This is a genomic window from Nonomuraea typhae, assembly GCF_009760925.1.
Classification (GTDB): Bacteria; Actinomycetota; Actinomycetes; order Streptosporangiales; family Streptosporangiaceae; genus Nonomuraea; species Nonomuraea typhae.
Window position 1 is genome coordinate 1 of sequence record NZ_VRLV01000008.1, and the last position, 56537, is coordinate 56537.

At 73.0% G+C, this 56537-nt stretch carries 48 protein-coding genes (1 of these 48 running past the window's edge); 17 read left to right on the plus strand and 31 right to left on the minus strand.

Annotation, left to right across the window (positions count from 1 at the left end):
- Together FVE25_RS28720 and FVE25_RS28725 are read left to right on the plus strand one after the other, a co-directional pair.
- Positions 1 to 986: thiamine pyrophosphate-dependent enzyme (locus FVE25_RS28720; RefSeq protein ID WP_246267586.1), on the plus strand; the 986-nt coding region annotated here is incomplete at its 5' end.
- 6 nt (positions 987 to 992) lie between these two features.
- Positions 993 to 2108 carry a glycerate kinase gene (locus FVE25_RS28725; RefSeq protein ID WP_157250225.1) on the plus strand — a complete coding sequence of 372 codons (1116 nt, stop codon included), beginning with the start codon at positions 993 to 995 and terminating at the stop codon, positions 2106 to 2108.
- Between the two features lie 50 nt (positions 2109 to 2158).
- On the opposite strand, the gene FVE25_RS28730 is transcribed toward FVE25_RS28725, so the two are convergent.
- From FVE25_RS28730 to FVE25_RS28740, 3 genes are read right to left on the minus strand one after another with little or no spacing between them, the layout of a single operon-like run.
- Positions 2159 to 3268 (minus strand): serine hydrolase domain-containing protein, encoded by a 1110-nt coding sequence (locus FVE25_RS28730; RefSeq protein ID WP_219825688.1) that lies wholly within the window; start codon positions 3266 to 3268, stop codon positions 2159 to 2161.
- A gap of 20 nt (positions 3269 to 3288) precedes the next feature.
- Positions 3289 to 4398 (minus strand): o-succinylbenzoate synthase, encoded by a 1110-nt coding sequence (gene menC / locus FVE25_RS28735; protein WP_157250226.1) that lies wholly within the window; start codon positions 4396 to 4398, stop codon positions 3289 to 3291.
- A complete protein-coding gene (locus tag FVE25_RS28740; RefSeq protein ID WP_157250227.1) occupies positions 4395 to 5261 on the minus strand; it encodes a GNAT family N-acetyltransferase in 867 nt (288 codons plus the stop codon). Before FVE25_RS28740 ends, menC begins: the two co-directional genes overlap by 4 nt.
- Positions 5262 to 5353: 92 nt before the next feature.
- On the opposite strand from FVE25_RS28740, the gene FVE25_RS28745 reads away from it, so the two are divergent.
- Entirely contained in the window at positions 5354 to 6946 is a 1593-nt protein-coding gene (locus FVE25_RS28745) for a PucR family transcriptional regulator (protein WP_157250228.1), read from the plus strand.
- Here the strand turns inward: FVE25_RS28745 and FVE25_RS28750 are convergent.
- Positions 6911 to 7903, minus strand: a complete 993-nt coding sequence (locus FVE25_RS28750; RefSeq protein ID WP_157250229.1) for a helix-turn-helix domain-containing protein — start codon at positions 7901 to 7903, stop codon at positions 6911 to 6913. The genes FVE25_RS28745 and FVE25_RS28750 overlap by 36 nt on opposite strands.
- A gap of 72 nt (positions 7904 to 7975) precedes the next feature.
- On the opposite strand from FVE25_RS28750, the gene FVE25_RS28755 reads away from it, so the two are divergent.
- Positions 7976 to 8305, plus strand: a complete 330-nt coding sequence (locus FVE25_RS28755) for a cupin domain-containing protein (RefSeq protein ID WP_157250230.1) — start codon at positions 7976 to 7978, stop codon at positions 8303 to 8305.
- On the opposite strand, the gene FVE25_RS28760 is transcribed toward FVE25_RS28755, so the two are convergent.
- From FVE25_RS28760 to FVE25_RS28770, 3 genes are read right to left on the minus strand one after another with little or no spacing between them, the layout of a single operon-like run.
- Complete coding sequence (locus tag FVE25_RS28760) at positions 8295 to 9101, minus strand: class I SAM-dependent methyltransferase (RefSeq protein ID WP_157250231.1); 807 nt, start codon at positions 9099 to 9101, stop codon at positions 8295 to 8297. The genes FVE25_RS28755 and FVE25_RS28760 overlap by 11 nt on opposite strands.
- Positions 9098 to 9598 (minus strand): GbsR/MarR family transcriptional regulator, encoded by a 501-nt coding sequence (locus FVE25_RS28765; protein ID WP_219825689.1) that lies wholly within the window; start codon positions 9596 to 9598, stop codon positions 9098 to 9100. The genes FVE25_RS28760 and FVE25_RS28765 overlap by 4 nt, the downstream gene beginning before the upstream one ends.
- A 45-nt stretch (positions 9599 to 9643) precedes the next feature.
- A complete protein-coding gene (locus tag FVE25_RS28770) occupies positions 9644 to 11002 on the minus strand; it encodes a helix-turn-helix transcriptional regulator (protein WP_157250232.1) in 1359 nt (452 codons plus the stop codon).
- Positions 11003 to 11146: 144 nt separating this feature from the next.
- Here FVE25_RS28770 and FVE25_RS28775 point away from each other — a divergent pair, with 144 nt between their 5' ends.
- Together FVE25_RS28775 and FVE25_RS28780 are read left to right on the plus strand one after the other, a co-directional pair.
- On the plus strand, positions 11147 to 11848 hold the full coding sequence (locus tag FVE25_RS28775) for an ABC transporter ATP-binding protein (protein ID WP_157250233.1): 702 nt from the start codon (positions 11147 to 11149) through the stop codon (positions 11846 to 11848).
- Positions 11836 to 12573, plus strand: a complete 738-nt coding sequence (locus FVE25_RS28780; RefSeq protein ID WP_157250234.1) for an ABC transporter permease — start codon at positions 11836 to 11838, stop codon at positions 12571 to 12573. The genes FVE25_RS28775 and FVE25_RS28780 overlap by 13 nt, the downstream gene beginning before the upstream one ends.
- Positions 12574 to 12633: 60 nt before the next feature.
- Here the strand turns inward: FVE25_RS28780 and FVE25_RS56425 are convergent, their stop codons facing one another.
- Together FVE25_RS56425 and FVE25_RS28790 are read right to left on the minus strand one after the other, a co-directional pair.
- Positions 12634 to 16050, minus strand: coding sequence for a WD40 repeat domain-containing serine/threonine-protein kinase (locus tag FVE25_RS56425; protein ID WP_157250235.1), 3417 nt, complete (start codon positions 16048 to 16050; stop codon positions 12634 to 12636).
- A gap of 47 nt (positions 16051 to 16097) precedes the next feature.
- Entirely contained in the window at positions 16098 to 19208 is a 3111-nt protein-coding gene (locus FVE25_RS28790; protein WP_157250236.1) for an AfsR/SARP family transcriptional regulator, read from the minus strand.
- A 63-nt stretch (positions 19209 to 19271) separates the two neighbouring features.
- Here FVE25_RS28790 and FVE25_RS28795 point away from each other — a divergent pair, with 63 nt between their 5' ends.
- A complete protein-coding gene (locus tag FVE25_RS28795; protein WP_157250237.1) occupies positions 19272 to 20048 on the plus strand; it encodes a hypothetical protein in 777 nt (258 codons plus the stop codon).
- Positions 20049 to 20259: 211 nt separating this feature from the next.
- Complete coding sequence (locus FVE25_RS28800; RefSeq protein ID WP_157250238.1) at positions 20260 to 23769, plus strand: S8 family serine peptidase; 3510 nt, start codon at positions 20260 to 20262, stop codon at positions 23767 to 23769.
- 210 nt (positions 23770 to 23979) lie between these two features.
- Here FVE25_RS28800 and FVE25_RS28805 read toward each other — a convergent pair whose 3' ends face one another.
- From FVE25_RS28805 to FVE25_RS28815, 3 genes are all read right to left on the minus strand, one after another.
- The gene (locus FVE25_RS28805; protein ID WP_157250239.1) at positions 23980 to 24942 is read right to left on the minus strand and encodes a helix-turn-helix domain-containing protein; all 963 of its coding nucleotides are present in this window, start codon (positions 24940 to 24942) and stop codon (positions 23980 to 23982) included.
- A gap of 92 nt (positions 24943 to 25034) precedes the next feature.
- Positions 25035 to 26051 (minus strand): alcohol dehydrogenase, encoded by a 1017-nt coding sequence (locus FVE25_RS28810; protein ID WP_157250240.1) that lies wholly within the window; start codon positions 26049 to 26051, stop codon positions 25035 to 25037.
- Positions 26052 to 26079: 28 nt separating this feature from the next.
- The gene (locus FVE25_RS28815; protein ID WP_157250241.1) at positions 26080 to 26832 is read right to left on the minus strand and encodes an SDR family NAD(P)-dependent oxidoreductase; all 753 of its coding nucleotides are present in this window, start codon (positions 26830 to 26832) and stop codon (positions 26080 to 26082) included.
- Positions 26833 to 26928: 96 nt separating this feature from the next.
- On the opposite strand from FVE25_RS28815, the gene FVE25_RS28820 reads away from it, so the two are divergent.
- The gene (locus FVE25_RS28820) at positions 26929 to 27648 is read left to right on the plus strand and encodes a TetR/AcrR family transcriptional regulator (protein ID WP_157250242.1); all 720 of its coding nucleotides are present in this window, start codon (positions 26929 to 26931) and stop codon (positions 27646 to 27648) included.
- 328 nt (positions 27649 to 27976) lie between these two features.
- On the opposite strand, the gene FVE25_RS28825 is transcribed toward FVE25_RS28820, so the two are convergent.
- From FVE25_RS28825 to FVE25_RS28865, 10 genes are all read right to left on the minus strand, one after another.
- Complete coding sequence (locus tag FVE25_RS28825) at positions 27977 to 28666, minus strand: class II aldolase/adducin family protein (RefSeq protein ID WP_157250243.1); 690 nt, start codon at positions 28664 to 28666, stop codon at positions 27977 to 27979.
- Positions 28663 to 29415 carry an SDR family NAD(P)-dependent oxidoreductase gene (locus FVE25_RS28830; protein WP_157250244.1) on the minus strand — a complete coding sequence of 251 codons (753 nt, stop codon included), beginning with the start codon at positions 29413 to 29415 and terminating at the stop codon, positions 28663 to 28665. Before FVE25_RS28830 ends, FVE25_RS28825 begins: the two co-directional genes overlap by 4 nt.
- Positions 29412 to 29693, minus strand: a complete 282-nt coding sequence (locus FVE25_RS53975; RefSeq protein WP_181019744.1) for a hypothetical protein — start codon at positions 29691 to 29693, stop codon at positions 29412 to 29414. The genes FVE25_RS28830 and FVE25_RS53975 overlap by 4 nt, the downstream gene beginning before the upstream one ends.
- Positions 29694 to 29778: 85 nt before the next feature.
- Positions 29779 to 31773, minus strand: coding sequence for a hydantoinase B/oxoprolinase family protein (locus FVE25_RS28835; RefSeq protein ID WP_181019745.1), 1995 nt, complete (start codon positions 31771 to 31773; stop codon positions 29779 to 29781).
- Positions 31773 to 33878, minus strand: a complete 2106-nt coding sequence (locus FVE25_RS28840; RefSeq protein ID WP_157250245.1) for a hydantoinase/oxoprolinase family protein — start codon at positions 33876 to 33878, stop codon at positions 31773 to 31775. Before FVE25_RS28840 ends, FVE25_RS28835 begins: the two co-directional genes overlap by 1 nt.
- 8 nt (positions 33879 to 33886) lie before the next feature.
- Positions 33887 to 35365, minus strand: coding sequence for an aldehyde dehydrogenase family protein (locus FVE25_RS28845; protein WP_157250246.1), 1479 nt, complete (start codon positions 35363 to 35365; stop codon positions 33887 to 33889).
- Complete coding sequence (locus FVE25_RS28850) at positions 35358 to 36566, minus strand: FAD-dependent monooxygenase (RefSeq protein WP_157250247.1); 1209 nt, start codon at positions 36564 to 36566, stop codon at positions 35358 to 35360. Before FVE25_RS28850 ends, FVE25_RS28845 begins: the two co-directional genes overlap by 8 nt.
- 13 nt (positions 36567 to 36579) lie before the next feature.
- Entirely contained in the window at positions 36580 to 37146 is a 567-nt protein-coding gene (locus tag FVE25_RS28855) for a maleylpyruvate isomerase N-terminal domain-containing protein (protein WP_157250584.1), read from the minus strand.
- A gap of 38 nt (positions 37147 to 37184) precedes the next feature.
- Positions 37185 to 38015, minus strand: coding sequence for a fumarylacetoacetate hydrolase family protein (locus FVE25_RS28860; protein WP_157250248.1), 831 nt, complete (start codon positions 38013 to 38015; stop codon positions 37185 to 37187).
- Positions 38012 to 39130, minus strand: a complete 1119-nt coding sequence (locus FVE25_RS28865) for a cupin domain-containing protein (RefSeq protein ID WP_157250249.1) — start codon at positions 39128 to 39130, stop codon at positions 38012 to 38014. The genes FVE25_RS28860 and FVE25_RS28865 overlap by 4 nt, the downstream gene beginning before the upstream one ends.
- A 48-nt stretch (positions 39131 to 39178) precedes the next feature.
- Between FVE25_RS28865 and FVE25_RS28870 the strand changes: the two genes are divergently transcribed.
- The gene (locus FVE25_RS28870; protein ID WP_157250250.1) at positions 39179 to 39943 is read left to right on the plus strand and encodes an IclR family transcriptional regulator; all 765 of its coding nucleotides are present in this window, start codon (positions 39179 to 39181) and stop codon (positions 39941 to 39943) included.
- Positions 39944 to 39966: 23 nt separating this feature from the next.
- On the opposite strand, the gene FVE25_RS28875 is transcribed toward FVE25_RS28870, so the two are convergent.
- Complete coding sequence (locus tag FVE25_RS28875) at positions 39967 to 40326, minus strand: MerR family transcriptional regulator (protein ID WP_157250251.1); 360 nt, start codon at positions 40324 to 40326, stop codon at positions 39967 to 39969.
- An 86-nt stretch (positions 40327 to 40412) separates the two neighbouring features.
- Between FVE25_RS28875 and FVE25_RS28880 the strand changes: the two genes are divergently transcribed.
- Entirely contained in the window at positions 40413 to 41069 is a 657-nt protein-coding gene (locus FVE25_RS28880) for an SDR family NAD(P)-dependent oxidoreductase (RefSeq protein WP_181019746.1), read from the plus strand.
- On the opposite strand, the gene FVE25_RS28885 is transcribed toward FVE25_RS28880, so the two are convergent.
- The gene (locus FVE25_RS28885; RefSeq protein WP_157250252.1) at positions 41064 to 42461 is read right to left on the minus strand and encodes an aminotransferase-like domain-containing protein; all 1398 of its coding nucleotides are present in this window, start codon (positions 42459 to 42461) and stop codon (positions 41064 to 41066) included. The two genes, FVE25_RS28880 and FVE25_RS28885, sit on opposite strands and share 6 nt — an antisense overlap.
- Between FVE25_RS28885 and FVE25_RS28890 the strand changes: the two genes are divergently transcribed.
- Positions 42460 to 43692: an aminotransferase class V-fold PLP-dependent enzyme gene (locus FVE25_RS28890; protein ID WP_157250253.1), complete on the plus strand. Its 1233-nt coding sequence runs from the start codon at positions 42460 to 42462 to the stop codon at positions 43690 to 43692. The genes FVE25_RS28885 and FVE25_RS28890 overlap by 2 nt on opposite strands.
- Positions 43693 to 43723: 31 nt before the next feature.
- Here FVE25_RS28890 and FVE25_RS28895 read toward each other — a convergent pair whose 3' ends face one another.
- Positions 43724 to 44368, minus strand: coding sequence for a TetR/AcrR family transcriptional regulator (locus tag FVE25_RS28895; protein WP_157250254.1), 645 nt, complete (start codon positions 44366 to 44368; stop codon positions 43724 to 43726).
- 134 nt (positions 44369 to 44502) lie between these two features.
- Between FVE25_RS28895 and FVE25_RS28900 the strand changes: the two genes are divergently transcribed.
- Both FVE25_RS28900 and FVE25_RS28905 read left to right on the plus strand, forming a co-directional pair.
- Complete coding sequence (locus tag FVE25_RS28900; protein ID WP_157250255.1) at positions 44503 to 44850, plus strand: hypothetical protein; 348 nt, start codon at positions 44503 to 44505, stop codon at positions 44848 to 44850.
- A gap of 28 nt (positions 44851 to 44878) precedes the next feature.
- A complete protein-coding gene (locus FVE25_RS28905) occupies positions 44879 to 45490 on the plus strand; it encodes an SRPBCC family protein (protein ID WP_157250256.1) in 612 nt (203 codons plus the stop codon).
- A gap of 64 nt (positions 45491 to 45554) precedes the next feature.
- On the opposite strand, the gene FVE25_RS28910 is transcribed toward FVE25_RS28905, so the two are convergent.
- Entirely contained in the window at positions 45555 to 46472 is a 918-nt protein-coding gene (locus FVE25_RS28910; protein WP_157250257.1) for an SMP-30/gluconolactonase/LRE family protein, read from the minus strand.
- 177 nt (positions 46473 to 46649) lie between these two features.
- Here FVE25_RS28910 and FVE25_RS56430 point away from each other — a divergent pair, with 177 nt between their 5' ends.
- Both FVE25_RS56430 and FVE25_RS28920 read left to right on the plus strand, forming a co-directional pair.
- Positions 46650 to 49121, plus strand: coding sequence for an ABC transporter permease (locus FVE25_RS56430; RefSeq protein WP_157250258.1), 2472 nt, complete (start codon positions 46650 to 46652; stop codon positions 49119 to 49121).
- Complete coding sequence (locus FVE25_RS28920; RefSeq protein WP_157250259.1) at positions 49118 to 49849, plus strand: ABC transporter ATP-binding protein; 732 nt, start codon at positions 49118 to 49120, stop codon at positions 49847 to 49849. The genes FVE25_RS56430 and FVE25_RS28920 overlap by 4 nt, the downstream gene beginning before the upstream one ends.
- Here the strand turns inward: FVE25_RS28920 and FVE25_RS28925 are convergent.
- The 4 genes from FVE25_RS28925 to FVE25_RS28940 form a co-directional block, all read right to left on the minus strand.
- Entirely contained in the window at positions 49830 to 50495 is a 666-nt protein-coding gene (locus FVE25_RS28925; protein WP_157250260.1) for a response regulator transcription factor, read from the minus strand. The two genes, FVE25_RS28920 and FVE25_RS28925, sit on opposite strands and share 20 nt — an antisense overlap.
- Positions 50492 to 51565, minus strand: a complete 1074-nt coding sequence (locus tag FVE25_RS28930) for a sensor histidine kinase (protein WP_157250261.1) — start codon at positions 51563 to 51565, stop codon at positions 50492 to 50494. Before FVE25_RS28930 ends, FVE25_RS28925 begins: the two co-directional genes overlap by 4 nt.
- Before the next feature lie 21 nt (positions 51566 to 51586).
- Positions 51587 to 52030, minus strand: a complete 444-nt coding sequence (locus FVE25_RS28935) for a hypothetical protein (protein ID WP_157250262.1) — start codon at positions 52028 to 52030, stop codon at positions 51587 to 51589.
- A gap of 94 nt (positions 52031 to 52124) precedes the next feature.
- Complete coding sequence (locus FVE25_RS28940; RefSeq protein WP_219825693.1) at positions 52125 to 54899, minus strand: helix-turn-helix transcriptional regulator; 2775 nt, start codon at positions 54897 to 54899, stop codon at positions 52125 to 52127.
- 205 nt (positions 54900 to 55104) lie between these two features.
- Between FVE25_RS28940 and FVE25_RS28945 the strand changes: the two genes are divergently transcribed.
- On the plus strand, positions 55105 to 55683 hold the full coding sequence (locus FVE25_RS28945; protein WP_157250264.1) for an RDD family protein: 579 nt from the start codon (positions 55105 to 55107) through the stop codon (positions 55681 to 55683).
- A gap of 327 nt (positions 55684 to 56010) precedes the next feature.
- Here FVE25_RS28945 and bluB read toward each other — a convergent pair whose 3' ends face one another.
- Positions 56011 to 56537, minus strand: the 3' portion of a protein-coding gene (bluB, locus tag FVE25_RS28950; protein WP_157250265.1) for a 5,6-dimethylbenzimidazole synthase. The gene runs 124 nt beyond the window's last position; only the last 527 of its 651 coding nucleotides appear in the window; the start codon falls outside the window, past its right edge — the gene reads right to left on this strand; its stop codon occupies positions 56011 to 56013.

A 56537-nucleotide genomic window follows, 5' to 3' on the forward strand; every position in this document is an offset into this window, starting at 1 on the left:
TGGCCGGCCTGCAAACCGCCCACCGCTACGGCAACGCCACCCTGCTGGCCGCCGACTTCGTCCTCGGCATCGGCAACCGCTGGGCCAACCGCCACACCGGCGGCCTGGAGGTCTACCGGCACGGCCGTACCTTCGTCCACATCGACATCGAACCCACCCAGATCGGCCGCGTCTTCGCCCCCGACTACGGCGTCGTCTCCGACGCCAAGGCAGCGCTCGAGAGGCTCGTCGAGGCGGCGCTCGTCGAGATGCCGCCGGACAGGGGCGTGTGGGTGAAGGAGTGCCAGGAGCGCAAGCAAACCCTGCACAGGCGCACGAACTTCGACAGCGTCCCGATCAAGCCGCAGCGCGTCTACCAGGAGATGAACCTCACCTTCGGCAAGGACGTGCGCTACGTCTCGACGATCGGGTTGTCGCAGATCGGCGGCGGGCAGTTCCTGCACGTCTACAAGCCGCGGCACTGGATCAACTGCGGCCAGGCCGGGCCGCTGGGCTGGACCGTCCCGGCGGCGCTCGGCGTGGCGGTGGCCGACCCGGAGTCGACCGTGGTGGCGTTGTCGGGCGACTACGACTTCCAGTTCATGATCGAGGAACTGGCCGTCGGCGCGCACTTCAACATCCCCTACCTCCAGGTGCTGGTCAACAACTCCTACCTCGGCCTGATCCGCCAGGCCCAGCGCGCCTTCGACATGGACTACCAGGTCAGCCTCGCCTTCGACAACGTCAACGCCCCCGAACTCGGCGGCTACGGCGTCGACCACGTCAAAGTCGCCGAGGGCCTGGGCTGCAAGGCCATCCGCGTCCACGACCCGGACAAGATCTCCGCCGCCTTCGAGGAAGCCCAGAAGCTCATGGCCGAATTCCGCGTGCCCGTGGTCGTGGAGGTGATCCTCGAACGCGTCACCAACATCGCGATGGGGGCCGACCTCGACGCGATCACCGAGTTCGAGGAGACCGCCGACGCCGAGATCCTCTCGCGGGGGTGAGCGGCGATGTCCGTACTGATCGCGCCCGACAAGTTCAAGGGCTCGCTGACGGCTCGTGAGGTGACCGAGCACCTGACCGCCGGGCTCACCGGCCGCATGCCCGGCGTTCCGGTCGTCGGGCTGCCGGTCGCCGACGGCGGAGAAGGCACCCTGGAGGCCGCGCTGGCCGCCGGGTTCCGCCAGGTCACCGTGCACGCGGAAGGGCCCACGGGCCGGCCGGTCACCACCTCCTATGCCGAGCGCGACGGCGTGGCGGTGATCGAGCTGGCCGACGTCTCCGGGCTGGGCCGCCTGCCCGGGCCGCCCGCTCCCAGGACCGCCTCCAGCTACGGCACCGGCCAGCTCATCGGGGCCGCGCTGGACGGCGGCTGCCGCCGGATCGTCCTGGGCCTGGGCGGCAGCGCCTGCACCGACGGCGGCGCCGGCATGGCCGAGTCGCTGGGCGCCCAGTTGGTCGGCGTCACCGGGCGAGGCGGCGCCGCGCTGGCGGGCATCGACAGGCTGGACCTGTCCCAGTTGCACCCCCGGCTGGCCGAGGTGGAGATCGACATCGCCATCGACGTGGACAACCCCCTTCTCGGCTCGTACGGCGCAGCCGCCGTCTACGGGCCGCAGAAGGGCGCCACGGAGGGCGACGTCGCCGACCTGGAGAACGCGCTCACCCGGTGGTCGCACAGCGTGGCCGCGGCCACCGGCATCGACGCCGCCTGCGTCCCCGGCGCCGGAGCCGCCGGCGGGGTCGGGTACGCGGCCCTGACCATTCTGCGTGGCCGGCTCCGCTCCGGCATCGACCTCATCCTCGACCTCGTCGGCTTCCCCGCGCACCTGGCGGCGGCCCGGCTGGTCGTCACCGGCGAGGGCTCGCTCGACCACCAGACCGCCCGGGGCAAGGCGCCGGCCGGCGTGGCCGCGAGGGCGGTCGCCGCCGGGAAGCCGGTCGTCGCGGTGGCCGGCCGTTCCCTGCTGCCGCCCGCGGCGATCGACCGGCTCGGCTTCGACCGCGTCTACCCGCTCAGCTCCCTGGAGCCGGACGGGAAGCGTTCGATGCTGCGCGCCGGGCCGCTTCTGGAACTCGTCGGCCGCGCCATCGCCGACGACTGGCTGGCCGGCCCGGTGAGCTGAGCGTCGTGAAGGGCGGGTGGTGACGGGCCGGTCACCGCCCGCCGCAGCGGTCAGCGCAGGTCGCGGAGGAGGTTGCCCATGATGGCCTGAACCTTGTCCGAGTTGAAGGAGTCCGCGCCGATCAGCAGGGTCACGGCCCGCCGGCCGTCCTCGGTGACGGCGTTCCTGAACTTGTGGCCGCTGGCCATGCTGCCGCTGTGTCCCCAGGCGACGAGGCCGGAGCCGAACCGGTAGCCCTCGACGCCCAGGCCGTAGTCCTGGCCGTAGTCATCGGGAATGGTCTGCTTCATCTCGGCGAGCTGGGCCGGGGCCAGCAGTTTCCCGGTCAGCAGCGCCGTCCAGAACGCGGTCGTGTCGGCGCCGGTGGAGATCAGCGCGCCGGACGCGTCGGCCTCCGAGGTGTTCCATTCGGTCTTGTCCACCCACGCCCTGCCGTCCCGCACGTAGCCGCGCAGGTCCGGCTTGGGGATCGTGGTCCGGTCGCCGGGCCAGGAGGTCTCACGCAGCCCGAGGCGCTTGACGATCCGCTGGTCGATCTCGGTGTCGATGCCGCGGCCGGTGACCTTCGCGACGATGAGCCCGGCCAAGTTGTAGTTGGTGTTGGAGTAGGCGAAGCCCGAGGGAGTCCTTTCCGGCGGCGGCAGGGGCAGCGCCTGCTGCACCGTCTGCAGGGGCTCGATGTGGTCCCAGCGGTGCGCCTCCTCGTCCTCCCAGAAGGGCGCGCTCAGGTAGTCGGGCAGGCCGCTGGTGTGCTGCAGGAGCTGCCGGATCGTGATCGTGCGGCCGTCGTAGTGCTCGGTGCGGATGAGGCCGGGCAGGTACTGGTCGACGGTGTCATCGAGCTTGATCTTGCCTTCGCCGACGAGCTGGAGCACGACCGTGGCCGTCCAGGTCTTGGTGTTGCTGCCGATGCGGCTGTGCTCGTTGCCGGTGACCTTGCGGCCCGTCTTGCGGTCGGCGAGGCCGACGCCGCCGGTCCAGACACCGCAGCGCGGGCTTCGGACCGTCACGGTGATCCCCGCGCCGATCTTCTCCAGGGCCTTGAGCGCCGTCTGGATGGGCCTGGTGTCACAGCGCGCCGCCGCGGCCGGCGCGGCGGGCGCCGCCACCAGGGCGGCCGTGACCGCCAGGGCCACGACGGCACTCGTCCTACCTCGCATGATGTCTCCCTTTCACAGTACTAACGCGCGTACAGCGCCCGCGTCGAGACGGAGTAGCGGCGCAGCGCCGCGGGTAGCACGGTCACGCCGCTGCCCGGCCCGTCCGGGACGGGCAGGCTGCCGTTGTCGAGCTCGAACGGCTCGGTGAGGTCCTCGGCGTAGTAGCGGCTGGAGGCCGAGATGTCGTTCGGCAGCACGAAGCCGGGCAGCGCGGCGAGTGCCAGGTTCTGCGCGCGGCCGATGCCGGTCTCGAGCATGCCGCCGCACCAGACGGGTATCCCGTGTGCCGCGCAGACGTCGTGGATGCGCCGGGCCTCGAGGTAGCCGCCGACCCGGCTGGGCTTGACGTTGACGATGCGGCAGGCGCCGAGCGCGATCGCGGTGGCGGCGTCGCGCGCGGAGCGGATCGACTCGTCGAGGCAGATCGGGGTGCGCAGCACCTTCGCGAGCTCGACGTGGCCGCGCAGGTCGTCCGCGTCGAGCGGTTGCTCGATCTGGACGAGTCCGAACTCGTCGAGCCTGCGCAGGTGTCCGGCGTCGGCGAGCGAGTAGGCGGTGTTCGCGTCGGCCTGCAGCACGAGTTCGTCGCCGAACTCGTGGCGGACCGCGCGGACGGGCTCGAGGTCCCAGCCCGGTTCGATCTTGAGCTTGATTCGGACGTAGCCCTCCTCCAGGTAGCCGGAGACCGTCTTCAGCAGGTCCGCGATCGTGTCGGTGATCCCCACGGACACCCCGGCGGGGACGCGGTCGCGCACCGCGCCGAGGTAGGTGGCCAGCGGCATCGCGTGAGCGCGGCACTCGGCGTCGAGGATCGCCGTTTCGAGCAGGGCCTTGGCCATGTGGTGCCCCTTGATCGGGGACAGGGCTTCGGCGATCCGGGCGGCGCTCGGCCGGTGCAGCGCGACGACCCTCGGCACGAGGTGATCGAGCAGGACGCGTTCGGCGCCGGCGGCGAACTCCGGGCTGTACACCGGCCCGGGGTCGCCGCCGAACTCCGCCCAGCCCTCGGCGGCGTCCGTCACCACGCGCAGCAGGAAGGTGTGCCGTGCGGTGTCGGTTCCGCACGAGGTCCGGAACGGGCGGACGAGGGGCAGGCGGACCTCGACGAGTTCGATGAGCTCGATCTTCACGGCTGTTCCTTCCTGGTCAGCTGGTACCAGCCGGACCTGCTGAACCCGGTCGCGGTGAAGCCGGCCTCGAACGCCGGCCGCAGGACGTCGCGCACGGCCGCCCGCCACCGGGCGGCGAGCGGCCGGTCCAGGCGGCGCGTCGTGACGATGTCCAGGGGGACCCGGCACCAGTGCCCGTCCTCGTCGCGAGCGCTGTACGGCAGGCCGTCCGGCGCGAGCCGCGGGTCGACGACGGCGTGGTCCAGGTCGGGCCCGGCCAGGCGGGAGGGACGGGGATCGGACAGCGGCCAGACGGCGGTGAGCCGGTCGGTCTCGTCGTGCCTGTTGATGCCGTCGTCGACCCGGCCGTAGAAGTCCACCGCGTACTCGGTGGCGCGCGCGCCGAGCTTGGCCAGGTTGAAGTGGGCGTTGCGGCTCACCAGCGGGTCGAAGGTCCAGATCATGGAGGTCGCGCCGTGTTCGAGGGCCCAGGCCCGCTGCGCGTGCTTGAGCGCGTAGCCGACGCCCTGGTCGCTGGCGCGGGCCGCCGCGATCATCGAGTAGACGCCGAGGGAGGCCGGTGAGCAGAAGACGAGCGCGGATGCGGCGGCCACGCCGTACTCATCGCTCGCGTAGTGCACGGCGCCTCCCGCGTGCACGAAGGCGCGCAGCACATCGGGGGTGAACGGGGACTGGGAGTCGGGGGTCTGCCACACCGTGGCGAGGAATCGGGATATCGGCTCGAGCGTGGAGGGGCCCTCGGCCAGCCGGATCCGGACACCTGCTCGGGTCGCGGCGCGCGTGGCGGTCTCGGTCGCACTCACCTCGGTCGAGGGGGGTGCGGTCCCGAGGGCCTCCCACGGCACGCTTGCTGGAACGTGCATGCTGTTAGCGTCGCGTCCGTCCTGGTCGTCCGCATTCGGCGCCCGTCCAGAGATTCCGCGCATGCTTTGTACGGCCGGCCAAAGGAGTGAGGATGCTCGCTAACGGGGTACCCGATCTCGGACAAGTCCTCGACGCGTTGGGCACGTCCCTGCTGCGGCCGTTGACGGTGCCGCCGGACAGGGCGGTACCGGTTTCGGGCGTGCTCATCTTCGAACCGCGTGCCCCGCTGCCGCCGGTCAGGGACGCGATCCTGCTCGCCGTCGGCGTGGGGACGACCGGCCCGCAGGCGAAGGAGCTCATCGGCGCGGCTAGCGAGGCCGGGTACGCCTGCCTGGTGGTGAAGAGCTTCGGCGAGCCGGTTACCGACCTGGTCGAAGCCGCGCAGCGCTCCGGGCTCGTGTTGCTGGCCGCCGACGAGGCCGTGGCCTGGCACCACCTGGACGCCATGATCTCCTCGGCGCTGGCCTCCACCGCGCGGTCCGCGGGCGACCCGGCCGTCGGCGACCTTTTCGCGCTGGCCAACGCGATCGCGGGGATGGTCGGCGGCGCCACGGTGATCGAGGATCCGCGCCGGCGCATCCTCGCGTACTCGACGCTGCCGGGCCAGGCCATCGACGAGGGCCGCCGCCAGGGCATCCTCGGTCTCCAGGTGCCGGACGGCCCGGACTACGACGAGCAGTACCGCGCGCTCGTCCGGGACAGGCGCGTCTGCCGGTTCGCCGCCGTTCCCGGCGGCCTTCCCCGTCTCGGTGTCGCGGTCCGCGCGGGCAGCGAGGAACTGGGTTCGATCTGGGTCGTCGACGACGGCCTGGACGCCGCCGCGGAGCAGGCTCTGGCCGATGTTACGGACACCGTCTCGCTGCACCTGCTCGCGGCCCGTGCCGCGGTGGACGCCGTCCGGCGCAGGCGGGCCGGCCTGTTGCGGCGCCTGCTGGCCGATCCGAGCAGTGTCACCGCGGTGGCGCCGCAGCTCGGCCTGGACCCGGAGTCGCCGGTCGCGGTGGCCGCGTTCGCGGTCGCTTCGAGCACGGCCGACGACGTCCTGGCGGCGCACGCGGTCACCCGCCTCGCCGACCTGGTGAGCCTGCACTGCGAGGCGCATTACGGCAGGCACGGCTGCGCGCTGATCGACGGAACGGTCTACGCGCTGCTGCCCAGCGGGGCCGCGCCGTACGCGCATCGCGAGCTCGTCGCCGACATCGCCCAGCGTGCTCACGGCGCGCTGCGGGTGCCCGTCCAGGCCGGGCTCGGCTCGCTCGTCCCGGGGCTGCGCTCGATCGCGAGCTCGCGCGCCGACGCGGATCTCGTCCTGCGCGCGCTCACCGATCGCCCGGGCGGCCGGGAACCGTGCCAGGTGGCCACGATCGACGAGGTGTGGGCCGGTGCGACGCTGTCCGCGCTGGCCCAGACCCTGGCCGCGAACGACGTGCCGCCCCGCAGGCTCGGGCCGGCGATCCGCGCCTACGACCTCGAGCACGGCACCACGTACGCCTCCACCATCCTCGCCTACCTGGACGCCAACAACGACGTGGCAGCGGCCTCCCACCGGCTGTCCGTGCATCCGAACACGATCAGATACCGGCTTTCCCGGGCCGAGGAGATCTTCGGCTTCGATCTCGCCGACCCGGACGAGCGGCTGGTGCTGTGGCTACGCCTCCGCCTCGGGGACCAGCTCGGCTGGTGAGCCGGGCCGTACCTGACCGAAGGAGCGGCGATAGGCGGCCGGGGTGGTGCGCACCAGGGCGTGGAAACGTCGGCGGAGGTTGGCGGCCGACGACAGGCCGACCCTGGCCGCGATCGCCTCCACGGGCAGGTCGGTCTGCTCCAGCAGGGCACGGGCCGCGGCCACGCGCTGCTGCAGCAGCCATCTGCCGGGCCCGACGCCGAGCTGGCCGGTGAAGTGGCGGGCGAGCGTGCGCGCGGAGACCCCGGCCCGCGCGGCCAGGTCGTCGACGGTGAGCGGCTCGTGCAGCCGGGTGAGGGCCCAGTCGAGGACGGGACCCAGCGTGCGCACCGGTCGTGCGGCCGCGGGCGCGGCGGCGTACTGCAGCTGCCCGCCCTCGCGGTGGGGCGGCATGACCATGTGCCGGGCGACCTGCTCGGCGTAGGCGGCGCCGTGGTCGGTCCTGACCAGGTGCAGGCACAGGTCGATGCCGGCCGCGGTGCCGGCGCTGGTGGCGACGTCGCCCAGATCGACGTAGAGGGTGTCGGGCTCGACCCGGACCTTGGGGAACCAGGCGGCGAGGTCGGCGGCCATCCGCCAGTGGGTGGTCGCCCGGCGGTGATCCAGCAGCCCGGCCCGCGCCAGGAGGAAGGCTCCGGAGCAGATCGCCACGATCCGGGCGCCACGCCGATGGGCCCGCTGAAGGGCGTCGATCACCGCGGGTACGGCCGGCAGCTCGCGACGTTGCCAGCCGGGGACCACCACCGTGTCGGCGTCCTCCAGGGCGGCCGGCCCCTGGCTCACCGCCATGTCGTAGCCCGCCAGCGTCGGCACGGCGCCGGGCCGCTCGGCGCAGACGCCGAATGTGTAGCGGGCGGGCAGTCCCGGCCGGCTCATGCCGAAGACCTCCGCGGCGCACGCCAGCTCGAACGTGGACTGCGGCGCCAGGACCAGGGCCACCACCCGATGAACCGTCATGACAGAAAAGTACCTGCAGGCGTCATTTCAGACACTGGGCAGGCGATCTGCCAGGCCAGGAGTATGTCCGGTATGACGAGAGAGCCGAGTGATGTCCAGATCCTGAACGTTGACGAGGTCGAACCGGTGGAGGTCGTCCCCGGGATCGTACGGCGGCGCCTGCCGGCCACCCCGTGGGCACGCGGGTGGATGTACGACTTCGCCCCTGGCGCCGAGTGGCCGGAGGAGGACGTGCACGAGTCGGAGGAGCGCTACTACGTGGTGTCGGGTGAGTTCATCGACCGCGGGGAGCGTCTCGGCCCGGGCAGCTACGTGGTGTTCGCGCCGGGCAGCCGGCACCGCCCGCGCACCGAGACCGGCGCCCGCATGCTCGGCATCACCATCCTCGCCCCTAGAACGTGAACCGGTAGTCCACGGACGCGTTCCGCAGCGCCGGCACCAGGTGCATGAGCTGGTAGACGATCCGGTAGCGGCGTACCGGGATGCGGTGGCGGTGGGTGGTGATGGGCACCTGTTCCGCGCAGGTGAGACGGGGGTTCATGCGCTCGACGTCCCGCCCATTGCGCGGCGACCACGCGAACACCTTGATCATCCGGCCGATCCACGGCGCCAGGCCGTCGAAGATCAGCTCACCGGACGGGAACCGGCCGGTCAGCCGTAGCAGCAGACGCCGCACCTCGGCCGGAGCCAGGTACGGGAGCAGCCCCTCGGCGATGATCAGCACGGGCCGGTCGGCGGGGATCTCCGTCAGCCAGTCGTCGTCGGTGACCGAGGCGCCGATCATCCGGTACCGCCCCCGCTCCGGGTAGACGCGGCGGCGCAGCTCGATGACATGGGGCATGTCGACGTCGAACCAGCGCACGTCGCCCTGCGGGTCGAGGCGGAGCATCCGGCTGTCCAGGCCGCAGCCCAGGTGCAGCACGGTCGCGTCGGGGTGACGGGACAGGAAGGCGGCGCTCCAGTCGTCGAGCTGCCGGGCCCGCAGCCCCACCAGGAACTGGTTGCTCTCGGGCCGGACCCGCCGCTTCAGCTTGGCGAAGTCGTAGTCGATGCGCTCGACGGCCGCGGCCGCGTAACGGTCGCCGAGGATCGGCCGCGACAGGCGGCTCTCCCAGGCCCGCAGGTAGAGGGTGCCGAGGAGCGTCCAGGTGACGCCGTCGTCGGGGATGGCGGTGAAGTCGACCTTGCCCGCGTTCATGTCTCGCGCTCCTCTCGTGGTGGCGCCGCGTCGCGATGGTCGAGCCAGCGCTGGAGGAACCCCTCCACGTCCCGCACCGTGAAGGCGAAGAACTCCCGCGTTTCCTCCAGCCGGGCCCGCTGCTCGGGACGGTCCTCGCCGATGACGGACAGCCCGAAGTCCAGCGCGTCCAGGCTCTGCCGCAACCCGGCGAACTGCACCCGCAGGGCGTGCGCCCACCCGCCGCCGACCACGCGGTAGCGGTGCTCGCGGTTCGGCGTGGGCGCGCGCTCGATCATCCCGGCCGCCTCCAGCTGCCGGGCGACCGTGCTGACCGCGGTCTTGCTGACGCCGAGGTCGGCCGCCAGATCGGTGAGCGACTGGTGGGGCGGGTCGCAGATCATGAGCCAGGCGTAGAGGCGGCCCATCGTCCGCGTCCCGCCCAGCCGCTCCATGACCAGGCCCATCCGGTCGACGAATTCACTTTCCCGCGGCTCCACCAGCGTCAACCTCGTCACGTTCGTAAAGTTTGTACTTTACGAACGCTACGCCCGGAACATTCCTCAAGCAAGCCCGTGCCGGTAGGCGTAGGCGACGGCCTGAGCCCGATCCCGCAGACCGGCCTTGGCGAACAGGTTGTTGATGTGCGTCTTGACCGTGGCCGCCGAGATGAACAGCACACCGGCGATCTCCGCGTTCGACCGGCCCGCCGCGATCAGGCGCAGCACCTCCACCTCACGCGGGGTCAGCCCGTCGGGCAGATCACCGGACCGGCGCCCCCGGCGGGCCACCTCCCGGGCCAGCCGCCGCTGCACATCGGGATCGAAGTACGCCTGCCCGCCGGAGACGATGGCAATGGCCCTGGCCAGCGTCTCGGCGTCGGTGTCCTTGGTCAGGTAGCCGCAGGCCCCGGCGCCCAGGGCGGCGAACACGGACTCGTCGTCGGAGTAGGTCGTCAGCACCACCACCTGGATGCCCGGGTGGGCGGCGCGGATCCTGCGGGTCGCCTCCACGCGGACCTCGAGCTCGCACCAGCCGCCGGAGCAGCGCAACACGACCGTCACCGCCGCGCCCGGCGCGTGCTTGCGGACGTTCGTCAGCGACTCCTGCGCCGTGCGTACCACCGCCAGTCGGGCACCGGCCGGCAGATCACCCAGCTCTCCCCCGATCACGACCGCGCACGGCCCGCCTCCGGCCGAGCGGTGTTCCACGGCCAGTCGCCGCAAGCGCTCCGGCAGATGGATGTCCTCGTCCCGCAACGCGTCCACGGCCCGCTTGGTCTCCTCCAGGCCGCTGCGCGCCAGCCGTACCGCACGATTGACCCGATCCAGCCCGGCCTGCACGTCACCGCGCTCCAGGAGCAGCCGCGCACCCTCGAGATGGACGATCTGCGCGGACTGCGCATGAGCCAGGATGTCGTGAATCTCCCTGGCCAGATGGGTGCGCTCGGCCTGAGCCGCCTCACGGACGCGCAGCCCGGCCAGTTCTCTGCTCAGAGTGATCTGGCGCAGCAGGTAGGCCAGGATGCTGGCGTAGACGGTCCCAATCGTGAAGCCGATCAACGCCGGGACGGGCACCCGGACCGCGAGGGACACCAGAGTGATCCCGGCGATGTCGGCGGCCACGAGCGCCGCCGCCCACCTCACCGGCAGCCGGTACGGCGCGGCGAAAGCGATCACGAAGAGGGCCGAAAAGCCCGTGTACGGCGCCACGGCGTGCAGCCCCAGGCCGCCGGCCAGGCCCACCATCAGGAGATAGCCGGGACCGCGGAACACCGCCCCGCGTACGCACGCGGCGAAGGTGACCGCGGCCAACAGGAACACCCCGGCGCCCCCGGCCCAGCCCAGCCTCGGCCACGCGACCGCCACCGCGAACACCGACCCGTAGAGCAGGTACGCCACCACCAGCGCACGAAGGATCACGGGGACGACAGGATGCCGCACGAGGGACACACCGGTCACGGTAACCACGCCCCACGGTCCGGACCATCCACCCAGCGGTGGAGATCGTCATGTCCACCCGCGCGGCCATGAAACTCCCACCCGGCCGCGGCCAGGCTCGGCGGCATGACAGCAGCGATCACCGTCACCGGCCTGAGCAAGTCGTTCGGCGCGCTCCGCGCGGTCGACGACGTCTCGTTCAGCGTCGAACCGGGCAAGGTCACCGCCTTCCTCGGTCCCAACGGCGCAGGCAAGACGACGACCCTGAGAATGATCCTCGGCCTGGTCTCCCCCACCTCGGGCACCGCCCTCATCGGCCGCACGCCGTACCCGCGGCTCCCCAACCCCATCACCCAGGTAGGCGCCGTCCTGGAGACGGCCGCCTTCCACCCCGGCCTGTCCGCCCGCGCGCACCTGGACGTGCTGCGCACCGCCGCCCGTCTGGCGCCCTCCCGCGTGGCCGAGGTGCTGGAACAGGCCGACCTGACCGGCGCGGCCGACCAGCGGGTCGGCAGGTTCTCCCTCGGCATGCGCCAGCGGCTGGCGATCGCCTGCGCGCTGCTCGGCGACCCCGGGACCCTCGTGCTCGACGAACCCGCCAACGGCCTGGATCCCCAGGGCATCCACTGGCTGCGCGAGTTCCTGCGCGCCCACGCCCGAGAGGGCCGCGCCGTGCTGGTGTCCACGCACGTGCTGGCCGAGATCGAGCGCATCGCCGACCACGCCCTGATCCTCTCCGCCGGTCGGCTGGTACGGCGGGCGGACCTCACCCCGGGCGCCGCCGGCCTGGAAGACGTCTACCTGGAGGCGACCCGATGCTCGCGCTGATCCGCGCCGAACTGGTCAAGGCCCGTGCCGGCCGTACCGCCCTGGCCCTCGCCGCCGTCGCGCCGGTCACGGCGGTGGCGTGGACGGTGCTGCAGGCCCTCGTCTTCGACCGCCTCAGCACCCTCTCCGAGACCGCCCGCGTGGAGAACGTCTACGCCATGGCCCAGCAGGCGTACGTGTTCACGCTGATCCTCGGGGTGCTGGCCATGACCGGCGAACACCGGCACCAGACCATCACCTGGACCTTCCTCGTCACCCCGGTCCGGAGCCGCGTGGTGAACGCCAAGCTGGTGGCCTGGGGCCTCGTCGGGCTGGCCGTCGCCTGCGTGTCGGCGCTGGCCACCCTGGTGGCGGGGGCGATCCTGCTGGCGGTGCGCGGGCTGCCGCCACTGACCGGAGGCGTCCCATCCGCGCTGGCCGGGGCCGTACTGGCCATGACCGGGTACGCGCTGCTCGGCGTGGCCCTCGGCGCCCTCCTCCGCAACCAGGCGGCGGCGCTGATCGTGGCCCTTCTGTGGTTCTTGTACGGGGACTACCTGGTCACGTCCCTGGCCCCCGGCGTCGGCCGGTGGCTGCCCGCAGGCGCGGCCCGCGCCCTGAGCGGCACGCAGGTGACCTCCGGCCCGCTGCTGCCACCCTGGGCCGGTGGCCTGCTGTTCGCCGCCTACGTCACCGCCGTCGTCCTCACCGCCCGCCTGGTCACCTTGCGCCGCGACATCACGTGAGAAGACCTTGCAGGTTCGGGGGTTCGGGCGGCTACGGCGCGCCGTACCCGTAGCGCCCGGTCACCTTCCGCACACGGTCCGGTACGGCAGGCTCGGCACGTAGGCGGCCCATTCGGCCTCGGTGAGCGAGCGGCCCGCCCTCGCGCACACCCGGCGCGACACCGTGGCCGGGTCCATCGGGTACTCGGCCAGTTTCTCGTCGGCGAGCACCAGCAGCCGGCCTCCGGAGAAGCCGGCCTGGCTGATCGAGGGGTCGGTGATGGTGGTGAGCGGGATTCCTGAGGCGACGTCGTAGACCCGTGCCCCGTCGACGTCCACGGCCGCGACGAGGGCGCCGTCCGGGGAGAAGGTCAGCTGCGTCTGGGCGGGCAGGTCGCGCAGCGGGGCCGAGGACGGCTCGGGGGTGCCTCGGCGCCAGAACGCCATCCTGGCCGAGCCGTCGGGCCAGCCGAAGACGGTGCCGTCCGTGGAGAAGCTCAGGCCCCGCACCCCCTTCCCGAGGGGCTGGGTGGCGGCCGGGCGTCCGGTGGCCGCGTCCAGGAAGCCGTCGCCGGTGAACAGGTGGCGTCCGTCCGGGGTGAAGGCGAGTTCGGCGGTCATGGTGGACGGGACCTGCCAGATCCGCCTGCCGGCCAGGTCCGCCAGGCGGATGTAGGTCTGGGCGGAGACGGCCAGCCGGGCGCCGTCCGGGCTGAAGGCCACGGCCTGGGGCGCCTCGTCGCCCAGCGGCAGTTCGGCCAGCCGTCTGCCGGTCGTGGTGTCGTGGACGGTGACCGCGGTGTCGCCGCCCGTCGCGATGGCCGAGCCTGTCGCGTTGAAGGCGCGCGGGTAGACCGTGTCCTCGGGGAGGGTGATCGTCTTGCCCGTCGTGAGGTTGCGGACTGTACGGCCGGCCAGCAGGCGGGTGCCGTCCGAACTGAGCAACTGGGCACCCTGGCCTTGGCGCGGCCACGGGTCGAGCCCGGAGCTGACCACGGTGTCGCCGGCGAGGTAGCTCACGTCATGGCCGGCCGGGTCGAAGGCCAGATCGGCGGCGCCGGGCACGACGGGTTCGTTGAGGATCATCGTGGCGTCGCCGGTCCGCCACACCTGCAGCCCGTTGTCGCCCAGCGCGGCGACCAGGTCCCCGCTCCAGGAGAGGGCGCCGCCCTTCCAGCCGGACAGGCTGCGGTCGGACTCCTTGCCCGAGCCGGCGATCAGCCGCTCGATCTCCTGCTCCGGCCCGGGAACGGCGAGCTTCGTGCCGTCGGGGCTCAGCGCGAAGTTCTGGCAGGTGCGCGGGCAGGGCCGGATCCTCTTCTCCCGCCCGCGGGGCAGCGGCCGGCGGCGCAGGACGTCGCCCATCAGCGTGTACCAGGCCGTCTTTCCGTCGGGCGTCACCTCCAGGTCGCCGCCGAGCGTGGACACCTGCGTCTTGGCTCCCGTCCGGGTGTTCCAGAACGTGGCGCCCTGCCCCATCCGGACCACCACCACGTCCTCCGACGCGCTGTAGGACAACGCGAAGTCGTAGTCGGCCGCACCTTCGAAGAGGCGGTAGCGGGGGCGGAGCGCGGCGCCGGTGGCCGTGTCCCACAGCCGGACCCCCTCCCGGCCGGTGGCGAGCGCGAGCGTACGGCCGGACGGGCTGGCCGCCATCCCGATGACGTCGCCGCCCTGGTGCCGGAAGGCGGCCGTCCTGCGTCCGGTGCGCGTGTCCCACACCCGCACCTCGCCGTCGGAGGCGCTGAACAATCGCCGGCCGTCCGCGCTGAGCGCCCTGACCGCGACGGCGGCCGGGTCGGTGAACGACCGGGTGGCCGCCGAGGTGAGGCCGTGCTGCATCGCCGCCGTGGCCTGCGGCGTGGCGGCGATGTCGTGCGCGGCCACGCTGAGCAGCATGCCCAGCACCGGGTCCCTGAGCCGGACCGAGTCGGCCAGCGCCGCCAGCTGCCTGGATTCGGCCAGGTCCCGCTGCTCGGCCACCCGCCCGCTCTGATAGACGGCGACGCCGCCCCCCGCGAGCGCCAGCGCCAGCATGCCGGCCAGCGCCACCGACAGGACCCTGACCCTGCGTCCCCTCCGCCTGGCCAGCGCGGCGCCCGCCTCCAGGAAGTCGCGCTCGGCCGGGGTGAGCGTGATGTGCCTGCGGCCGGTCGCCGCCCACCGCTGCGCGGTGTCCAGGGTGCTGCCGTGCAGCAGGTCGGCGTCCCTGCGCCCGCCACCGGCCCAGCTCGTGGCGGCGGCGGCGATCCGCTGATAGAGCGCCAGGCCGTCCCGGTCGGCCTGGATCCACGCCCGCAGCCGGGGCCAGGCCAGCGGCAGGGCGGGACGCAGCAGGCGCACCGGATCGCCGGCGGACACCAGGTAGGCGAACGCCTGAAGGACGGGGCCCATCCCCGCGGGCAGCTGGGTGCGGGCGGCCTGCCGTACGGCCAGGTCGCCCGTGTCGGTGACGGTCACCAGGCGCAGGAACAGCTCGGGGACCAGCTCCCGCTCCGCGGGGCCGAGCGCGGCGTAGGCGTCCTCGGCGAGCGTGCTGAGCGCGGGGTCGCGAGCGAACGGGCGGTGATGGTCATGAGCGCCCCGGCCGGCAGCGTGACCGTGCGACGCCGTTCTCCGGACCGAACCAGCCGGACCGGCCGAACCGACCGCGTCCACAGGGCCGGTTCCGTCCGCGGTGCCGGCGCCCTGCGCCAGCAGGCGGGCCGTGTCCAGGCCGTCCCCGCTGACCAGCCCGAGCAGCAGCTCCCTCGCCGTGGGCCGCTCCCCCGGGTCCTTGGCCAGCGCCGCGCCCACCAGCTCCCGCAGCGGCTCCGGCAGCACCGACAGGTCCGGCTCGTGGGAAAGGACGCGGTGCATGACCGCGCCCAGCCAGTCGGCCCGGAACGGATCCTGCCCGGTCGCGGCGAACAGCACGGTCGCGCCCCACGCGAACACGTCGGCCGCCGTCCTGGCCCGCTCGCCCGAGAACACCTCCGGGGCCATGTAACTGGGCGTACCGGCCAGCACCTGGGCCGAGGTGAGGGACATCTCCAGCGTGCGAGCCACGCCGAAGTCGATGACCCGCGGCCCGTCCGGGCCGAGCAGCACGTTGTCCGGCTTGAGGTCGCGATGGACGACGCCCGCGTCGTGGATGGCGGTCAGCGCGGTGGCCATGGCGGTGGCCAGCCGGTGCAGGTCGTCGCCGGCGAACACCCGCGCGGCCTGCCGCAGGCTCGGCCCTTCGACGTACTCCGAGACGATGTACGGCCGAGGGCCGTCCAGGTCGGCGTCGAGGACCCGGGCGGTGCAGAAGGGCGGAACCCGGCGGGCCGCGGCGGCCTCCCTGGCCAGGCGCGGCTGGGCCGAGGGGTCGCCGCGGAACACCTTGATCGCGACGCGGTCCCCCTTCTCGTCGTAGCCCTCGTAGACGACTCCCTGGCCGCCTTCCCCGACCCGGCCGGCCAGCCAGTAGCCGCCCAGTCGCTCTGGGTCTCCGTCGATCAGCGCATCCGCCATGGGTTGTTGGATGCTGTCCCGGGCCACAAAGTTGGCGCCGGGTCGGGTCAGCCGCCCACTGCCGACGGCAGCGCGTCCGAGGGCATCGGCGCCGGTTCCACGCCCAGGTCCGCCATGGCCTCGACGTAGATCCGGTAACGCCTGCGCGCTTCTCCGTGGCGGCGGGCTCTGATCAGGGTCAGCGTCAGGTCGAGGTGGGCGGCTTCGTCGTAGGCGTCTCGTTCGAGCAGGCGCAGCAGGTAGCGGATCGCCGTGTCGTGCTCGCCCGCCCGCCGTGCCCGGGAGGCGATCTTCCGCAGCACCGCCTGGTGGACGGCTCGCGCCTCCTCACGCAGGGGCTCCAGCCAGCCGTGGTAGGGAGAGTCCTCGCACACGTCACCGGTGTAGCGGGCCTCGGCGGCCACGAGCAGATCGTCGTCCTCCGCGCGCAGCGCCTCGGCGGCGGCCGCGAGGAACTCCTCGACGTCCACGCGGAGCCCGTCGAGCTGGATGGCGTACTTGTCGGCTCTGACGAAGGCCCCGGGGCCGAACGTGCGCTGCGGGTCGAGGATGGACCGCACGGTCGAGAGCGCGACGGACAGCCGGTTGGCGCATCCGACCGGGTCCTCGCCAGGCCAGAGGACCTCGACGGCCGCCTCCCTCGCGACGGGCCGGCCGCGCTGACAGACCAGCCACGCCAGCAGGTCCCGGGCCTTGCGCGACTGCCATTCCGCGGCAGGCACGGCTCGTCCGTTGCGGCTCAGCCGTACCTCGCCCAGCACGCAGAAGCGCACCGCGCCGTGATCCAGGAGCGTGACCGCCCGCAGCAGCCCAGCGCCGGAGTGCTGCGGGCCGCGGACGCCCGCCCGCCGCAGCTCGCGCTCGGCCTCGCGGACCCCGGCACGTTCCAGGCAGGCCCGGGCGTAGGCGTTGCGGGCCGCGCCCAGGCGGCTGCCGATCTCGGTCCAGATCTCGCCCGCCGCCAGGAGCAGGTCCCGGCGGGCCTGCGGGGTGTCGGCGGCGACGATGGCCGCCAGTTCCAGCGCCTCCGCCGCGGCGGCCCGGTCCCGCCGGCTCGCGGCGGCCGTGCGCGCCGATTCAGCGCAGGATCGGGCCTTGGCCCGGTCGCCGGCCTCCGCCCACGCCCACCCGGCCGCCAGCAGCGCGCCGACCTCGCCGGACCCGCCGCCGGTGGCGACCGCGCGGTCTGCCAGGTCAACGGCTCGCTCCGGGTCGTCCACGGCGTGGATGCGGGCCAGGCCGGCCAGAACCGCCTGGATCAGGTGCACGTCGTTGAGCTGTTCGGCGTGGTTCAGCGCGTCCTCGTAGCTGGTCCTGGCCCGCATCAGGTCGCCGCGCTCCAGGTACACCCGGCCGAGGCCGGCCAGCGGGTGCCCCTGCTTGTCGCTGCCGACCTGGCTGAGGAGGTCGCGCGCCTGCCGGAAGTCGGTCAGGGCCTCGTCGAGCCGGCCGAACCCGAGGAGCGCTTCCGCCCGGTTGTGCAGGGCGACCGCGGCGTTGACCGGCGCGCCGACCAGTTCGGCCCGCCGTACGGCCTGCTCCAGGTCGGCCAGGGCCTCGGCGTAGCGGGCCTCCTCGGTGCGGTGCGAGGCGCGGTTGGACAGCGCCCGCACGGCCACCAGCAGGTCGCCCGCGTTCTCCGCCGCGGCGATCGCCAGCCCGCTGTGCCGCTCGCTGCCGGCCCGGTCGCCCTCGTCGTGGGCGACCATGGCCAGCGCGGTGTGCGCGCAGGCGGCCACGCGCTCGTCCCCGCAGCCGGAGGCGATCTCGAGCGCGCGCCGGGCCAGCCGGGCGGCGTTCCCGAGGTCGCCGAACATCCAGCGGGCGCCGGCGGTCCAGGCCAGCAGCATGCCTTCGTCGGAGGTCGCGCGATCGCCGACGACGCCGCGCTCGAACGCGGCCAGCGCCGCCCGGTAGTCGCCGCGGTGGTAGTGGATCATCCCCGTCCGCCACGCCACGGCGGGCTCGGCCGCGTCGGCATGCCGTAAACACTCCAGCGCGCCCGCCCAGTCGCCCTGCACCTGCCGGGCCTGGCCTTCCGCGAGGTCGATCGCGGCCGTCCGCGATCCAGCCGGTACGGCGTGGCACGCCCGCACCAGCTCGGCCGGATGCCCGTCGGCCAGCATCTTGTCGCTCCAGCGTTCGATCATCGTGACCAGGTGCGCGGGTTCGGCGCAGACGGCCAGGGCCTCCCGGACGAAGCCGCGTTCCTCGAACCAGCGGGCGGCCTTCGCCGCCTGGGGCCGCCCCGCGTCCCCGGCGAACTCACGGACGAGGGTCGTCGCCACGTAACCGCCGCCGCCCGGCGTGATCAGGATGTGCTGCGCGGCCAGCGCGCTGATCTCCTCGCGCGAGATCTCGAGGCCGATGGCCGCGCACAGGTCCGGGGTGAACCACGGCAGGGACGCGGTCGCCCACAGGAACGCGTGGGTTCGCGCGTCACAGTGGTCGAGCACCTCTTCGACGAGGTAGTCGAAGAGCGGATCCGCGACGGAGGCGAGCCGGCTCAGCCGGTCGGCGGCGGGCAGCCCGCTGAGCCAGCCGAGCGCGAGCCGTACGGCGACCGGCCAGCCCGTGGTGAGCCGCTGGACCTCCTCCGCCAGCCCGCCGGTCTCCTCCCCCAGCACGGTCCGGGCCAGGGAGCGCGTCTCCTCCGGGGTGAAGGCCAGGTGTTCCGCGGTGACGTGGAAGACGTGGCCGAGCCCGCGCAGCCGTTGCACCGGAAAGGGCGCGGCCGACCGCGAGATCAGGACCACGTGCAGGTTGTCGCCCCCGTGCAGGCAGAGCGCCTCGAGCAGGCGGGCCCCGAAGGTCAGCGGGGCGATGCGCTGCGCCTCGTCGACGACCAGCACCAGCGAGGGCGGCAGCGCGGCGGCGATCTCGGCGGCCAGCGCGGCCGTACGGGCGGGGTCGTCCGCGGACGGCCCGGCCGACTGCGGCCGTCCCACCAGCGCGGCCAATGCCTCGACCAGGGCCTCGTTGTCCACAGGAGCCAGCCAGCTCATCCGCACGTCCGGCCGGGCGCGCGCCCACAGGCGGATGGCCGAGGTCTTCCCGCCGCCCGGTCCGGCGGTCACGACCGTGAGCCGGTGCCGCGTGATCTGGTCCAGGTAGCCGATGAGCCGAGGTCGTGGCAGCACATGATCGATTGCCGGCACACGCGAAGTATGCGCTGAGCTCACCTTTAAGGCAACTGAAAGATCCATTCCTACCGTGTCCGCATGAGATTCAGCCCAGCACTGGCGGCGATCGCCGTCACCCTGCTTCTCGCTCCCTCCCCGGCCATCGCCGGCACCGAGGAGAGCGACACCGAGATCCTCCTGGCCCAGCTCGACTACACGACGGGCCTGTCGGTGACCTTCACCGACAGCCGACCGTCCGACGACGTCGGGATGGTCCAGACCGGGATGATCGGCCGCGCCCCGCTCATCGTGCGCGACAACGGCGACAGCCTCCTGCAGACGTTCCTGGAGATCACCCCGCCCGACGTGGCGGTCCCCCGGCGGCTCGTCGAGGATCACGGCGCCGACCTCCCGCCCGAGCTGGCGCGGCGCCGGATCACCGGCGATCCGGTCACGGCGGGCGGCCTCACCGCCCCGGCCAGCGCGGTCAACTCCGGCACGGCGGCCTGCAACGTCTCGTGGTACTCCTGGACCCTCTGGGACGACGCCGGGGTGCCCGGCCTGGCGCCGACGTCGTACACCACCTTCGACTTCGGCGGCTTCAAGGAGCGCTACGCCGACAGCCACGTCATCAACTGCACCCCGCAGGGCTCGCCGAGCACCCTCTGGGCCCGGCACCGGATCTACTACAGGAACGCCTTGGGCAACTACGTGAAGCACTTCGATTCCCTCGTGCCGCCGTGGCACCACCAGGAGGCGACGAAGGGCTCGATCAAGCGCCATCGCAAGGTTTCCTACGACGACGGCTGGAACTCCAGCCCGAACTGCGGCGGCGGGACCTGCGTCTACTCGCGCGAGGGTCGCTTCAGAAGCTGACGTTGTCACACAGAGGGTCGCTTCAGAGGCTGACGTTGTCACACAGAGGGTCGCTGCAGAAGCTGACGTTGTCACACAGAGGGTCGCTTCAGAGGCTGACGTTGTCACATAAGCGACATGTCAGACAAACGGCAGGTCTGCCCGCTGGCGGGTCTGCCCGGTCATCACCCACTCTCGTGATCACCGCACGTTGATTCGAGAGGTTTACCCCATGCACTGGTCCGCACATGTGGCGGCGGCAGGAGTGTCTGCCGCCGCCATGCTGAGTCCTTCATCACCCGCGGCGGCCCAGCCTGTCCCTTCTGCCGGCGTCCACCAGGTCACCTTGATCACCGGTGACGTGGTCACCGTCCGGGACGCGGGCGAGGGCAGGCGGGCGGTCGAGGTGAAGCCGGGGCCCGGCCGCGACCGGATGGGGTTCCAGACCACGGAGGAGAACGGCGAGCTGCGCGTCCTGCCGGTCGACATGGTTCCCTACCTGGCGGCCAAGAGGCTGGACCCGGGCCTGTTCTCCGTGACGGACCTGATCGAGCAGGGCTATGACGACGCCACGACGGACAAACTGCCCCTGCTGTTCGTCTACGACGCGAAAACCGCCGCCGCGACCCCGCTGGAGAGCGTCAACGGCCGGGCCGTCGCGGCCGACAAGCGCACGATCGGCGAGCTGTGGAAGTCGCTGGACGAGCCGCGGGCGAGCCTGGCGCAGGGAGTGGCCAAGATCTGGCTCGACGCCAAGGTCAAGGTCTCGCTCGACCGCAGCGTGCCCCAGGTCGGTGCGCCCGAGGCGTGGCAGGCGGGCTACGACGGCAAGGGCGTCAAGGTGGCCGTCCTCGACACCGGCGTCGACACCACCCACCCGGACCTCGCGGGCCGGGTCAAGCAGGCCAAGACGTTCACCGGCGGCGAGGACGCCAAGGACGGCAACGGGCACGGCACCCACGTGGCCGCCACCATCGCCGGCGGGACCGGCAAGAAGGGCGTCGCCCCGGGCGCGGAACTGATCGTCGGCAAGGTGCTCGACGACGACGGGGCCGGCACCCTGTCCGGCGTCATCGAGGGCATGGAATGGGCCGCCGCCGAGGGCGCGTCGGTGATCAACATGAGCCTCGGCGGCGCTCCCACCGACGGCACCGACCCGCTCAGCATGGCCGTCGACAACCTCACCGCGAGCACCGGCGCGCTCTTCGTGGTCGCCGCGGGCAACGACGGCGCCTCCTACTCCGTGGGCACCCCGGGAGCGGCCGGCGCCGCGCTGACGGTCGGCGCCGTGGACGCCCAGGACGCCATCGCCGAATTCTCCAGCAGGGGCCCGCGCCTGGACGACGCGCCCAAGCCGGACCTCACGGCGCCCGGCGTGGACATCGTGGCGGCCAGGGCGGCGGGAACCGGCATGGGCCGGCCGGTGGACGAGCGCTACACGGCCGCGTCGGGCACCTCGATGGCCACTCCCCACGTGGCGGGGGCGGCGGCCATCCTCAAGCAGCGCCACCCGGACTGGAAGGCGGCCCAGATCAAGGACGCCCTGGTGGGCGCGGCCAGGACGGTACCCGGCCAGACGGTGGACGACGGCGGCGCGGGACGCCTCGACGTGGCCCGCGCCCTGCGGCAGGAGGTGACGGCCACCGCTGTGGTCAACCTCGGCAAGCACGAGAAGAAGCCCGAGGGACAGCCCAAGGCCGAGGGCACGATCACCTACACCAACGGTACGGCGGCGCCGGTCGTCCTGGAGCTGGCCGGCACCCTCCAGGGCACCGAACTCGGCGCTCCCACCGTCACCGTCCCCGCGGGCGGCACCGCCGAGGTCAAGGTCGGCGTGGACCTGACCAAGCTGGCCTACGGCCGGCACGGCGGATTCGTGACGGCCACGGCCGGCGACGTGCGCGTGCACACCACGCTGGCGCTCACCTGGACCGGCCCCCGCCACACGGTCCGCTTCACCGCCGTGGACGCGGCGGGCCGGCCGCTCGCCACCGACACCCTGTCGATGTTCGGCGCCACGCGCCAGGACGACGTCTTCGACCACGTGCGCCCGGACGGCACGACCGTGGAGGTCACCGAGGGCACCTACATGACCCAGGCGCTCGCGCTGGGGACCGCGTGGGACCGCATGCACCCGCGTGACGGCATGGTCGTCATCCCCGAGCTGAAGGTCGATCGGGACATGGACGTGGTGCTCGACTTCCGCAAGACCACGCCCGTGACCGTCAAGGTGCGCGAACCGGTCGAGCAGGTGGGCATCTTCACCTACTTCACCTACCGCGCCTACGGCGAGCGCAAGATCTCCCAGGGCGTCACGAACTTCGACACGATCGAAGGTCTCAACGTCTCGCCGACGAAGCCGGTCGGCGAGGGCACGTTCGAGTTCGCCTCCCGCTGGCAGCTCTCCGCGCCGAAGATCACGGCGCGGGTGGCCGGCACCACCTACCCGATGGGTTTCCTGGGGATCTCCGGTCCCCTGGAGGGCCGCCATCTGTGGCGGCTCACCGAGGGTACGGCGGGCGCGCGGGGCAGGGTCGCGGTGTTCGGCGACGGCTCCGTGAACTGGGACGAGGCCGCCAGGTCCGCGGTGAAGGCGGGAGCGGTGGCCGCGATCATCGTGATGACGCCGGACGACGCCCTCGACAACGGCTGGAATCCGGTCAACGGGACGCTGCCCATCCCGGTCATGATGATCTCCTACGACCACGGGCAGAAGCTGCTCGCGCAGGTCAGGAAGGGCCGGGCGCCACTGGACGTCACGGGCGCGATGGCGCCGCCGTACCTCTATGAGGTCATGCAGGTCTCCCCCGGGCACGTCCCGGACAAGATCCTGCACGAGGTGAGCTACCGCAACACCGCCCGCGTGGACACGAAATATCAGGACCTGGGGGGCTTCCCCTGGGCCAAGGAGCAGCGGTTCGGCTGGCGGCCCTGGCAGGTCTACGGCCTGGGCTGGCAGATGGAGACGCAGCGGATCGTCAAGACGCCGTCCCAGCGGGCCGAGTACGTCAGCGCCGACGGGTCCTTCTGGCAGCACCTGGTCAACCATCGTTTCGTCTACGGCGACTTCCAGCAGCTGCAGACCGGCCTCACCGAGCCGCCCCGCACCTACCGGCCCGGTGAGCGGCTCACCGAGAGCTGGCACGACGCCGTCATCCGCCCGGCCATCCCCGCCTGGCTGAAGCCCTCCACCCGCGAGGGCGACACCCTGCAGATCCACATCCCCGAGTTCACCGACGCCTCCGGTCACGTCTCCCGCGCGGGCGACGACAACGACACCGTCTCGGCCAGGTTCTTCAGGGACGGCCGGCTCGTCGAGGAGCGCGCGGCCGCCTGGGGCGCCTTCCCCGCCGTGCCGCAGGAGGCCGAGTACCGGCTGGAGCTGTCTGCCAAGCGAACCTCGGAGGAGTGGAACCGGTCGGTCGCGACCGAGACCGCCTGGACGTTCCGCTCCAGGCCGGGTCAGCAGGTCCTGCCGCTGCTGCAGGTCGACTACGACGTACGGCCCGGCCTGCTCGGCTTCGCCGTACGTCATCAGCGCGGCCTGACCGGGCTGAACGCCAGGGACCTGCGGCTGGAGGTGTCCTACGACGACGGCGCGACCTGGCGCAGGCACCCGGTGCTGCCGCTCGGCCACGGCCGCTACGGCGCGGCGGCGCCGCGGCCGCATGCCTCGATCCGGGTCACGGCCACCGACTCCGGCGGCAACCAGATCAGGCAGACGGTGATCAGGGCGTACTGACCGCTACACCTAGTTCACGCCGACCGGCACGCCTGGTTCACCTTGACCGGCACACCCGGCTCACGCCGACCGGCACACCTGATTCACGCCGACCGGCACACCCGGCTCACGCCGACCGGCACACCTGATTCACATCGACCGGCACACCTGATTCACATCGACCGGCACACCTGGTTCACGTTGACCGGCACAGCTCTTTCTCATCGACCGCTACAGCCAGTTCTCGCGGGCGGCGTGCCAGGCCAGTTGCATTCTGGTCTGGGCGCCGGCCCGCTCCATCAGGTCGGTGATCCGGCGCTGGACGGTCCGCTGCGAGACCTTGAGCTGCGTGGCGATCGACTTGTCCGGCACCCCCGCCAGCAGCAGCGACAGGAGGTAACGATGGTCGGCGTCGAGCGGGCTGCCCGGCGTGGCGCGCCCGACGGGGGTGGCGCGCTCCCACAGGCTCTCGAACAACGCCTTGAGCGCCTCCAGCAGGCTGCTCGGCCGGACCAGCGCGGCGGTGAGCTGGGTCAGCCCGCCGGTGTGCTGGACCAGCGGCAGCACGCCCAGTTCGCCGTCGGCGATGATCATCCGCACCGGGATGGCGGGCAGGGAACGCGCCTCCTCGCCGAGCTCGATCCCCTCGGCGAGGTTGACCAGCATGCCGGGCTCCTCGAGCAGGGCGCGTTCGTACAGCACCCGGAAGCCGACCCCGCGGCGCAGCGCGGCGAGTTCCTCGAGGTTCTCCTGTGAGGTCATCACCACATGCCCGGCGCGACACAGGCTCACGACCTCCTTCCTGGCGTTGTCCTGCATCAGGCGCAGCTGTTCGCGCAACGCCGCCCTGCTGGTGAGCACCTCGATGAGCTGGGCGGCCTCGCGGCGCCGCGCGTGGGCGAGGTACTCCCCCGTGAGCTGCTCCACGGCCTGCCTGGCCCGATCGACCTCCTCCTGCCGCCGGTGCAGGCGGGCGGCGAGCGCCACGTCGGGCGCGACCGCAGTGAACCTGTCGGGCTCACCCGGCACGACGCGCGCCAGGCCCTTGGCCAGCAGGGAGCCGAGCACCAGCTGAGCCGCCTCCTCCGTGACGCCGGCCTCTTCCGCCAGCTCGGCGGGGGCCGCCCCGGAGGTCCTGACCAGGAGCCGGTAGGCGGTCTCCTCGTCGGCGCTCAGCCCGGCCGCGCTCAGCACGTCATCGGGGAGTCAGCAGGTGCTTTGCGATCTTTTAGGCGTAGTGCGCGAATCATCCGGCCATTGTAGGGACGCGCACCCGCCGAACGAGGTCAGACCGTCAGCACGTTGCGGAAGCGGGCCCTGCCCATCGACTGGAACGCCTCCTCGGCCGACTCCAGCGGGAAGGTCTGGACCAGCGGCCGGACACCGGTGAGGGCGGCGAAGTTCATCGCGTCCTCGCTGTCCTGGGCGTGGCCGCTGTACCAGCCGGCGACCTCGCGCCGGCCGAAGACCAGCAGGTCGCCGCTGACCGGGATCGGCTGGTGGTCGTGGTCGGCGGCGATGACCAGCAGGCGCCCGTTGGGACGCAGCCCCTGGACGATGTCGGCCTGCGCGGCGGCCACGCCGACCGTGCCGAGGACGACCTGGGCCCCGCCGAGCTTGGCCAGGGCCTCGCCCGCGCTGCCGGCCTCACTGTCGACGTAGTCGTCGGCGCCCAGGTCGAGGGCCAGGCTCTCCTTGTCGCGGCCCCGGTTGACGGCGACGACGCGGAAGCCCATCTTGTCGGCGTACTGCACGGCCAGGTGGCCCAGGCCGCCGAGGCCGTGCACGGCGACGGTGTCACCGGGGCGGGCGCCGCTGTTGCGCAGCGCGTTGTAGGTGGTGACGCCCGCGCACATCAGCGGCGCGGCCTCCTCCAAGCTGAGCTGCTCGGGGACGCGGGCGAGCGCGGCCTGCGGCGCGAGCAGGTACTCGGCGTAGCCGCCGTCGTAGCTGACGCCCACGATCGCGCGCTGCTCGCAGTTGACGAAGTCACCGCGGCGGCAGAACTCGCAGGTGAAGCAGTGGCCGCCGTGCCAGCCGGCGCCCACGCGCTGGCCGGGCTGCCAGACGGTGACACCCGCGCCGACGGCGTCCACGACACCGGCGACCTCGTGGCCGGGAACGCGCGGCAGTCGTACGCCGAGCAGGCCGAAACGGGCGATGGCGTCGCCGCCGCACACGCCGCAGGCGTGCACCCGGACCCGGACCTGGCCGGGACCCGGCTCGGGCACGGCGACGCGGGTGACGGAGAAGGGCGCGCCCGGCTCGGTGATCTGGACCGCGCGCATGGTGGTGGTGCTCATGGTGGGTGTTTCCTTCCGGATGGTGTGATCAGTTGCTGGAGGCGCCGTTCATGAGGATGCGCTGGCCGGTGACGAAGAAGGACTCCTCCCCGGCCAGGAACGCGGCCACGTCGGCCACGTCGGCGGGCGTGGCCAGCCGTCCGAGCGGGACGCTGTCGCGCAGCGCCTTCTTGTACGGCTCGGCGTCGTCGACCCCGGTGAAGATGCCGGCCCCGTCGACGGGCCCGGGCTGCAGCGAGTTGACGGTGATCCGGCGCGGGCCGAGCTCCAGCGCCAGCACCTCGGTCAGGTAGTTGGGCGCCGACTTGCTGGTGCCGTAGAGCCCGAGCCCGGGCTGCGGCCGGGCCGTGGAACTGGAGGAGATGTTGATGATCCGCCCGCCGTCGGCCACGTGCCGCGCGGCGGCCTGCATGACCAGGAACGGCCCCTTGGTGTTGACCCGCAGCAGCAGGTCGAGGTCTTCCTCGGTGACGTCGGTGACCGGGATGTTGACCTTCTCGATGCCGGCGTTGGCCACCACGATGTCGATGCGGCCGAACGCCTCCAGCGCGCGCTCGAACAACTCGGCGACGCCCGCGCTGGTGGAGACGTCGGCCCTGACCGCGATCGCCTTGACGCCCGTGGCCAGGATCGCCTCGTGCGAGCGCCGGGCGGCCTCCTCGTCGCCGAGGTAGTTGACGACCACGTTCGCACCCCGCTCGGCCAGGCGCTGGGCGATCGCGCGCCCGACGCCCTTGGACGAGCCGGTGACGACGGCCGTCTTCCCCGAGAGCTCCGTCATGATGTGCCGCCTTTCTCGCGAGCTGATAACAGCGATACTAGATTACTGTTAACAGCGATGCAACCGACGATAGCAGAAACTTGTTATCATCGATCCATGGCGAAGCGCGAAGACATGCGAGAGCGGATCATCGCCGCCGCGGCGGACCTGCTCGCGACCCAGGGACAGGAGTCGGTGACGACCCGCTCGGTCAGTGCCGCGGCGGGGGTCCAGCCACCGGCCATCTACCGGCTGTTCGGCGACATGCAGGGCCTGCTGGACGCGGTGGCCGCCGACGGCTTCACCCGCTACCTGGCCGAGAAGAAGGACCAGCCGCCCTCCGGCGACCCGATCGACGACCTGCGCGCCGGCTGGGACCTCCACGTGGAGTTCGGGCTGCGGCACCCCGCGCACTACCGGCTGATGTACCAACAGCACGCCGCCGACGACCCCGCCCGGCAGGCCCAGGAGATCCTGCGCGAGATGCTGAACCGCGCCGCGGCGGCGGGCCTGCTGCGCGTGCCGGTGGAGCGGGCCGCGCAGATGATCCACGCGGCCAGCATGGGCGTGACCCTCAGCCTGATCTCGGTACCGCCCGAGGAGCGGCAGCTCGCGGTGTCGGCCGCGCTGCGCGAGTCCGTCCTGGCCGCGATCGCGGTGCGCGGGCCCGCCGTACCAGCGGATGATCCGGTGCGCGGGCCCGCCGTACACGAGGACACCGCGGTACGGCACGCGGTCGCGCTGCGGACCCTTGTGGAGGAGGTGGAGAGCGGCTTCAGCCCGGGCGAGCGGTTGCTGCTGGCCGAGCTGCTCGACCGGATCGCCGGCCGCGCCTGACCCGGCCGCCGGGCGGGCGGTCCTGGTCAGGCGGAGTGAGCCGGCGGAAGGCCAAACCGCGAACCGGCGCAGGGCCAGGCCGGGAGCGGCGGAGGGTCGAGCGGGGGGGAACCGGCGGAAGGCCAAACCGGGAACCGGCCCAGGGCCAGGCCGGAACCGGCCCAACATCAAGCCCGGAACCGGCACAGCATCAAGCCGACACCCAGCACAGGATCGGGACGGGAACCGGCACAGCATCAAGCCGACACCCAGCACAGGATCGGGACGGGAACCGGCCCAGCATCAAGCCGACACCCGGCACAGGATCGGGACGGGAACCGGCACGGGGTCAGGCCGGGAGTCGGCGGACCAGGTACTCCCACACCTGCTCGACGGCGTCCGGGTGGAAGATGTGCGCGCGCTTGGCCAGCGACTCGGCCGGGTCCGACCAGGTCGGCCAGGTGCCGAAGCCCCGGGTGAGCCACTGCTGGTACGCGGCGCGCTCCAGGACGATCGCCGCCACCGTGGCGGCCCTCAGGGTGGGGCCGACGGTGACGATGCCGTGGTTGACCAGGAAGGCCGCCGACGCCTGTCCCAGTGTGCCGGCCACCGCCCGCCCCAGCTCGGGCGTGAGGATGAGGTCGGCGGTGTCGGTGAAGCGCGGTACCCCGGGCGGCACGAAGTAGTTGGCGGCGTGGCTGACGGGCAGCAGGTCCTGGCCCGCGGCGGCCAGGGCCACGGCGTAGGGCGAGTGGGTGTGGACGACTCCGCCGACGTCGGGGCGGGCCGCCATGATCTCGGTGTGGATCGGGTACTCGCTGTGCCGCGGCCCCTCCCCCTCCAGCACCTCGCCGGACGGGCTGACGAGCTGGACGCGCTCGGGCGTGACCTCCTCCATGCCCCAGCCGGCGGCCTTGATCCACACGCCCCGTCCCCCGGGGTCGCGGGCGGAGGAATGGCCCCAGATCAGGTCGCCCTGGTCGGCGGTGCCGAGGACGCGGCAGGACAACGCGACGAGCTCGCGGAGCTGGCTGCTCATCGGTGCACCAGCCCCCCGTTCACGCTGATCGTCTGCCCGGTCAGGTACGCGGAGTCGTCGCCGAGCAGGAAGGCCAGCGCGCCGGTCATGTCGTCGGGGCCGGCGGGCCGGTGCAGCGCCTGCGCCGCGATCATCGTCTCGCGTTGCGCGGGCGTGACCGTCTCGCGCGCCACCTCGGTGTAGACGGGCCCCGGCGACAGCGTGTTGACGCGGATGCCGAACTCCCCCAGCTCGCGCGCCATCGAGAACGTCATGCCGTGCACCCCGCCCTTGCCGGCGACATAGTGCAGATAGCCGGTACGGCCCAGCTGCACGGCGTCGGAGCCGATGTTCACCACGCTCGCCCCGGCCGAGGCGCGCAGCAGTGGCAGCAGCACGGAGACCAGCAGCCAGGGGCCGCGCAGGTTGACCGCCAGCGTCCGGTCCCATTCCTCGTCGGTGATCTCCCAGAAGGGTTGCATCCGGATGGTGCTGAAGATCGCGGCGTTGTTGACCAGGCCGTCGACCCGGCCGTGGGCGTCGGCCAGGTGCGCGGCCAGGGCCTGGCAGCTCGCCCGGTCGGCGACGTCGAGCTCGTGAGCCGTGGCCTTGCCGGGGCCGCCCAGCGCGGCGGCGGTGGCCTCGGCGCCTTCGCGGTTGCGGTCGGCCAGCACCACCGTGCTGCCCTCCTCGACCAGGCGGCGGGCGTAGGCGGCGCCGATGCCCTGGGCCGCGCCGGTGACGACGATGATCTTCTCCGCGAGGCTCATGCCAGGCTCCACGTGCGGTAGGAGGGCTCGTCGGCAGGGACGATCTCGGTGGACAGCAGGGTGAGGCACCCGGGGCAGAACGCCTGGCGCAGCACGATGGGCCGGTCCACGAAGGCGGACGGGTCGGCGTGCACGCCGGGCCCGGCTTCGACCGACGGGCGCTCGCGCCGCAGGGCATGGGTCATCGGCGCGGTCACGTGGTCGCCGACCCGGGCGCCGCAGTGCCTGCACACCACCGCGCCACCGTCGTCGGCACGCAGGTTGACATCGAGATTCATGCGCTCGTTCCTTCCGTGGCACGCCGGTCGACAGCGAGGTTCACGCGCTCGGCTCTTTCCGCGGCACGCCGGCCTACATCCCGGTTCACGCGCTCGTCCCCTCCGTGCCGGCGGGCGGGGTCAGTCCGGCCCGCTCGTAGCGAAGCCGCCGGCGCAGCGCCTCGGTGGCCGCGGGGTCGGCCGTGCGCTCCGGGGTGAGGGCCACGCCGTACACCTCGCGAGCCGCGCGCGGCGACACCTTGCCGCCGCGCACGTCGGCGGCGACCCGATCCGGTTCGCGGTGCAGCGGGTCCCCGATGCCGCCGCCGCCCTGCCAGTGGGTGAAGTACACGTCCCCGGCGTCCAGATCGGTCTCGAGGTGCGGCGGCAGGGTGTCGGGCGTGCCGCCGAGCTCCGGCAGGGACTGCGGGATGCGGCCACCGGCCAGCTGCTCGCGCACGCTGGAGCCGCGGATCAGCACGTCCCACTGGGTAGCGGCCGGGTAGCCGCCCGACAGGCCGGGCGCCTGCGGCACGGACTTGCCGTTGGCCGAGACCACCAGGTGCACGCCTCCGGCCGGGGAGTCGTACGGGATGAAGCAGCTGGAGGCGCCCACGCCGCCGCGCCAGCGCCCTGGGCCGCCCGAGTCGGCCTCCTCGCGCCGCCACAGGTACAGCATGGGGAAGCTGAACTCGTTGATCTCGACGTCGGCGATGCGGCCCATCGGGATGCAGTTCTCGCCCCCGGTGTCGACGCCGTCGCCGTCCGTCCTGGCGCCAAGCCCGCCCGCCATGGAGTCGCAGAGCATGGTGGCGAAGCCGTTGCCGCGCTGGTCGACGCCGGCCAGCAGGGCCAGGTCGAAGGTGCCTGAGCACACGCTCATCGCCGACCGGCTCAGCTCGGGATGGGTGCCCAGCATGGCGGCGACCGTCTCAGAGACGGCGTTCTGGGTGGCCCACGCGGAGTTCACCGAACCCTTGCCGATGCCCGCGGGGAAGGTGCAGTTGTTGATGGTGCCCGGTTCGCTGACGATGTCCACGCAGCGCAGGATGCCGCCCGGCGACCAGGACATGTCCGGGCAGAGCATGGTCAGCATGATCGGCAGGATGCCGCCGCGCAGCCCGGCCAGGGTGCAGTTGATGATGCCCTCGACCTGGGGATCGGTGCCGGTGAAGTCGAACAGCAGCCGGTCGTCGCGCTTGGTCATGGCCACGACGATCTTGTGGATGCCGCGGTCGCCGGCGCGGGCGCCGTCCTGGTGCGCGACCGCGGACCAGGTGCCGTCCGGCAGGTCGCGCAGCTTGGCGCGCAGCCGGGTCTCGGCGTCGTTCATCATCTTCTTCATCACGGCCTTGACCGTGCCGGGCCCGTAGGTGTCGATGAGCGCCGTGAGCCGGTCGTGGGCGACGTTGTTGGCGCCGATCTTGGCCCGCAGGTCCAGGCCGACCAGCTTGGGCACGCGCGAGCGGCGCAGGTACATGTCCTCGATGTCGGAGCGCAGCCGCCGCCCCTCGACGATCTTCACCGGCGGGATCGGCAGCGACTCCCAGAACACGTCGTGCCCTTCGACCGACCAGCTGCCCGGCGACACCCCGCCGAGGTCGACCTGGTGGGCGACGACGCTGGTCCAGCAGAACAGCTCGCCCTCGTGGAACAGCGGCGCCAGCACGGTGACGTCGTTCTGGTGCAGGCCGCCGCCGATCCACGGGTCGTTGAGCAGGAACTGGTCACCGGGACCGATGCCGGGGTTGGCCGACCGGTTGCGCAAGGTCCAGCGCACCGCCATGTCCAGGGCGGAGCCGAGCTGCATGTTGTAGAGGCCGACCTGCACGGTGTCACCGGTCTCGTCCATGATCCCGGTGCCGAAGTCGTTGCAGTCGGTGACCACGACGGAGCCGGACATGCGCTTGACCGCCTCGCCCATGTCGTCGGTGATGGCGACCAGCCGATGCCTGATCACTTCGTAGGTCAGCGCGTCGACCCGCTCCGCCGCGTCGGCGCCGACGGTGTGCAGGGTGAGCTCGCCGAAGGTGTCGGCGTCGTCGAGCGGCCGGCCGGTCTGCGCGAACCGCTCGGATCCGGAGACGGGGATGACGGGCATCAGTGGTCCTCCTTGAAGCGGATGACGAGGTTGCCGAGCCGGTCGACGGTGGCGTGCGTGCCGGGAGGCAGGGCGACCGTGGTGGTGGGCGCCTCCACGACGGCCGGCCCGCTGATGCGGTGGCCGGTGCCCAGGCTGCCGTAGTCGTAGATCGTCGCCGGCCGGCGACCGGCGCGGACGTCCAGGAACACCTCGCGGACGCCGCTGGGTTCCGGCTGCCGCCCGGCCGGTTCCGGGTGGTCGGGCAGGGTCGGCGCGATGGGCAGCGTGCCGACGGCCCGCACCCGGTACGTGATCAGCTGCAGGCCGGCGTCGGGGAATCCGGTGCCCTCGCCGTACAGCGACTCGTAGCGGGCCTCGAAGTCGGCGCCGACCTGCTCGACCTGCGCGGCGGTGAGCGTCCCGCCCGGAACGGGGGTGGACACCTCGGCCAGTTGCATCGTGTAGCGGATGTCGGCCTCCCGCTCGTAGGCGACGGCGGAGAAGGCCAGCCCCTGCTCCGACAGGCGTTGCTCCAGCTCGGCCTCGAGCCCGCCGTACACCGCGTTGACCGTCGCCGTCTCGACGGGAAGCTGCGCGGGCTGGGAGCGCTCGGCAGTGAGCACGATGTCGGAGGCGGCCAGGCCGAAGGCGGAGAACACCGCGGCCGTCGAGCCGAGCGGCACCACGACCTCCTTGACGCCGAGGTCCCTGGAGTAGCTCGCGCAGTGCATCGGGCCGGCGCCGCCGAAGGCGTACAGGGTGAACTCCCGCGGGTCCTGCCCGGAGTTGACGACCACCTTGCGGACCAGGTCGGCGGTCTGGGCGTTCTGGATCGCGTAGATCGCGGCCGCGGCCTCCTCGACCGACATCCGCAACGGGGTGGCCACGGCCTTGTCGATGGCCTCGCGGGCCAGCTCCACGTCGAGCTTCTTGCGCCCGCCCAGGAAGTTGTCCGGGTTGATGATGCCCAGCACCAGGTCGGCGTCGGTGACCGTGGGCTCCCAGCCGCCCTCGTCGTAGCAGGCGGGGCCGGGCCGCGCCCCCGCGCTGCGCGGGCCGACGCGGAGGTTGCCGCCGGGGTCCACCCAGGCGATGGCGCCGCCTCCCGCGCCGATCGTGTGCACGTCCACCATGGGCGTGCTGACCGTGTACTGGTTGAGCACGGTGCTCGTGGTGGTCACCGGCCTGCCGTCCACGACGAGCCCGACCAGGAACGTGGTGCCGCCCATGTCGGTGGAGATGACCTTGCGGGTGCCCAGCGCCGCCGCCATCCGGGTGCAGCCGACCACGCCGCCGGTGAGCACCGAGCCGATGGTGGTGATGCCGTGCGCGGGGGCGTCCTTCGCCGTCACGCAGCCGCCGGAACCCTGCATGACCAGCAGCGCCCCGGTCAGGCCGCGGCGGCGCAGCTCGGCTTCGAGGGGCTCGAGGTAGGTGCCCAGTTTCGGGCCGACCTGGGTGTTCATGATGGTGGTGACGCTGCGGGAGTACTCCCGGATGCGGGGGCTGACGTCGCTGGACAGCGCGACGTAGAGACCGGGCGCCTCCTCGTGGATCAGCTCGCGCACCCGCTGCTCGTGCGCGGGGTTGCGGAACGACCACAGGAACGACACCGCGATCGCCTCCACGCCGTCGGCCACCAGCTCGCGCACCGCCTCGCGGACGCCGCCCTCGTCCAGCGGCACGACGACGGCGCCCTTGTAGTCGACGCGGCCGTCGATCTCCTTGATCCGGTGGCGGCCCACGAGCGCCTGCGGCTTGCCGGTGCGCGCCATGTGCTGGATCTCGTCCGGTCCCAGGCCCGCGTAGCGGCCTTCGAGGTTCATGATGCTGATGGAGTCGGCGTGCCCGCGCGTGGTGAGGAAGCCGACGTCGGCGACGTCACCGGTGACCAGGGCGTTCAGGGTCGAGGTGGTGCCGTGCACGATGTACTCGGTGCCGGCCAGCAGTTCGGCGGTGCCGATGCCGAGCTCGGCGGCCAGCTCGTCGACGGCGTTGAGGAAGCCCTCGGCGAAGTCCGGCGGGGTGGACGGGGTCTTGGCCGCGGCGAGCCGGTTGTGCTGGTCGGCGGCGAACGCGTCGGTGAACGTGCCGCCGGTGTCGATGCCTATGACGTACGGCATGGGTGCTCCTAGAACAGGATGTTGATGGCCTTGAGCTCGGTGTAGCCGAGCAGTTCCTCGAGGCTTTCCTCCCGCCCGACGCCGGAGCCCTTCACGCCGCCGAACGGCACGTTGGGGAAATGCCGGGAGGATCCGTTGATCCACACGAAGCCGGACTCGAAGGCATGGGCGACGCGGTGCGCGCGGCTGACGTCCGCGGTCCACACGCTGGCGGTCAGCCCGTACGGCACGCCGTTGGCGATCCGCACGGCCTCGGCCTCGTCGTCGAAGGGGATGACCGACAGCAGCGGCCCGAAGACCTCCTCCTGCGCGATGCGTGAGCTCGGGTGCACCCCGGTGAACACCGTGGGAGCCACGAACAGGCCGTGGTCCAGGCCGGCGGGCCGGCCGCCGCCGGTGACGACGGTGGCGCCCTCGCGGACGGCGAGGTCGATGTAGGCCAGCGACTTGTCGTACTGGGCGCGGTTGATCATCGTGCCCTGCTCGGTGCCCTCGTCGAACGGGTCGCCGATCCGGCGGCCCTCGATGATCCGCACGACCCGCTCGACCAGCTCGTCGTGGATCTCCCGCTGGACCAGCAGCCGCGAGTTGGACCCGCACGACTGGCCGGACCAGGTGAAGTTCATGCCGGACACCGCACCCTCGGCGGCGGCCCGCAGGTCGGCGTCGCCGAAGACGACCATCGCGTTCTTGCCGCCGAGCTCGAGGGAGACGTCCTTGACGCCGGTCTCCGCGGCGGCGCGCTGGATGGCCCGCCCGGTCGGCTCCGAGCCGATGAAGCCGATCCGGCGCACGTGGCGGTGCCGTACCAGTGCATCCGGTACGGCGGGGCCGTCCCCGACGACGACCGACAGCACGCCGGGCGGGAAGATGCCGGCCGCCAGCTCGGCCAGGCGCAGCGCGGACAGCGGCGCCGCCTCCGGCGGTTTGAGGATCGTCGGGTTGCCCGCGACCAGCGGCGCCGCGATCTTGCAGGCGAACATGAGCGGGTGGTTGTACGGCACGATGCGGGCGACCACGCCGGCCGGTTCGCGCACGGTGACGTGCAGGCCGGTGCTCGCGGGCACGGTCGTGCCCTTCAGCTCCAGGGCGAGCCCGGCGAACAGGCGGAGCTGCGCGAGAGCGGTCGCCACGTCGAAGCGGGAGTTGGTGATCGGCGAGCCGGCGTCGGCGGTGTCCAGCAGCGCCAGTTCCTCGCCGTGCGCCTCGATCGCGTCGGCGAGCTCCAGCACCAGCCGGGCCCGTTCGGCCGCGGGGATCTCCCGCCACGTCGCGCGGGCGTCGGCGGCGGCCCGCGCGGCCGCGTCCACGTCGCCGGCGTCGCCGTCGGGCACGTGGGCGATGACGCTCTCGGTGTAGGGGCTCACCCTGGCGTAGGTGCGGCCGCGGGCCGCGGGCGTGAGCTTGCCGGCCACCAGGAGCTTCCACTCCCGGTCCAGGAGCCGGGCGGCTTCGGGGGGCAGCAGGCCACTGGTTCGGTCAGGCATGGGCGGTCTCCTTCGATGCGGTCGGCCCGGGGCCGTACAACCAGTCGGTGTCGCTGAAGTCCCCCGCCTCCCGGCGGGAGAATAGGGCGTTGCGCAGGTCGCGGGCGAGTCCGTCGACGTGCCAGATGTCGCCCCACACGCGGGCGGTGCGCTGCACGCGGGCGGTGCGCGGGATGCGCTCGGCGGCGTACGCGCGCAGCGCCTTGTCCACGTCCCCGGCCGCGCCGTGCCCGGCGGGCAGGTGGCGGTCGACGGCGTCGGCCAGCGCGGCGGCGTCCTCGATGGCCTGGCAGGCGCCCTGCGCGAGGTACTGCAGCATGGGGTGGGCGGCGTCGCCGAGCAGCGCGGTCCGCCCGGCGACCCAGTCGCCGATCGGCTCGCGGTCGGACATCGGCCAGCGCCGATCCCGCCACAACGCCGGTACGGCGGCGCGCACCCGGTCGCAGGTGACGGAGAACGCCTCGTCCAGCTCGCCGGGCAGGCCCCAGTCGGCGTGCCCTTCGGCGAATCGCCGGCTGCGGAAGACCGCGACCTGGTTGTACATCCGGCCGCCGCGCAGCGGGTACTGCACGAGATGCAGCCCCGGGCCCAGCCACACCACGACGTCGGTCAGCGCGCCGTGCGCGCCCGCCTCCTCGATCGGCACGGCGCCGCGGTAGGCGACGTAGCCGGAGCAGACGGGCTCGTCGTCGCTGAGCAGGGCCCGCAGCCCGGAGCGCAGCCCGTCGGCGGCCACCACGAGCGCGCCGTGGTAGCCGGTGCCGTCGGCGCAGCTCACCGTGACGCCGTCGGAGCGGCTGGTGACGCCGGTGACGTGCCGGTCGTTGTCGAGCTGGACGCCGTGCTCGCGGCAGGCGGCCACCAGGATGTCCAGCAGGTCGCTGCGGTGCAGGACGACGTACGGCCCGCCGTACCGCTGCCGGAAGGGTTCGCCGAGGTCGAGGTGGGTGAGGCGGTCGCCGGTGAGCGCGTCGTTGAAGACCAGCCGCTCGGGCAGCACGCCCGCCGCGATGACCCGGCCGAGGACGCCGAGCCGGTCCAGGATGCGGGTGGCGTTGGGGGCGAGTTGCAGCCCGGCGCCGATCTCGGCGAACTCTTCGGAACGTTCCAGCACGCGGACGCGGCGTCCGGACCGCGCGCAGGCCAGCGCGGTCGTGAGGCCGCCGATGCCGCCTCCGGCGATGAGGATCTCGTCGGTCATCTGTCTCCTCCCGCTACAGCCAGGTGCCGAGGGACGGGGCTTGGTGCGAGCGGCCGGTGAGCCAGGAGGCCAGGGCGGCGGCCTCGCCCGCGCGGCACCGCTGGGCGGCCACGTCGGTCACGAGCGCGGTGGTGAAGTCTTCGGGCAGGTCGGGGAAGGCGAGGCCGGCGTCCAGGTCAACCGTGTGCACCATGACCTCGCGGGCGCGCAGCCACGCGATCTCGGCTGCGGGCACGCTGCGGCCCTGGGCGGTGACCACGGTGGCGGCCAGCGCGTCCGGGCTCAGGCCGGCGAAGTCCGCGGCCAGGGCCGCGGCGGAGGCGTGCACCAGCTCGCGCAGGTGCTCCGGCGGCTGTGTCGCGCCGTCCTCGATCTCGGCCGCGCGCCGGCCGCCGGGGTACATCGGGGTGGGTTCGCCGGTCCGCGCCCAGCGCGTGAGGCGGCGCAGCGCCTCGGCGTTGTAGTGGACGTGCGCGACCACGTGCGCGCGCGTCCAGCCGGGCAGCGGGGACGGCGCGGCGAACGCGGGCCCGGGCAGCCCGTCCACGGCGGCCAGGAACAACGCGGTCCCGGCTCCCATCCACCTCACGGCGCTCCCGGCGCCGGCTTCCCGCCCGGTCACGGCGTGCGCACCCGGTTGCTCAGGCGGCCGATTCCCGCGATCTCGGTGTCCACGAGCGCGCCGTCCGTGAGGTAGCGGGCAGGCGTGCGGGCGTGCCCCACGCCGCCCGGCGTGCCGGTGGCGATCACGTCGCCGGGCTGGAGGGTGAGGATCGACGAGACGTAACCGACCAGCTCGACCGGGGAGAACACCAGGTCGGCGGTGTCGGCTCGCTGCATCACCGCGCCGTCCACGAGGCAGGTGAGCTCGAGCTCGGGCGCGAGTCCGCCGGGCAGCTCGTCCGGGGTGACCAGCACGGGGCCGAACGGCGTGGTGGCCTCGAAGGTCTTGCCCTGCAGCCACTGGGGTGTGCGGAACTGCCAGTCGCGCGCGGTCACGTCGTTGAGCACGCTGAATCCGGCGATCGCCGCGGCCGCCTCCTCGGGGGCGGCCCGCCGTACCGGTGCGCCGATGACGACGGCCAGTTCGGCCTCCCAGTCGAGCGCGCCGGACTCCGGGGGCAGCTCGATGTCGTCGTGCGCGCCGAGCAGCGCCTCGGGGAACTTGGCGAACAGCGTCGGATACCGCGGCAGGTCGCGCCCCATCTCCTTGATGTGGGCGCGGTAGTTCAGCCCCACACAGACGATCTTGCCCGGCCGGGGGACGACGGGCGCGAACGCGAGCCCGTCGGCGCGCCGGGCGGGGCCGTCCGCGGCGCTCGCGGCCGCCCGCCAGCCGGGCTGCCGCAGCAGTTCGCCCACGTCGGCGGCCCCGAGCTCGACGTAGTGGTCGCCGTCGAGGCGCACCGCGCGCGTCCCGTCCCCGGTGCGGATGGTCGCCAGCCTCATCGCGCGGCCCCCTCGGTCCGCACGCGATCCTGGCCGAGCCGTTCGAAGATCGGCGTGTCGCTGAAGCGGAACAGGTCGGCGCCGGAGCGCGTCGAGATCGTCAGCGACTGCCACGACGGGACCGCGAACAGGTCGCCGCGGGTGGCCGTCCAGGCGGCGTCGCCGACGCGGACGCTCGCCTCCCCGGTGAACACCTGGAAGACCGACGAGCCGACCTCGCGGCGGGTCGCGGTCACGGCGCCGGGGCGCAGGCGGTGGAACTCGGCCCGGATGGTCGGCAGCACGTCCCCGCCGGTCGTCGGGTTGGTGAACCGCACCGCCGCGTGCCCGGGCTCCACCACGCCCGGATGGCCTTCGTCCTCCAGGGCGAGCTGGTCGGCCAGCGCCTGGTCGGTGTGCTCCCAGCGGTAGGCCGCGATCGGGGAGCTGCCGGTGCGCTCCCCCGCGGACGACACCGGGCGCAGGCCGGGATGCGCCCACAGGCGCTCGGACCGCGACCGCGCCGGGGTCGCCCGTTCGTCGATCGTGTCCGGGCCCAGCTCGAAGAACGCCGAGCCGGTGTGGTGGACGAACGGGATGTCCAGGCCGTCGAGCCAGGCCATCGGCGCGTCGCTGACGTTGTGGTGGCCGTGGAAGCGCCAGCCGGGGGTGAGCAGGAAGTCGCCCCGCCGCATGGCGACCGGGTCGCCGTCGACGACCGTCCACACGCCTTCGCCCTCCACGACGAAGCGGAAGGCGTGCTGGGTGTGGCGGTGCACGGGGGCGTCCTCGCGCGGGCACAGGTACTGGATCGCCGCCCACAACGTCGGAGTCGCGTACGGCGCGCCGCCCAGCCCCGGGTTGGCCAGCGCGATCGCGCGACGCTCGCCGCCCCGGCCGATCGGGACCAGCTCACCGGCCCGGCCCGCCAGCGGCAGCAGGGTGTCCCAGCGCCACAGGTGCGCCCGTGCCGCCGGCGTGGGGTGCACGGGCATCAGGTCGCCGATCTCCGTCCACAGGGGCACCAGCAGCTCGTCCTCGAACCGGCGGTAGAGCGCGTCCAGGTCGGCGGTGCGCTCCGGCTGGCCGGGGCCGTCGGAGGCCGCGATACGAACCGGGCTCTCGGTGGATGTCATACTTCACACTATGGGGATATTCCGTAGTGAGGGATACAGTTTTCTACTGTGAAGAACAAACCGCCGTACGCGATCGACTCCGTCGACCACGCCCTGCTGCTCGCGCAGACCCTTCAGCAAGAGGGGCAGCTCCGCGTGACCGACGCGGCCGAACGCCTCGGCGTCTCCCCCTCCACCGCCCACCGGCTGCTGGCGATGCTGGTCTACCGAGACTTCGCCGAACGCACGGCCGACCGCAAGTACGTCCCCGGCCGCATGCTCCGCCCCGCCCGGGTGAGCGAGGCACCCCTCGCCCTCCTGCGCCGGGTGACGCTGCCGCACCTGCGGGCCCTGACCGACCGGCTCGGCGAGTCGACCAACCTGGTGGTGCTCGTCGGCACGGAGGTGCGCTTCGTCACCACGGTCGAGTGCAGCCGGCCGCTGCGGGTCGGCGACCGCGTCGGCCAGTCCCTGCCCGCCCACCTCGCCTCCGGCGGCAAGATGATGCTGGCCGCGCTGCCGCCCGGGGAACTCGAGGCGCTGTACGAGGGATCCGGCGAGATCGACCTGCCCCGCCTGCGCCGCGAGCTGACCCTGGTCCGCAAGCGCGGCTTCGCGGTCAACGACCAGCTCACCGAGACCGGCGTCACCGCCATCGGCGCCGCCGTACGAGCCGCGTCGGGCGGGACGGTGGCCGCGATCAGCCTGGCGATGCCGACCGCCCGCTTCGACCGCAGGCGGCTGCAGGGCTGGGTCGTCGAGCTGTCCACCACGGCGGCCCTGATCGAACGCGACTTCGCCGACGCCGTCAGGCCCGATGCGGTCACGGGATGAGCACATCATGGCGGGTGAAGCTTCTACGTGCCTTCGGCGGCGCTCAGGAGGGTGTCGAGGGCCTGGTGGGAGGACTGCAGGCGGGTGATCTCCGCGGCGATCCTGCGCTGCTCGCGCCGCAGGTTGCCGACCATGCCGGGACACGTGGAGGGGACCGGGCGGCCGTCGTCGTCGTGGACGCAGTGCAGCAGATCGGCGATGACCGCGGTGGGCAGGCCCGCCTCCAGCAGCGCGCGGATGTGGCGGACGGTGGTGACCTCGGACTCGGCGTAGTCGCGGTAGCCGTTCGGGAGCCGGACCGGCTTCAGCAGGCCCTGCTCCTCGTAGTAGCGCAGCAGCCGCCGGCTCACGCCCGTCCTGCCGGCCAGGGCGCTGATCTGCATGCCGTCCCCCCGGGCTTGACCTTCACATCGGTGTGACACCTTAACGTTCCCCGAGGTGTGTCGGCTTCCCCGGGAAGGAGCGGGTGATGGGTTCTGCGGTGGTGATCGGGGCCGGAACCGGGATCGGCGCGGCGGTGGCCCGGCGGTTCGCGCGAGAAGGGCTGGCGCTCACGCTGGTGGCACGGGCGCAGGACACGCTCGAGGCGGTGGCCCGGACGCTGTCGCCGTCCGGCGTGCCGGTGACGTGCCTGCGCGCCGACAGCGCCGACGAACCGGCCCTGCGTGCGGCGCTGGACACGGCGGCCGAGCGGCACGGGCTGCCGGACGTCGTGGTCTACAACGCGGCCGTCGTCCGGCCGGACGGGCCAGGCGAGCTGACGGCGCGCGAGCACCTGGACGCCTGGGCGGTCAACGTGGTGGGTGCGCATACGGCTGCCGCGCACGTGCTGCCGGCGATGGCGCGCCGGGGGTCGGGGTCGTTCATCGTCACCGGTGGCATGCCGGAGCCCAAGGCGGACTATGTGAGCCTCTCGCTGGGCAAGGCGGGCGTGCGGACGCTGGTGAGCGTGCTGGACGAGCGGTTCGGGGCCGCGGGGGTGCACGTGGCCGGTGTCACGGTGGACGGGCCGGTGGCGGCGGGGACGTTCTTCGACCCGGACCTGATCGCCGAGCACTACTGGCGGTTGCACACGCAGCCGAAGGGCGCATGGGAGCGGGAGGTGCTGCACCGTGAGCCGTCATGACGCCCCGCAGGCGGCCGCGAGGCGGCGCGTGGCCTCGGCCAGTTCGGCGTGGTCGCCGGTGGCGGCGAAGCCGAGGCGTAGCCAGGCTCCCGGCAGTTCGGTGGCGAAGTAGCGGTTGCCCGCGCTGACGGCCACGCCGTACTGACGGGCCGTGTCGGCGATCGCGCTGTCATCGGCCCCGTACGGCAGGCGGACCCACAGGTGGAGCCCGCCCGCCGGGACATGGGCGAGGGTCCAGCCGGGGAGTTCGCGCGCGAGGGCGGCCACCAGGGCGCCGCGTCGTTCCCGCAGCGCCGCGGCCAGGGTGCGGACGTGCCGGTCCCAGGCGGGAGAGCTGAGGAGTTCGACCGCCGTCTCCTGGAGCGGGCGGGTGACGAAGAAGTCGTCGACCATGCGGATGGCGCGCAGGCGGGCCATCACCGGGCCCCGGGCCACCAGGGCGCCGATGCGCAGGCTCGGCGCCGCCGGCTTGGTGAGCGAGGTCAGGTAGACCACGGTGCCGTCGCCGTCGTCGGCCAGCAGGGGCGGCGGCACCGGCGTGCCGTGGCCGAGGTGCCGCGCGTAGTCGTCCTCGATCACGAAGGCGCCCGCCGCCCTGGCCGCGTCGATGACCTGCCGGCGGCGTTGGGGCGCCAGCACTGCGCCGGTGGGGTTGTGGTAGGTCGGCTGGCAGTACAGCAGGCGTGCGCGGGTCATGGCGAAGGCGTCGGCCAGGAGGCCGGGCTGCAGGCCGTCGTCGTCCATCGGCACCGGCACCGGGCGCAGGCCGGCCGCCTTGGCGGCGGCGATCGCGCCCGGGTAGGTGGGCGATTCCACCAGGACGGGGTCGCCGGGCGCGGCGATCGCCCGGAACGCCATCGACAGGGCGCTCTGGCCGCCGGCCGTGACGAGGACGTCGTCCGCGCTCACGTCGCCGGTCATGGTGGCGAACACGCTGCGCAGCGCGGCCAGGCCGCCGGCGGGGGCGCGGTCCCAGGCGTCGGGGCGGCGGGCCGCGCGGCCCAGGGCCGCGGTGAGGATCTGGGCGGGCTGCAGCGACCGGTGCAGGTAGCCGCCGTCCAGCATGATCGTCCCCTCGGGCGCCGGGCCGGGCGGGCCGGTGAGGATGCGGGTGTCCACGCTCCGGTCGGCGAGGGTGACGGTCTGCCAGGCGGTGTCGGCCGCCTCGGCGCGCTGCCGGGGGCGGGCCGCCACGTAGGTGCCGCTGCCCGGGCGGGTGATGACCGCGCCCTCGGCGGCGAGCAAGGCGATGGCCTGCGACACCGTGGCGGGGCCGACCCGGTATCGCTGGATCAGCTCCCGGCTGCTGGGCAACCGGTCGCCGGGCGACAGCCGGGCGACCATCTCCCGCATCCTGGCCGCCAACTCCCCCGAACTGCTACTGTCGGACATGAGAAATCATAATAGTGCTTCTGACATTCACCCGGAACCGCTACTAGACGTCGCGGCTCTGCGCGCGGACACCCCCGGCGCCGGCGACGTCGTGCACTTCAACAACGCCGGATGCGGGCTGCTGGCCACGCCCGTGCTCACCGCGATGCTCGACCACCTGCGGCTGGAGGCGGCCATCGGCGGCTACGAAGCCGCCGCCGCCCGCGCCGAGCAGGTCCGCGCGTTCTACGCCGAGACCGCCGCCCTGATCAACTGCGCTCCCGGGAACATCGCCTTCGCCGGCAGCGCCACCCACGCGTTCTCCACCGCCCTGTCGGCGATCCCGTTCGCGGCCGGGGACGTCATCCTGACCACCCGCAACGACTTCATCTCCAACCAGATCGCCTTCCTGTCGCTGGGCAAGAGGTTCGGCGTGCGGGTGGTGCACGCGCCCGACCTCCCCGAGGGCGGCGTGGACGTGGCGGCGATGGCGGACCTGATGCGCCGCCACCGCCCCCGGCTGGTGGCCGCCACCCACATCCCCACCAACTCCGGCCTGGTCCAGCCCGTCGCCGACATCGGCCGGCACTGCCGTGAGCTGGACCTGCTGTACCTGGTCGACGCCTGTCAGTCTCTCGGCCAGTACCCGATCGACGTCGCGGAGATCGGCTGCGACATGCTCACCGCCACCTGCCGCAAGTTCCTGCGCGGACCTCGCGGGTCTGGCTTCCTGTACGTGTCCGACCGCGTGCTGCGCGCCGGCTATGAGCCGCTGTTCATCGACATGTACGGCGCACGCTGGGTGGAGCCGGAGCGCTACCAGCCCGTCGAGACGGCGGCCAGGTTCGAGGACTGGGAGTTCCCCTACGCCACCGTGCTCGGCTGCGCCGCCGCCGCACGCTATGCCCGCGAGGTCGGCATGGACGCCATCGCCCGCCGTACCCCCGCCCTGGCCGCCGGCCTGCGCGACCGGCTCGCCGAGCTACCCGGAGTGCGCGTCCTCGACCAGGGCCGGGAGCTGGGCGCCCTGGTCACCTTCGCCGTCGAGGGCTGGCGGGCCGAGCCGTACAAGGCGGCCATGGACGCGCGCCGGATCAACACGGCGCTCAGCTTCCGCCAATTCGCGCAGTTCGACTTCGGCGACAAGGACGTCGACTGGTGCCTGCGCCTGTCGCCGCACTACTACAACACCGAGCAGGAGGTGGACCAGGTCGTCGCCGCGGTCGCCGAGCTCGGCGCCGCGGGCCGCTGACCCCCGTGCCGGGGGCGCCCTCCCCCGGCACTCACTCCTTCAGGAGGTCGTCCAGTTCGGCGGCGAACAGCTGGGCGGGGTCGAAGCCCATGCCGGCGAAGTGGCCGGCGAGTTCCAGGGACAGGACGCCGTGCACCCGGGTCCAGAAGCTCAGCGCCCGGTGCAGGACCGCGGCCGGGGCGGGGTTGCCGGCCGCCCAGTGGCGGTGCTCCTCCAGATGCGCGTCGAACGGCGTCGCCGAACGCTCGCCGGGTAGCGCCGCGGAGGCGTCGAGCAGGACGGCCATCGTCTCGCCGGAGATGAGCGTGATGTCGTCGGGCGCGTGGTAGCCGGGCACCGGAGTGCCGTAGATGAGCAGGTAGCGCTGGGGGTCCTCCAGCGCCCACGCGCGCAGCGCGTAGGCCAGCGCGCGCAGGTCCGCGCCGGTGGCGGCGGCCGCCTGGATGGTGTCGGCGAGGCTGCGGTAGGCGTCTCTGATGAGTTCGGTGATCAGTTCGTCGCGGCTGGCGTAGTAGCGGTAGAGCGCGGGGCCGCTCATGCCCATCTGCTTGGCGATCGCGTTGAGGGAGAGCGCGGAGGCTCCGGTGGTGGCGATCTGTTCCCAGGCGTGCTGCTTGATCTCGGCGCGGACCTGCGTGCGGTAGCGCTCGCGGGGGGTTGCTGTGTTCGCCGCCATGACCTGCCGCCTTCGCCGGTGAAGCTACATCGTGAAGATTCAGTTAGAGGCTATCACGAACCTTATTGACATCTCCTTCGCTGCTCGGTTATAACTTCTAACGCAAGCAAGAAGTTCTAGCCAAGGGACATGTCATGACGGCCACCTCCGTTGCACCCGCGCCCACCCGCCGGCCCGCTCCTCTGGCGGTGACCGTCTCCGCCTGGGCGGTCCCCGTCATGGTGGTCGGCCAGTTCGCCCTGCTGTCGGGCATTCCCGTCACGATCGCGCTGGCCGGTGCCCTGCTCCGCGTCCGCGACCGGATGGTTCGCCGGGCCGCCGCGCTCGTGGCCGTCAGCTACCTGATCCCGCTCGTCATCTGGCTGACCCGGCCCGACGGCGCGCCGAGCCTGTCCAAGGACATGCACCCCGGGTTCGCCGGGCTGATGGTCGCCGCGTCCGCCGCGCTCATCGTCGCCCTCTTCCGCGCCCGCCGGCACTGAACCGACACCACCGAAAGGAACGACCACCATGTTCAGCACCCGCATCGCCGCAGCCACGGTCTCGCTCGTCGCCGCCGGTCTCCTCGCCGGAGCCGTCCCGCCCGCGCAGGCCGCCACCCCTCAGCACAAGGGCGGGCTCCAGTGCCGCGGGGAAGGCGTCGACCCCGCCGCCAAGATCCGGTACCGCTCCGAGATCCTGATCAAGGCGCCGCTGAAGACCATCTGGAACCTGCAGACCGACGTGGCACGCTGGCCGTCGTGGCAGAAGCCCGTCACGAGCGCGAAGCGCCTGGACAAGGGCCCGCTCCGGAAGAACTCGCGGTTCCGCTGGACCACCCCGGTGCCCGAGACCCCGGTCACCCCGGCCACGACGCTCACCATCACCTCGACCGTCCGGCAGCTCAAGGACCAGAAGTGCATCCGCTGGACCGGGCCCGCGATCGGCAAGGGACTCCGCATCGACCAGGGCGTCCACGTCTGGACCTTCACGAAGGTCAAGGGCGGCGTCCTCGTCCGCACCGAGGAGACCCACGCCGGCGACCAGATCGAGACCAACGTGCCCCTGGCCACCGAGTTCCTCGGAATGGGTCTCGAAGCCTGGCTGAAGGCCCTGAAGAGCACCGCCGAAGCCCGTCACTGACCCCGCGGGGCAAGACGCCCGGACCGGATCGGCGCCGATCCGGTCCGGGCGCAGCGCCATCCCGTCAGGGACGGGCGATGGAGACGGCGTTGTACGTCGTGTCCGGGGTCGGCGGCGTGGTGAACCGGGCGTTGGGCAGGTACAACCGGGACCCGAAGGCGGCCACGGTCGTCGGGACGTCGAACAGGGGGCTGCTCACCCGCTGGACGACGCGGCCCTCGGTCCCCTCGCGGTTCAGGCGCACGACGGCCACGGTGTTGAGCCGGTTCTGCACCACGTACAACGTCCGGCCGCGCAGCAGCAGGCCGTCACCGTTCTGCAGCGTCTCGCCGCCCAGGTCCACGCGGCGGGTCGCCCCGGACCTGTCCACGCGGAACAGCGTGCCGGTGTTCGACTGCACCAGGATCAGGCCCCGGCCGTCAGGGGCCGGCGCGATGCCGTTGGCGTTGATGCCGGCGCCGTACACCAGATCTCCCGTGAGCGGGATGCGCTCCACCTCGGCGGGCAGCCGGCCGCCGCGCAGCGACAGCTTGTAGAGCACCGGGTTGGTGGAGTCGGTGAACCAGGCGGCGCCCTGGGCGAGGACGACGTCGTTGACGAACGCCGCTCCGGTGGCCAGCCGGTAGGAGGCCAGCACCTTCCCGGTGCGGGCGTCGACGACACGGGCGTCCCCGGCCGTGCCGCCCGCGACGAACAGCCGTCCGCGCTCGTCGATCTTCAACCCGACCGACGGCGTGCCGGGCCCCTCACTGATGATCGCGCCGCGTCCGGTGCGCAGGTCGGCGCGGTAGATGGAGCCGTTCGCCAGGGAGCCGAAGAAGGCGAAGGGGCCCGAGCCGATGGCGATGCCTTCGGGCCGGAACCCGTTGGGTAAGGAGATCGACTCCGGAGGGTCCGAGGTCGCTCCGGCGGGGCCGCCCAGGGCGACGGCCAGGACGAACGTGGTGACAATCGTGCAAAGGAGCCTGATGGTTCGCAGCATCTGATGCCCTCTTTTCCGTTGTCTCGAGACCCACGCTAGATCAACGATCGGCGTCCGCAAGTACCCCGGTACCGGGACCCCGGTCCCCTCCCGCTCCGGGAAGATCACCCCGGCAGAGGAGGAACCGCCCCCTCCCCGCAGGAACCCTGGAGGAAAGGCCCAGGGAGGAGCGGCGAAGTGATCTGGCTCGCATGGCGGACGTTGCGGTGGCATCCGGGCACCCTGATGGGCACGCTCGTGACCCTCGTCATCGCGGCGTCCGCGGTCGGCGCGATGTGGTTCGTGGTCGAGGCCGACAGCCGGCAGACGGTCCCGGTGGAGCGGTACGCGGGCGTGCCGCTCGTCGTCGGCACACGCGGCGGGGCGATCCCGCCCGAGCTGGTGGCCGCGGTCGGGGCGCTGCCCGAGGTGGCGCAGGCGGTCCCGGAGGTGACGTTCCCCGCCGGGCTGTACGTGGGCGGCGCCCGGGTGTCGGGCCCCGGCGACCAGAACCCGTGGCCGTGGGGGCACGGCTGGTCGAGCGCGCGGCTGACGCCGTTCGGCCTGAGCGAGGGACGGGCGCCGCGCGCCGCCGGCGAGGTGGTGATGGACACGCGGCTGGCCGCCTCGGCACGCGTCGCCGTGGGGAACCGGGTGGAGATCGCGATCTCGGGGACGGTCCGCCCGCACCGGGTCGTCGGGCTGGCGCGGCCCCGCGCCGCCTGGCGCTTCCAGTCGGCGTTGTTCTTCGCCGACGACCAGGTGCGGCCGCTGACGGGACGCGGCGCGGCGGCCGACGCCCTGGGCGTGTATCCCGGCCCCGGCGTCGGCATCGAGGCGTTGCGGGCAGCGGTGACCCGGGTCGCCGAGCCGTACAACTCCCCCCGCATGTGGACGGTCAAGGTGGTGACCGGCGCCGAGCGCGGCGCCCGGGAGAACAACCTGCCGCCCGGCTACGGGGTCAACACGCTGTGGTTCCTGGTGGGCATGACCGCGCTGGTCGCGATGGGCATGATCGCCGCCACGATGGGACTGTCGGTACGGCGGCGCGGCATGGAGATCGCCGTCCTGCGGGCCCTCGGCGCCCGGCCTGGGCAGATCCGGCGGATGCTGCTGGCCGAGGCGGTCCTGCTGTCGGTGGTGGCCATGGCGGCAGCCGTACCTCTCGCCATGCTGGTCGCGCCGGTCGTCGCGGCATGGCTGCGCGGGACGCGCGCGCTGAGCGTGGCCTACGAGCAGAGCTACCAGCCGCTTCCCGTGCTCTGGACGTTCCTGCTCACGCTCGGCATCGCCCTGGCGGCGAGTTTGATCGCGGTCCGGAGGGCGGTGCGGATCCGGCCCGGTGACGCGCTGGGCGAGGCTCCGGCCGAGGGCGGGGCGCTCGGCAGGGGGCGGCTGGTGACGGGGGCGGTGCTGCTGGCGGGGGCCGGTGCCGCGGCCTCGTTCCTGGCGCGGGAGGCGGCGGAGTTGCCGGAGCCGGCGCAGCTGGCCCTGCGCTTCGCCACGATCTGCATGCTCGTCGCGGGGGTCGCGCTGGTGGCCCCGTGGGTGGTGCCGGCCGCCGGGCGGCTGGTGCGGGCGGCCGTGACCGGCGTGTCACCGGTCGGCGGGTACCTGGCGGTCGCCAACGTGATCTTCCACCATCGCAGGTTCGCCGGCGCGATCGGGTCCCTGACGCTGGGCGTGGCCCTGGTCGGCGTGGTGGCCGGGGTGCAGTCCTTCTACGACTGGCGGCTGGCGGCGCGGGCCGTGGCCGAGGTGCGTGCCGACCATGTGGTGCAGCCCGCCGAGGGGTTCGGGGCGCTGTCGGAGGATCTGCGGCGGAGCATCATGGCGCGCGGCGCGTCCGACGCGGTGGGGGTGGGCTCGATGCCCGCCGTGTTGTCCGTGGCGGGGCGTCCGCCGGTCATCGCGACCGTGGTCACCGGGGAGGCCACACGGGTGTTCGCGCTGTCCGTGCGCGGCCGCCCGATCGGCGGGCTCGGCGCGCGGGAGATCGCGATCACGGACGAGCTGGCCGGCGCCCATCGGCTGGGGCTCGGGTCGCGCCTCGGGGTGCGGCTCATCGGGACGGCCGAGGCCGCGGCCTACACGGTGACCTCGATCTTCTCCGGCGCCCAGGAACTGGGCTCGGTCCTCCTGTCGCCGGGCGGGGCGCCGGTCTCGAGCCTGCACGAGCGTGTGTACGTGCGCGGCGCCGCCCCCGGGCAGGTCGCGGATCCGCGTGCGGCCGTCGAGACCCTCTCCCGGCAGGAGTACGTGCTGAGCAAGAGCCAGAAGTCGGCCGAGGCCAACCAGAGCCTGACCTATATGGCGGTGATGATCGCGCTGCTCTGCCTGGTGGCGGCGGTCAACAACCTGTGCCTGGGGCTGCTGGACCGCGGGCGGGAGTTCGCCGGGCTGCGGCACCTCGGGCTGCGGCGCGGCCAGGTGATGCGGATCGTCACCTGGGAGAGCGCGCTCACCGTCGTGCCCGTGCTCGTGCTGGCCCTGGTCGCGACGGCCTCGATGGCGCTCGTGCACGCCGCGGGCGAGCCCGGCGGGCTGGGCAGTGTGCTGGTTTTCATCCCCGCCGGCTGGCTGGTGCCGCTCGCCGCGGGCGCTCTGGTGAGCGCCTGGGCCGGGTCGCTGCTGGTCGTCCGCGGGATCCTCGGAAAGGGTGTGCGGTGAGTACGGCGGTGCGTCTCGAGAACGTCAGCAAGGTCTACGGCGGGGGCGCCTCGGCGGTCACCGCGTTGCACGCGGTCAGCCATGTCTTCGCCAGCGGTTCCTTCACGGCGGTGATGGGACAGTCCGGCTCGGGCAAGACCACGCTCCTGCAGTGTGCCGCCGGGCTCACCCGGCCCACGTCCGGGACGGTCGGCGTGGCGGGCGTGGACGTGACCGGGCTGAGCGAGGCCGAGCTGGCCAAGCTGCGCGGGCGGCGGATCGGATTCGTCTTCCAGAGCTTCAACCTGCTGCCCGCGCTGACCGCCCGGCAGAACGTCGCGCTGCCACTGCGCCTGGCGCGCAAGGGGGCGCTACCGGACCGCGTGGCCGAGCTCCTCGACCGCGCGCGGATCGCCGGGCACGCCGACCGGCGCCCGCACGAGCTGTCCGGCGGCGAGCAGCAGCGGGTGGCGATCTGCCGCGCGCTGGTGGCCGAGCCCGACGTCGTCTTCGCCGACGAGCCGACCGGCAACCTCGACTCCGCCTCCGGCCGGGACATCATGACCCTGCTGCGCGAGGTGGTCGACGACCTGGGGCAGACGGTCATCCTGGTCACCCACGACCCGGCCGTCGCCGTCCACGCCGACCGGGTGCTCATCCTCAGCGACGGCCGGATCGTGGACGCCATCGACGCCCCCACGCCCGACGCCATCGCCCACGGGCTCGCCGTCAACGGCCGCCGGGGGTGACCAGACCCGACTCGTAGGCCAGGATGACCGCCTGAGCCCGGTCGCGCACGCCGAGCCTGGTGAACAGCTCGCTCACCCGGTTCTTCACCGTGGACAGCGCCAGCCCGAGTTCCTCGGCCATCTCCTGGTTGGACAGCCCCCGCGCGATCAGCAGCAGCACCTGGACGTCCCGCTCCCCCAGCTCCGGCAGCGCCGCCGGCACCCTCATGACCGCGCGCGCCGGGGCTGGGCGGACGAACGTGCCGATCAGGCCGAGCAGCAGCCGCGGCGCCACCACCGCCTCTCCCCGGTGCACGATCCTGATGCCCTCGATCAGCTCCTCGGGAGAGACGTCCTTGGGCAGGAAGCCCGACGCGCCCGCCCGCAGCGCCGCCACCACGTGCTCCTCCAGGTCGAACGTGCTCAACGCCAGCACCTTCGCCTCCGGCAGTTCGGCCACGATGCGCTCGGTGGCCGCCACCCCGTCCATGCCGGGCAGGTGCAGGTCCATCAACACCACATCGGGGCGTACGGCGTGGCTCTGCCGTACCGCCTGGGCGCCGTCGGCGGCCTCGCCCACGGCGGCCAGGTCGGGGGCGGTCTCCAGCAGCAGGCGCAGCCCCGCGCGGACCACCGCGTGGTCGTCCACCAGCAGGACCTTGATCACGCCTGCTCCCCGAGCGGGACGCGGGCACGCACGACGAACCCGCCGGCGGGCGCCGGACCGGCCCGCAGCTCGCCGCCGCACAACGACACCCGCTCGGCCATGCCGCGCAGCCCGAACCCGGAGGCGTCGCCGCCCGGCCGGACGTCGCCGTCGTCGGCGACCTCCACCTCGACGGACTCGGGCCGGTACGACAGCCGCACGCTGGCGTGCGCGCCGGCCGCGTGCTTGCGGGTGTTGGTCAGCGCCTCCTGGACGACGCGGTAGATCGCGTGGTCCACGGGCGAGGGCAGCTCGACCGCCTCGCCCACGACCTCCAGCTCGGCGTTTCCCGACTCCTCCACGAGCGCCGGGAGCCGGGCCACGCCGACGCCGGCCTGGTTCTCGACCGGCTCGCCGTCGGTGCGCAGGAGGTTCAGGAGGTTGCGCATCTCGGTCATCGCCTGGCGTGCCGCCTGCTCGCCGGTGAGCAGGCTCTGCTGGGCCCGGCCGGTGTCGATGGGGATCGTTCTCCTGGCCACGCCCATGTACAGGCTGACCACGCTGACGTGGTGGGCGATCACGTCGTGCAGCTCACGGGCGATCCGGCGGCGTTCGGCCCGCACGGCGTCGTCGGCGGCCTGCCGTACCGCGCGGGCGGTCAGCTCCGCGCGCAGACGGAGGATGTGCCCGGCCGCCACGGGGAGCAGCGGGGCCGACCACACGGTCGCCCGGACCCACCAGTCGGGGCCCGAGGGAAGCCCGAGGAGCAGCGCCGTCACCGCGATCCCGGCCGCGGACACGGCGGCCGACACGAGTGTGCCGGTGTGGCGGCCCACGGTGTAGAGCGCGACGACCATGGCGCTGACGGGAGCGTCACCCAGCCCCGGAAGGTAGGCGACGCCGTACAGGACGCCGATCAGCACCGCCACCACGACGGGGTGGCGGCGCCTGAGCAGGAGGAGGGCGGCGGCGGCCACCGCGATGAGCACGACGGCGGGATGGGTGCGCGCCCCGACCGTGACGAGCTCCGCGCACAGCACCCCGGCTGCCAGGGCGGCATCGCCCAGCCGCTCCCGGCTGCGTAGGACCACACCTGGACCCTACGCCAGCGCTCAGCGCACGATGACGGCAGAGACGATCACCAGAACGGCCAGGATCCCCGCGATGATCGACGCCCATCCTCCGGCCAGCAGCGTCGCCGCCAGCGCGAACGGGATCATGCTGAGCACCGCCGACCACAGCAGGTCCGTCGTCGGCATCACCGCGCCGACGAACACCGCGCCGGCGACCCAGCCGATCGTGCCCAGAACCAGCACCCCGCTCGCCCAGGCCAGCCGGCCGCCGGAACTCTCCGTGAGCGGTGAGCCGTAGGGCGTCATCATCCCGATCACGTATAAGACGCCCACCCCGAACAACGCTGCGAGGACCAGGGCGATCGGGCCCATGGCGAACCAGAAGACCATCACGGCGACGGCGCCGTGGCTGAACGCGAATCCGCCGACGACCCCTACGCACGCCACCTGGGCGATCGTCCACCGCCAGGACCGCCGGGACATGGTCGATCGCATCTTTCCCAGACCCCCGTATCACCGCGCCAAATAGAAGGAAAATAACCATTTGCGGGACGGAACGATCGCGCCGCCGTTCGGCCTACCTGGGTACGCGGAGCAGGACGGCGGCGAGGGCGGCGCGGGAGGAGACCTCGAGCTTGCGGTAGACGCGGGCGAGGTGGGCCTCCACCGTCCGGGGGCTCAGGAAGAGCTGGTCGGCGATCTCCCGCGACCGCCTGCCCGCGGCCGCCAGTTCCGCGATCTCCCGTTCGCGCTCGGTGAGCACGCCCAGGGCCGCCGGGGTGGCGCTCGCCAGTTCGGCGCGGACGCGGGCCGCCTCCTCGCGCACCCGGATCGCCCCGCACCCCCTGGACCCGGCCACCGCCGAGTCCAGCCAGCTCAGCCCCGCCTTCTGCCCCAGGGCCACCGCGGCCGAGCGGGCTCCGCACACCAGTGTCCAGGCGTGCTGCACCGGTGTGCCGGTGCGCCGGAAGGCGTCCGCCGCGTCCTCGAAGAGCTTGACCGCCGCGTCGTGGTCGCCGTCGGCCTGGTGCAGCATGGCCCTGGCCCGCCAGGCGCTCGCCCGCTGGCCCGGCAGGCCCGCGTTGGCCGCGGCCTCCTCCGCGTCGGCGGCGGAGCGATCGGCGGCCGGCCGGTCCCCGCACTGCAGCGCCGCCATGGCGAGTACGGCCAGCAGCTCCGGCCGGCACTGAGCCTGGGCCAGCGGCAGGCCCGTCCCGCCACCGGCCTCCAGCAGGATCTGGGCGCTGCCGCGCGGGTCCCTGTTCATGAGCCGGATCAGGGCCAGGTTCCCGGCCGCCGCGCCGCCCCACCAGCCCTGGCCCGGGGAGGTGCCGCGGTAGCCCGCCTCGGCGAGCGCGACGATCTCGGCCGTGTCCCTGCGGCTGCGTGCCCACAGCAGGGCGGTCGCGCGGATGGTCATCGCGAAGCCCTCCGCGTCGTCGGCGCCGATGGCGCGGGCCGCGCGTTCGGCCTCCAGCGCCTGCTCGACCGCCCGGTCCAGGCGGCCCGTCCACTGGTCCAGGACCGCGAGGCCGAGAAGGTGGTGGATCGCGATGTGCCGCTGCGCCCCGCCGTTCATGATCTTCAGCCCTCTGCGCAGGTGGCGGTAGGCGTCCCCGAAGCGCTGCAGGTAGATCTCCGCGCAGCCCACCATGGCGAGCGCTTCCGGGATGCGGGCGGCCATGGCGTCGGGCAGGCCGTCGACGAGCCTGGCGCACGCGGTGACCTCGGGGACCGCGGTGGCCATCTCGGCGAGGTAGGCGTCGCCGAACGCGGCCAGAACCAGCAGGCCGAGCTGGGCGGGACCGGCCCGTCCGTCCGCCGCGGCGGCGACCTCGCGGACCAGCGGGCGGGCCTGGCCGTAGGTGTTGCGCAAGATGTGCACCAGGCCGTACTTGACGGTCAGTTCGGCGGCGCCGACGGGGAGCGGGGAAGGCAGCGGCCGGGGCAGTTCGCCGAGCGCGGCGTGGGCCATGGCCTCCGCCTCCTCGTAGCGGCCCATCAGGCGCTCGACGTCGGCGCAGACCGCGTGCGCGGCCAGGCGGAGGTCGGCGGGCAGGTACGACAGGTCGCACAGGACGTCGTGGGCCAGCGCGCGAGCCTCGTCCAGCAGCCCCGCGGCGATGAGCGCCTGGCAGCAGGAGAGCATCAGCGTGGCGCGGTCCGGGTCCGGCCGGTCGCCGCGGGGAGAGGCGTCCAGGACCAGGAGGAGCCAGCGGGCGGCGGTGGCCGGCTGGACACCGATCACCTCGGCGGCCCCGTCGGCGAGCGCCTGGAGGGCGGCGGCGCCGTCCGTGCCCACGACGTACTCGGCGTGCCGGGCCCGGGCGGCGGCCGGCGCGCCCCGGGCGGAGAGCAGGGCGAGCGCCCGGCGGTGGGCGGGCAGCAGGAAGGAGGGGACGCAGCGTTCGTGCGCGACGTGCCCGAGCACCCGGTGCCGGAAGGCGAAGCGTCCCCCGGAGGCGAGCGGGCGCACCAGGTCGCCGCGGGTGAGTTCGGCGAGCGCGTCGAGGGTCCGGTCCAGGCCGAGGCCGGACACCACGGCGACGTCCTCGGGGCGGAAGGGGTCGCCGAGCACGGCGGCCGCGCCGATCGTCGCGGCCGCGTCGGGGGTGAGCTCGTCCAGTTCGGCGGTGAGGGTGGCCGCCGCGCGCAGCAGCGCGTCCCGGTCCGTTCCCGCGCGATCCGGCCAGCTGTCCGGCTCCCACCCAGCCGCCGCGAGGATGCGCAGGTTACGGGGGTTGCCGCCGCACGCCTCGTGGAGCCGCTCGGCGTACCTGCGCGCCCCGGCGCCCGGGTCCAGAGCCAGGACGGCGGCCACCGCGCCGGGGGGCAGCGGGCCGAGTTCGAGGCGGAGCACCGTCCCCGTCTGGGCGCCGTGGTCCAGCGCCTCCAGCAGCAGCGGCCGGGTCTGCCGCGGCCGGTGCGCCACGGCGAGGACGAAGGGCCCCGGCACCGGAGCACGGATCAGCAGGGCCACCAGATCCGCCGAGTCCTCGTCGCACCACTGGAGACCATCCAGGATCAGGACGCCGCCGCCCTGCGCGGCCCAGTGCGCGAACAGGCCCCGGATCGCGTCGCCCGCCGGGAAGTCCTCCCCCCAGGCGTCACGGAACAGCTGGTACGGCAGGCGGCGCGGACCCCGCACGGCATGCGCCCGCAGCACGCGGATCCCCGATCGACCGGCCAGCGCGGCCAGGACGCCCAGCAGGCTCGTCTTGCCGATCCCGGAGTCTCCGGCGATCTCGACGACGGTGCCGCGGCCCGTGGCCAGGGACTCCACCGCGTCCTGGAGCCGGGCGATCTCCGAGTCTCGTCCGACCAGGTGCTCAAACGATGGTGCTGGTAACACGTGAGCCTCCTGGCCGCGATTGGCGCCCAGCATAGATCCGGCGGGCGACATTTCCGGATAGAAGGCCGTGCCTTATCTGCGTAACCGCACTACGTAGTTCTGCTGATGCCCGAAGGTCCCGGCCCGTGGAAGAGTTCGCACTCGTCTCTTCCACGCGGGCCACCGATCCGCGCGGCCGGCTTCATGTATTCCGAGGTGAAATGCCATGACCAACTACGTCCCGGGCGGGTCGTCTCCCTACGGAGATCCCCACGGGGCTCCCCAGGGTGCACCGCAGGGAGCGCACTACGGAGCACCGCAACCCCAGGGAGGCCACGAGCCCCCGAGCCCGCCGCTGGCCGAGTGGTGGCAGCGCCTGGTCGCCCGCATTGTCGACGGGGTCATCCTGGGCATCGCCTACTTCGTCCTCAGCTTGATCCTGGCGACCGTCCTCGGCGGCGGCTTCCTGGCCGTCATGCTGACCGCGATCGTGGGCGCGGTGATCTACTTCGCCTACGAGTTCGTCATGCTCCGCAGCGACGGGCAGACGGTCGGCAAGAAGGTCATGGGCCTTCGCGTGGTCCCGGCGGGCGGAAACCGCGCCGGCAGCTCGCTGACGTCCGACGCCGTCGTCAGCCGCGCCGGGGTGCTCTGGGGACCGCTGGCGCTCAGCTTCATCCCCGTCATCGGCTTCGCCGCCTACCTGGTCTACCTGGTGAACGTGCTCTGGCAGTTCTGGGACAAGCCGCTGCAGCAGTGCCTGCACGACAAACTGGCCGGGACCGTCGTGGTCCGGGTGAAGTAACCGCGGCCGGTCCGGCCGGCAGCATCCACATGGCTGGGGGATGACCTTCCTCAGTGGCCGCCACCCTGCTCCGGACCCAAAAGCGCGCAGCCTGTCGCGATCCGCCGGCAGGCCGTTGTCACGAAGCACCCCGTGAAGGTTGACGCCGAAGGTCCAGGCGATCTCGGCGTCGGCGATGGCCCGCACGACGGCACGCTGATCGCCGGTGCGCGCCGCGCAGAAGCGCACCAGCGGATCCTCGTCGAGCCGGCGCGGAGGTGGATCCCCGTAGAGCCGGCTGAGGATGATGCCAGGGCCTTCGCCCACGTAACGGGCTATCCGCCACCTCTACCTACCCCGGTCACGTGGCTCTCCTGAGCCCCACCGGTCGTGATGGACGGCGGCGCCGAGCGGGCGCCTCCGGCTCCAGTTGTGGCGTTCCAGATCGGGCACCTCTTCCAGATGGGTGACCGGCCCCAGGCACAGCCACGCGACCGGGCGGACCCGCGCGGGCAGCTCCAGCAGGTCCCGCACGAACGGCTCGCGGTAGAACGACACCCAGCCCACCCCGAGTTGCTCGGCGGTGGCGGCCAGCCACAGGTTCTGGATGGCCAGGCAGACCGAGTACAGCCCGGTGTCGGCGATGGAGTGGCGGCCGAGCACCGCGGGCGCGCCCCGGTCGGGGTCGTAGGTGACCACGACCGACAGCGTGGACTCGCGCACCCCGTCGATCTTGATCCGGGCGAACCGCTGGGCGGCCTCGCCGTCGAGGGTGGCGGCGAAGGTGTCCCGCTCGTGGCGGACGTGGTCGTGAAAGGCGCCGCGGAGGCCGGGGTCACGGACGACGACGAAGTCCCACGGCTGCGACAGCCCGA

Bases quoted from the DNA above. Each gene is read 5' to 3' on its own strand.
- FVE25_RS28910 (WP_157250257.1), bottom strand. From the start codon at position 46,472: ATGCTGCGAACCATCAGGCTCCTTTGCACGATTGTCACCACGTTCGTC.
- FVE25_RS28825 (WP_157250243.1), bottom strand. From the start codon at position 28,666: ATGAGCAGCCAGCTCCGCGAGCTCGTCGCGTTGTCCTGCCGCGTCCTC.
- FVE25_RS28885 (WP_157250252.1), bottom strand. From the start codon at position 42,461: ATGTCCGACAGTAGCAGTTCGGGGGAGTTGGCGGCCAGGATGCGGGAG.
- FVE25_RS28755 (WP_157250230.1), top strand. From the start codon at position 7,976: ATGACGAGAGAGCCGAGTGATGTCCAGATCCTGAACGTTGACGAGGTC.
- FVE25_RS28795 (WP_157250237.1), top strand. From the start codon at position 19,272: ATGAGATTCAGCCCAGCACTGGCGGCGATCGCCGTCACCCTGCTTCTC.
- FVE25_RS28905 (WP_157250256.1), top strand. From the start codon at position 44,879: ATGTTCAGCACCCGCATCGCCGCAGCCACGGTCTCGCTCGTCGCCGCC.
- FVE25_RS28945 (WP_157250264.1), top strand. From the start codon at position 55,105: ATGACCAACTACGTCCCGGGCGGGTCGTCTCCCTACGGAGATCCCCAC.
- FVE25_RS28855 (WP_157250584.1), bottom strand. From the start codon at position 37,146: ATGGGAGCCGGGACCGCGTTGTTCCTGGCCGCCGTGGACGGGCTGCCC.
- FVE25_RS28840 (WP_157250245.1), bottom strand. From the start codon at position 33,878: ATGCCGTACGTCATAGGCATCGACACCGGCGGCACGTTCACCGACGCG.
- FVE25_RS28845 (WP_157250246.1), bottom strand. From the start codon at position 35,365: ATGCCTGACCGAACCAGTGGCCTGCTGCCCCCCGAAGCCGCCCGGCTC.
- FVE25_RS28725 (WP_157250225.1), top strand. From the start codon at position 993: ATGTCCGTACTGATCGCGCCCGACAAGTTCAAGGGCTCGCTGACGGCT.
- FVE25_RS28820 (WP_157250242.1), top strand. From the start codon at position 26,929: ATGGCGAAGCGCGAAGACATGCGAGAGCGGATCATCGCCGCCGCGGCG.
- FVE25_RS53975 (WP_181019744.1), bottom strand. From the start codon at position 29,693: ATGAATCTCGATGTCAACCTGCGTGCCGACGACGGTGGCGCGGTGGTG.
- FVE25_RS28760 (WP_157250231.1), bottom strand. From the start codon at position 9,101: ATGAACGCGGGCAAGGTCGACTTCACCGCCATCCCCGACGACGGCGTC.
- FVE25_RS28780 (WP_157250234.1), top strand. From the start codon at position 11,836: ATGCTCGCGCTGATCCGCGCCGAACTGGTCAAGGCCCGTGCCGGCCGT.
- FVE25_RS56425 (WP_157250235.1), bottom strand. From the start codon at position 16,050: ATGGCGGATGCGCTGATCGACGGAGACCCAGAGCGACTGGGCGGCTAC.
- FVE25_RS28815 (WP_157250241.1), bottom strand. From the start codon at position 26,832: ATGACGGAGCTCTCGGGGAAGACGGCCGTCGTCACCGGCTCGTCCAAG.
- FVE25_RS28865 (WP_157250249.1), bottom strand. From the start codon at position 39,130: ATGACATCCACCGAGAGCCCGGTTCGTATCGCGGCCTCCGACGGCCCC.
- FVE25_RS28935 (WP_157250262.1), bottom strand. From the start codon at position 52,030: ATGTCCCGGCGGTCCTGGCGGTGGACGATCGCCCAGGTGGCGTGCGTA.
- FVE25_RS28860 (WP_157250248.1), bottom strand. From the start codon at position 38,015: ATGAGGCTGGCGACCATCCGCACCGGGGACGGGACGCGCGCGGTGCGC.
- FVE25_RS28895 (WP_157250254.1), bottom strand. From the start codon at position 44,368: ATGGCGGCGAACACAGCAACCCCCCGCGAGCGCTACCGCACGCAGGTC.
- FVE25_RS28750 (WP_157250229.1), bottom strand. From the start codon at position 7,903: ATGACGGTTCATCGGGTGGTGGCCCTGGTCCTGGCGCCGCAGTCCACG.
- FVE25_RS28830 (WP_157250244.1), bottom strand. From the start codon at position 29,415: ATGAGCCTCGCGGAGAAGATCATCGTCGTCACCGGCGCGGCCCAGGGC.
- FVE25_RS28740 (WP_157250227.1), bottom strand. From the start codon at position 5,261: ATGCACGTTCCAGCAAGCGTGCCGTGGGAGGCCCTCGGGACCGCACCC.
- FVE25_RS28775 (WP_157250233.1), top strand. From the start codon at position 11,147: ATGACAGCAGCGATCACCGTCACCGGCCTGAGCAAGTCGTTCGGCGCG.
- FVE25_RS28810 (WP_157250240.1), bottom strand. From the start codon at position 26,051: ATGAGCACCACCACCATGCGCGCGGTCCAGATCACCGAGCCGGGCGCG.
- FVE25_RS28850 (WP_157250247.1), bottom strand. From the start codon at position 36,566: ATGACCGACGAGATCCTCATCGCCGGAGGCGGCATCGGCGGCCTCACG.
- FVE25_RS28835 (WP_181019745.1), bottom strand. From the start codon at position 31,773: ATGCCCGTCATCCCCGTCTCCGGATCCGAGCGGTTCGCGCAGACCGGC.
- FVE25_RS28900 (WP_157250255.1), top strand. From the start codon at position 44,503: ATGACGGCCACCTCCGTTGCACCCGCGCCCACCCGCCGGCCCGCTCCT.
- FVE25_RS28875 (WP_157250251.1), bottom strand. From the start codon at position 40,326: ATGCAGATCAGCGCCCTGGCCGGCAGGACGGGCGTGAGCCGGCGGCTG.
- FVE25_RS28730 (WP_219825688.1), bottom strand. From the start codon at position 3,268: ATGCGAGGTAGGACGAGTGCCGTCGTGGCCCTGGCGGTCACGGCCGCC.
- FVE25_RS28745 (WP_157250228.1), top strand. From the start codon at position 5,354: ATGCTCGCTAACGGGGTACCCGATCTCGGACAAGTCCTCGACGCGTTG.
- FVE25_RS28880 (WP_181019746.1), top strand. From the start codon at position 40,413: ATGGGTTCTGCGGTGGTGATCGGGGCCGGAACCGGGATCGGCGCGGCG.
- FVE25_RS28890 (WP_157250253.1), top strand. From the start codon at position 42,460: ATGAGAAATCATAATAGTGCTTCTGACATTCACCCGGAACCGCTACTA.
- FVE25_RS28800 (WP_157250238.1), top strand. From the start codon at position 20,260: ATGCACTGGTCCGCACATGTGGCGGCGGCAGGAGTGTCTGCCGCCGCC.